We start from the raw sequence: 57,671 nt of genomic DNA on the forward strand, positions 1-57,671 counted from the left end.
CCCCATAAAAAATCCCCTCCATAGTAGACAGAATAGGTTGCTTTCTTTTATTTGTCTACTATAAGGGGAGCATACCATTATGCTGGTTGCTTCTCTTTTTTTAACGTTCTTAATTTTATTCCGCAACCGCAAAGCGTACTATGCTTTAGTACTTTTATTTCTCTATGACACTGATTACATCTTATTTCTTGTCCAATCATTTCTTCATCCCTTCCTCTTTTTACAGAAATTTAAATAAGTATCCATAAAATACGGATACTTATTTAGTGATAAAATATTAAACTAATTGAGAATAAACAAGAATCTATAATGAGAAAAATCTCTTTATTTTTTCATTTAGAAAACTGATAAATTTATTTTACTTGCTGTGGAACAGACAACCCTAAACCATCTGCAATGCGTTTTCCATACTCTGGAGCCGCTTTGTAGAAGTGTTGAATTTGGCGCAGTTTAATCTCTTCTTTTTCTACAGGCTTCATAGCTTCAACGATGTTTGCAACTAAGCGTGTACGCTCGTCTTCGTTTAGAAGGCGGTATAAATCACCTGCTTGTGTGTAATGATCGTTGTGATCATATGCAACACTATCAGCAACGCCTGAAACAGGGTACGCCGCTTGTTTGTTTTCATGAGATTCTGTCGGACCGCTAAAGCTGTTTGGCTCATAGTAAACAGAACGGCCGCCGTTATCGTCAAAGCGCATTTGACCGTCACGCTGATAGTTCTTTACTTCGCTGCGGGGACGGTTGATCGGCAGCGCTTGATGATTAGCGCCGACGCGGTAGCGATGTGCGTCGCTGTATGCGAATAGTCGACCTTGCAGCATTTTGTCAGGTGATACGTCAATTCCCGGCACAAGCGTTCCAGGTGAGAATGTAGCTTGCTCCACTTCTGCAAAATAATTTTCCGGATTGCGATCTAATACCATGCGACCTACTTCAATTAGTGGATAGTCTTTTTGTGACCATACCTTTGTTACATCGAACGGGTCGAAGCGATACGTATCAGCATCTTCTAAAGGCATAATTTGAACGTACAGCTTCCATGAAGGCAAATCGCCTTTTTCAATGGCATTAAATAAATCTTCGGTATGATAATCTGGATTTTCACCAGCTATCTTGGCGGCTACGTCTGGAGCCAGATTTTTCACGCCTTGCTCTGTTTTAAAGTGATACTTCACCCAAACGCCATCTCCTTCGGCGTTAACCCACTTAAATGTGTGGCTGCCAAATCCATGCATATGGCGTAACGTTGCCGGGATACCGCGGTCAGACATCAAAATAGAAACTTGATGCAAAGATTCAGGAGAGAGGGACCAGAAATCCCACACGGCCGTCGGATTTTTTAAATGCGTGCGTGGATCGCGTTTTTGTGTATGAATAAAATCTGGAAATTTAATTGCATCTCGGATGAAAAATACAGGTGTATTATTTCCGACTAAGTCGTAGTTTCCTTCTTCTGTATAAAATTTAACAGCAAATCCACGAGGGTCGCGAACGGTATCTGCTGAGCCGTTTTCACCAGCTACTGTTGAAAAGCGAACAAATAGAGGCGTTCGTTTTCCTACTTCAGAAAGGAAAGCTGCTTTGGTATAGGCTGAAACATCATTTGTCACTTCAAAATAGCCGTGGGCACCGGCGCCTTTTGCGTGCACGACGCGTTCAGGAACACGCTCTCGGTTAAAATGGGCTAATTTCTCTAAAAGGTGAACATCTTGAATTAAAGTAGGGCCGCGTGAACCAGCGGTCATTGAATTTTGATTATCTCCAACCGGAGCTCCCCAACTAGTCGTTAGGTTATTCTTGTTTGTTGTCATCTTAGAACCACCTCTTATTTGAATTTTATTATGTTAGAAATAATAATAACATTTTTAAATAAAAAATCAATACTAATTTATAATTATTATAATTTAACCTGTGTATTTTGAGATGTAATCAGTGGGGGATACGCATGTGAAATGTACGAATTATTTTAAAAATTTTCTGTATAGTATATTTAGTTTAATGATAAAAATGCCTGGTGTGCAATTATTTTGAACGGCTATTACTACATTAAAAACACGCTTGCTTATATAAGCAAGCGTGTTTGTTTTATATATTTTGTGATAAATTTGCTTTTGCTGCCAGCTCAGCCTGAGGCGTGCGCCAAAGCTGTGTCCATTTTTGAATCGCGGCTATCATAATAATGAGACCAAGTATAAGCATGATGATCGAAAGAGTCGCATTTAATATGCTATAACCTGCCGCAGCTTCGTTTAAATATACATTCTTAACCATCCAATAACCCGCATAGTTAACCGTTACGTAAAGGTAGGCTAGTGGAATAAGGCAAGTAAGCATATAGGAGCGTTTATCTGCAATTCTAAGAATGACGGTTGCTCCAATAATTAAACCAATAGAGGCCATTAACTGATTCGATACGCCGAACAACGCCCAAACGGAGCCAATATCTCCTGAGAACAATAAGTACCCCCACATAAAACAGGCTAGGGCACTTGCAAAAATGGAACCCGGAAGCCAGTCTACTCGCTTTAAAGGCTTATAAAATTCACCGAAAAAGTCTTGAATTAAATAGCGGGAAACGCGTGTACCCGCGTCGATAGCAGTTAAAATAAACACTGCTTCAAACATAATGACGAATTGGAAAAAGTAAGAAGACAGGTGGCTGAACCAAGGAATTTCCGTGAAGATATATGTCATTCCTACGGCCAGTGTAACAGCGCCGCCTGTGCGGCCTTCTAAGTTTAGACCAATCTCTTGGCTAAGCTGAGGAAGAGCTGTTACGTTCATGCCAAGCGTTTTGAACACTTCAGGTGTAGAGTTAATTGCAAAATAATCTCCAGGATGTAAAGCTGTTGCTGCAATTAATGCCATAATTCCTACTAAGCATTCGACTAACATCGCGCCGAAGCCTACAACTTTAATGTCACTCCAACGATCAAGCATCTTAGGGGTTGTTCCTGAACCAACAAATGCATGGAAGCCGGAAATAGCACCGCAGGCGATCGTAATGGAAATGAACGGCCACACAGGTCCTGCTAAAATAGGGCCGCCTCCGTGAATAAATTTAGTAACTGCAGGAAATGGAATTGCTGGATTTACGAAAAACACGCCTACAATCAGCGCGATAAAGACACCAATTTTCATAAAGCTGCTTAAGTAATCTCGAGGTGCTAAAAGCAGCCAAACGGGCAAGGCCGCTGCGAAAAATGCATAAACGGGAAGAATAATTGAAAGTGTTTTAATATCTAGCGTTAAAAAATCTCCTAAAGCTGTTCCTTGAATATAAGGACCGCTAAATACGGCGATTAAAATTAAAATGAAGCCGACGGTAGAAGCCGCTTTTAAATTACCGGTTTTTTTGTGGTAAATACCTACCCCCATTGCGATCGGAATCGTAATTCCAACAGCGAATGTACCCCAAGGATTTTTCTCAAGTGCGTGTAGCACGACCATAGATAAACCGGCCATTGTGATGGTAATGATAAAAAGCATAGCTAAACCTGTACAAAAACCAGCGACAGGTCCTAGCTCTTTTTTAGCCACTTCGGAAAGCGACTGGCCTTTTTGGCGCATAGATGCAAATAACACAACCGCATCGTGAACGGCTCCTCCGATTACAGCTCCGATTAAAAGCCAGAGCAGTCCGGGCAAATAGCCAAACTGAGCCGCTAAAATAGGTCCAACAAGCGGACCCGCAGCTGCAATAGCTGCAAAGTGATGACCAAATGTTACCCATCGGTTGGTTGGCACATAATCTTTTCCATCTTCAAGCTCATGTGCCGGCGTTTGTTGCGCATCGTTTAGTTTCAAGACCTTAACAGCCATGAATGTTCCATAAAGCCGATACGCAATCATTAAAATACAGATAGATCCAATAACAATCGTAACCGCATTCATTACAAATCCCCCTATCCCTTAGTTGTCGGATGTTTGTACTACTGCACAACGTTATGTAATTGTGTGTTCCCCTTACAACTTTCATTATAAAAGAAGAAAGCGCTTTTATCACCAATTTTTCCCTTAATTATTTAAAAAATTAGAAAGTTCAAATTCCCTTTGAAAAACTATAAGACTTTTCGCATAATCTCTGCTATAATTTTTAAAAAAATTAGTACGCATTTAGGTGTTTTTAGTTAGGGAGATGAAAAGAGTGAACCATCGTCAAGAGTTACAAAATAGCAAGCGTATTGTAGTCAAAGTAGGGACCTCTACGTTGACTTATGATAATGGAGATATTAACTTAGCACGCATTGAAAAACTAGCGCGTGTTTTATCTGATTTAATGAATGCAGGAAAAGAAGTTGTGCTTGTTACATCAGGTGCTGTTCAAGTGGGAGTAAAAAAACTAAAGTTAAAAGAAAAGCCAACTTCTATTCGAGAAAAACAAGCAGCAGCCTCTGTCGGGCAATGTGAGCTTATGCATATCTACAGTAAATTCTTTGGTGAGTACAGTCACATTGTTGGTCAAGTACTGTTAACAAAAGATGTAATCGAAGATGAACATGTGCGCAATAACGTTGTGAACACGTTTGAAAAATTAATTGAAGACAAAGTGATTCCTATTGTGAATGAAAACGATACAGTTGCAATCGATGAGATTGAAAACATCGTGCGTTTTGGAGATAACGATAATTTATCCGCCATTGTTTCAGTTTTGATTCACGCAGATTTACTCGTTATTTTATCTGATATTGACGGTTTCTTTGATTCAGATCCCACAAAAAACCCTAACTCTAAATTAATGAAAGTAATAGATGGCATCACGCCGGAGCTTGAGAATTTTGCTGGAGATAGTGGAACTGACGTTGGAACAGGCGGAATGGTCACAAAGCTTACTGCTGCTAAAACAGCTACAAGTGCAGGCGTGAGCTTAATCTTAGCAAATGGTAAAGAGCCAAGTATTTTGCGAGATATTATTGAAGGTCAAGAAATTGGAACGTTATTCTTAAAACAAGCTGAAGGAGTAATGAAATGAGTGAATTGCAGCTTAAAGGAAAGCAGGCACAAGAAGCCTCTTATTTCTTAGGAAATGTAACGAGTGAACAAAAACAGCAAGCGCTTTATAAAATGGCGGCTGCTTTATTGAGTCAGCAAGGCACGATTTTAAAAGCAAATGAATTAGACGTAGAAAAAGCTGTTCAAAAAGGCACGTCAAAAGCGATGTTAGATCGCCTATCTTTAAATGAAGAGCGGATTCATGGAATGGCAGACGGCCTGCGCCAAGTAGCTGCGCTTGCGGATCCAGTAGGAGAAGTACTGTCTATGGCCAAACGACCAAATGGCTTACAAATTGGGCAGCAGCGTGTACCTATCGGTGTCATAGGAATTATTTATGAAGCGCGTCCAAACGTTACATGTGATGCAGCAGGCTTATGCTTAAAAGCAGGAAATGCGGTTATTTTGCGCGGAGGCAGTGAGGCATTTTATTCAAATCAAGCGATTGTTTCTGTATTATCTCAAGCTGCAGCAAGTGCAGGATTGCCTGAGCATAGCGTACAGCTTATTGAAGATACGTCGAGAGAAACAGCACTGGAGTTAATGAAACTAAATGAATATATCGATGTATTAATTCCTCGAGGCGGTGCTGGTTTAATTGAAGCGGTGGTAAAAAATGCAACCGTTCCTGTTATTGAAACAGGAACCGGGAACTGCCACGTTTATGTTGATGAAGAATATGACCGTGACATGGCGGCCAATATTGTCATTAATGCAAAAACATCTCGTCCAGCGGTGTGTAACTCAGCCGAAAAGCTGATTATTCACGAACGAGCGGCTCATGAATTTTTGCCGATTATTGTTCAAGCGCTACGAGAGAAAGATGTAGAAGTACGCGGTGATGACCGTGCGCTAACAATCGTTCCAGATCTTGTTCCAGCAGCGGATGAGGATTGGAAGAAAGAATATTTGGATTTCATCATGGCGGTTAAAATCGTAGATGATATCGATGAAGCGATTTCCCATATTAATGTTCATAGTTCACATCACTCCGAAGCGATTGTAACTACAAATTATGCTCATGCTCAGCGTTTTTTACAGCGCGTTAATTCAGCCGCTGTTTATGTGAATGCTTCAACGAGGTTTACGGACGGAGAAGAGTTTGGGTTCGGGGCAGAAATCGGAATTAGTACACAAAAGCTTCATGCGCGTGGACCGATGGGATTAAAGGAATTAACAACGTTGAAATATATTATTTACGGAGATGGACAAATTCGATAAAAAAGAAGCCTGAGATATATGCTCAGGCTTCTTTTATTTCCATACACTCGTCAGAAGTTACTTTTACTATCCCCATATAAATTCCTCCTTTGAATCACGGTCACTATTTTAATTTAAAAAAACGTTATACGTAAAACGTTTTCATAAAAGATGTTTTTATGTTAAACTAAAAATTATAAATAATCAAACTATTTTTCAACTTTTATATGAATTATGTACGTTTTTTTATCAACCAATAGGGAAGAAAAAATAGGGGGAAAGAGAAATATGGCGTTTATGCAATGTGATTTTTTTTCAGAAGTATTGCAAATAAGTACTTCAATGAACGTTTTGATACCGCAGCAAACAAAATCTCAAATTGGTTTACAAACCAATACAAGAAGTGAGAAACACCCTACGCTCTATTTATTACACGGTCTTTCTGATGATCATACGATATGGATGAGAAGAACTTCGATTGAACGCTACGCATCAGAATTAGGGCTTGCAGTTGTAATGCCAAATGCAGATCGCAGCTTTTATAGAGATATGGCTTATGGAAAGAAGTATTGGACGTTTGTAACAGAAGAACTTCCTCAATTGGCTAGATCATTCTTTCCGTTATCGGAAAAAAGAGAGGATAATTTTGTAGCTGGCCTTTCTATGGGAGGGTATGGCGCTTTAAAATGGGCGTTTCGCAAACCACATCAATTTTCTGCAGCTGCCAGTTTATCAGGAGTGATGGACGTTGAAGGGCTTGGAAGGCGAGGAGAAGTTCAGTTCTTAGATTATCCTTTGATTTTTGGCATACCGCCTGTTATTAGACCTGAGGATGATCTTTTCTGGCTGCTTGAAAATCGCCGGCGCTATGGAGAAGTGACTCCGCGTATTTATCAATGCTGTGGAACGGAAGATTTTTTATATCAGGAAAATAAACGTTTTTCGGAGCGATGTAAGCAAGAGCCTATTTGTTTTACATATGAAGAAGGAAAAGGAAGTCACGACTGGGCATATTGGGATCAAAAAATTCAAGATGTGTTAAAGTGGCTGTTTAGTGAAAAGTAGGGAAGGTAGGTTTCGGTGGTTCCGACTTCTAGTAGTATAATAAAGAAAAATGTTTACTTGGTCGATAGACTAAAAGGAAATAGGAGTCGGTACGAATGGGGAGAAAAAAAGTCACGATTAAAGAAGTAGCGAAAGAAGCGGGTGTTTCATTAGCTACGGTATCAAGAATCTTCAATAATAAAGACGGTGAAATTAAAATCAGTGAAAAAACCAAACAAAAAGTACTAAAAGCAGCAGCTCATTTAGGGTATCAGACGAATCCATTTGCGGCAGCTCTGCGGGCCCAAAAAACAGGGATTATCGGGATATTAATTAGAGATTTAAAAGATCCGTTTTTAATTGAACTATTAAAAGAGGTACAGCAACAAGTCCAAAGTCGAGGGATGGATGTTCTTATTGGACATACGGATTACCAAGAAACAACGGCTGAGCGTCAATTAAATGTTATGATGAACCATTGGTTTGATGGAGTCATTTTATTAGATTATGTAGCCGCTCAGAATCCTTTTTTAGACGTATTAAAACAATATCAAACGCCTTACGTTTCTCTTACAGGAGACGGCTCTTCTGCACTTTGGCCGATTGTACATGTAGATGATGCGGTGGGAATACAATTAGCTGTTGCTCACTTAACGGACCTTGGTCATAAGAATATTGGGTTCGTTGGAAAAGCTGTAAGCGGAGTCGAGCACCGTCTATCTCTTTTTCATCAGTATGTACCGTCAGCAAACGCAAAGTTTGTAAAAGAAGATATGAATAACTCAGATGAACTATATCAGTTTATAAATGAGCTAGCTCATCATCCAGAGCCCCCAACTGCGCTTATTTGTGCTACGGATTACATTGCTCTGAAAGTGATACACTGTGCGTGGCAAAACGGACTTCACGTTCCAGCAGATTTGTCTGTTATAGGGTTTGATGATATTACAGAAGCTAGTGAAGCGCATATTCCGCTAACAACCATCCGTCAACCGATGGAGAAAATGGCTGAAAAAGCAGTAAACCTCTTACTTCAGCAAATTCAGGATCAGCAAGAAATGGATCAAGTACAGTATAAAATGGCACCTGTATTAGTAGAGCGTGAGACCACAAAACGTATGAATTGATAAGGAATGTATATACTATTCCTGAAAGTGTGAGACAAAAAGTCCACACTTTTTTGCATTAACCATTGCGTCCACTTCCCTCTTTCTTATACACTGTATGCTGTAGGGGAAAAAAACCAAGCTTTAATATGTTTGGAGCGATTTGATGACACAACAAAAATTAGATAAATATGAAATTATGGACGTTAGCTTACTAGCAGGTAAAATTATGTTAGAAAGCGGAGCAGAAACGTATCGAGTAGAAGACACAATGATGCGGATTGCAGCGTCTTACGGTATAAAAAAATCCCACAGCTATGTGACGCCAACAGGGATTATGTTTTCACTTGAAACGAAAGAACCGACGAAAACGAAGTTAATTCGTATTTCCGAACGAACGACAGATTTAAAAAAAGTAACCATGGTAAATAGCGTCTCAAGAACAATCAGTCAAGGAAACATCTCCTTGGAGGAAGCGTATGAAATGCTACAAGAAATTGAAGCAACAAACGTAGCTTTTCCACTATGGGTTCAACTTGCAGCTGCATCCATTTCTAGCGGATGCTTTTTAATCATGTTTCAAGGTTTATGGACGGACTTTATTCCAGCTATGTTTTCAGGAGGTCTCGGATTTTTAACCGTGGTGTATTTCCACCGTCTTATTCCGATTCGCTTTTTTGCTGAGTTTACCGCTTCGTTAGTTATTGGACTTTTATCAGCTCTTTTAGTCGCTTCAGGACTGGGCACGCAAATCGATAAAATTATTATTGGATCCGTTATGCCACTCGTTCCTGGCTTATCCATTACCAATGCAGTGCGAGATTTAATGGCGGGACATTTACTGTCTGGATTATCAAAAGGAGCAGAAGCGTTTCTGACGGCATTCGCTATCGGTGCAGGTATTGCCATTGTATTTACACTTCTATAGAAGGGAGGCATCATATGCATATCGTAGAGCAGATAATTACAAGTTTTATTGCTTCAGCAGCATTTGGGATCATTTTTAATGTTCCACGTGAATCATTATTAAAAAGTGGCTTTGTCGGAATGATTGGCTGGCTCATTTACTATTTGCTAACGTTCTATGGCGTAGATGAAATTCCAAGCACAGTTGCATCGGCCTTCTTTATTGCTATTATTAGTCAAATTTACGCAAAAATTTACCGAACGCCGATCATTATTTTCACCGTAGCAGGTATTATTCCGCTCGTTCCAGGAGGAACAGCATACGATGCTATGCGTAACTTTGTAGAAAATAACTATAATGAAGCGATTAGTCTTGCAGCGAAAGCCTTTATGATTTCAGGTTCAATTGCCATTGGTATTGTGTTTTCTGAAGTCATCAACCAAATCATTCGTCAATCTAAATTAAATGCCAAAGCAAAATATCGACCGTAGAGAAGCAAGCTCAAATCAGAGCGTGCTTTTTTTATGAAAAAATAAAGAGATCCTTCACTTTTTGTCACAAGAAAGTCACGTTTTAGTCTAAAAACGTTCAAAAAATGTACGTGCACAGTAAAAAAAATAGACTATACTATGTAAATAGAAAGAGAGACATTACATATGATTGTGAAACATTGAGCATATTTCTCGAATTATTATGCTCAATGTTTCACAATATAAGTAAAAGATGCTCAGAAATGAGTAAAGTATCTATGGAAATGATGAATGTTCTTATATATGAAAGGAGAAAAAAGATGGATACAGTCATACTATCACGTATTCAATTTGCATCAACGACGCTGTTTCATTTTATCTTTGTACCGCTGTCTATCGGCCTTGTCTTTTTAGTAGCGATCATGGAAACGATGTACGTAGTAAAAAAAGATGAACAGTATAAAAAGATGGCAAAGTTTTGGGGGCACTTATTCCTGATTAACTTTGCTGTTGGAGTCGTAACAGGTATTTTACAAGAATTTCAGTTTGGCATGAACTGGTCGGAGTACTCAAGGTTTGTAGGAGATGTATTCGGTGCGCCGCTTGCTATTGAAGCACTGCTCGCGTTTTTTATGGAGTCCACTTTCCTCGGACTGTGGATTTTCGGATGGGATCGTTTACCTAAATGGCTGCACTGTCTATGTATTTGGCTTGTTAGTCTAGGTACTATTTTTTCAGCGTTCTTTATTTTAACGGCTAATTCTTTTATGCAGCATCCGGTTGGAATGGAGCTGAATAATGGCCGTTTAGAAATGAATGACTTCTTTAAATTGTTAACAAACGGTCAGCTGTGGGTTGAATTCCCTCATACCATTTTAGGTTCGTTTGCAACAGGCGCCTTTTTTATCACGGGTGTCAGCGCCATTATGCTCTTGAAGAAAAAACATTTGGCTTTTGCCAAAAAATCATTTCAAGTTGCCATTATTGTAGGGTTAGTTTCAGGTGTAGGAATTGCGTTATCTGGTCATGAACAGGCTGGATACTTAGTTAAAACACAGCCCATGAAAATGGCCGCAAGTGAAGGATTATGGGAAAACAGCGGAAGTCCAGGGGCTTGGACGGTAACAGCAAATATTCACCCCGATGAAAAGAAAAATACGGGAGAAATCAAAATACCTTATTTATTAAGCTTCTTATCATACGGGAAATTTTCAGGTTCCGTTCCTGGGATGAACGAGCTGCAGGAGCAGTATACGGCGAAATATGGAGCAGGAAATTATATTCCACCCGTTCGGACAACATTTTGGAGTTTCCGCATTATGGCTGGTCTAGGTGGCGTATTATGTGCATTAGGCATTTGGGGCACGTACTTGCTTTCTCGTAAAAAACTTCAAGAAAGCAAACTATTTTTACGTATTATGACGATTGCCATTGCCTTTCCGTTCCTTGGAAGCTCAGCAGGTTGGATTATGACAGAGATTGGCCGTCAGCCTTGGGTTGTATTTGGCTATATGAAAACCGAAGATGCCGTGTCTCCTGGTGTAACAGCAGGTGAATTGCTGTTTTCTATTATCTCGTTTTCGTTCTTTTATTTAATTTTAGCTGTGATTATGGTGTTCTTGTTCGTTAAAGAAATTAAAAAAGGTCCAGATCACGATCACGAAGCACATACAAAAGTAGTATCAACTGATCCGTTTACCAAGGAGGGATACAATGTTTTCTCTTAATGAATTCTGGTATTTACTAGTATCCATTCTGTTTGTTGGTTTCATCTTTTTAGAAGGCTTTGATTTTGGGATTGGAATGGTTTCTCGCTTTTTAGGAAGAAACGACTTAGAGCGACGAGCTTTTATTAATACAATCGGTCCTTTTTGGGATGCGAATGAAGTTTGGCTAATTTCAGCAATCGGTGCTATGTTTGCTGCTTTTCCAAACTGGTATGCAACGCTATTAAGCGGGTCATATGTTCTTTTTGTTCTTCTTTTGCTTTCGCTGATTGGCCGCGGTGTAGCATTTGAATTTCGAGGAAAAGTTGAGAAACAAGCGTGGAAAAATGCGTGGGATTGGGTTATCTTCTTTGGAAGTCTTTTTCCACCGCTCATTTTTGGTATCTTATTTTCAGCGTTAATGAAAGGACTGCCTGTTGAGCGCAACATGCAAATGAATGCCGGCTTTTCGGATATTGTTAATCTATATACCATCACAGGCGGCGTTACGTTGACAATGCTTTGCTTATGGCACGGACTTATTTTTGCCACGATCCGTACGATGAACGATATTAGAGATCGTTCACGGAAGGTCGCTATGAAGCTTTTGCCTATAAATGCTTTATTACTTCTTATCTTTTCAGGCATGACGTTTTTTGAAACAGATTTATTCAGTAATCATAGCCGTTTGATGCTATATACATTTTTCATCGGTATTTTCGTGTATTTACTAGCAGGATTTTTCCTTACACGTAAAAAAGACGGATGGGCATTTGCTATGTCTGGCTTAATTTTAATTTTATCAATTTCCTCTATATTTGCAGGGTTGTTTCCAACCGTTTTGGTTAGTTCAATCAATGAAAGCTATAGTTTAACGATTCATAATGCAGCATCAGGGAATTATTCCTTAAAAATTATGTCTTACGCTGCTATTGCATTACTGCCTTTTGTGTTAGGTTATCAAATTTGGAGCTACTACGTTTTCAGAAAACGTGTAGATCATAAGGAGCATATGGAGTATTAATGGGTAGAAATTTAATGGTTTACAACGGAATAAAAATGGTTCTTGCCATGTTAATAGGGCTTATTACTATTCAAAGTGTAGCCATTATTTTTCAAGCTAAGTGGCTCGCCGAAGTAATTACCGCTCTTTTTCATGGTGAAAGTTTAACTTCGCAGACAAAAGCAATCGGATTGTTTTTGTCTGCCTTTATGATTCGTCAGATCGTAGGTTTTATAGTAAAAAAAACAGCATATCAATTTGGAGTCAAAACGACGCAGGAACTTCGTTTGATAGTCATGCAAAGCATTTTTTCATTAGGACCGCGCTTTACCAAAGATGAAGGAACAGGAAACTTGGTGACGCTCATCACCACAGGCCTACAGAAGCTTCGCGCTTATCTCGAGCTGTTTTTGCCTAAACTGGCCGCCATTAGCGTTACACCTTGGCTAGTGCTTGCTTTCGTCTGGTACCATGATCGGCTTTCAGGCATTATTTTACTTGTGACCATGCCAATTTTAATTTTATTTATGATTTTGCTTGGATTGGCTGCACAAAAAAAAATAGATAGCCAATGGGAGACATATCACGTGTTGTCCAACCACTTTGTAGATTCGCTTCGAGGGTTAGAAACTTTAACATTTCTCGGGAAAAGTAAGGAACATGCTGAAACGATTGAAAGAGTTAGTGACCGTTATCGAAAAGCGACAATGGGAACGCTCCGAATTGCTTTTTTATCTACGTTTGCTTTAGATTTCTTTACGATGTTATCTGTAGCCATCGTAGCTGTTATGCTTGGTTTGCGGCTGGTGAACGGTTCGATGACGTTAGAGCCCGCACTTATGATTTTATTGCTGGCTCCTGAATACTTCCTGCCGATACGGGAAGTCGGAAACGATTATCATGCAACATTGGATGGAAAAGAATCCGGAGATGCATTAATTAAGATTGTAAAGCAGGCTGAAAAACCGTCGGCTAAAGAAGAAGATATTCCTAATTGGACTGAAAACAGTGAAATTCAATTACGTCATATCACTGTAAAATATGACAAAGAGCAGCCGCCTTCTCTTGAAGATGTGTCACTTCATGTTAAAGGAAGTAAAAAAATTGGGATTATAGGAAAAAGCGGAGCTGGAAAATCGACGCTTATTGATATACTGAGTGGCTTTGTACCATTTACAGAAGGGTCTGCTGAAGTAAACGGCATGCCGGTTGATTTACGCTCAGATGCTTGGCAAAAGCAGATTACGTATATCCCTCAGCATCCATTTATTTTTAATGGAACAGTAAAAGAAAATATTGAATTTTATCAGGACAGAGGCGGCTCATATGATTATGAAGATGCTTTAACGAAAGCAGGACTTTTATCAACGGTTCAACAGATGCCTAAGAAGGAAAATGAAATGATAGGAGATGGAGGACGGCAGCTTAGCGGCGGCCAAGCTCAAAGGATTGCCCTAGCTAGGGCGTTTCTAAGCGATCGTCCTATTATTATGCTTGATGAACCAACGGCGCAAGTCGATATTGAAACGGAATATGAATTAAAGCAAGATATTTTAACGATGTTTCAAGACAAGTTCTTTATTTTAGCTACACACCGTCTGCATTGGATGAAAGACATGGATCTCATTGTGGTAATAGAGGACGGAAAGGTTGCAGAAATAGGTAATCATCAAGAACTGATTCAAAAAAAAGGAGCTTACTATCAATTTTTACATGAAGAGGAGGAGGTATGATGAAATATAAAAGTTGGATCTGGCCCTACTTTAAAACGTATAAATATCGTATCTTTTCTATCTTATTATTAAGCTTGTTAACGATTGGTTCTGCTTGTGCGCTAATGTTCACATCAGGTTACTTGATTTCAGCTTCTTCCTTACGGCCAGAAACAATCTTACTAGTCTACGTTCCCATTGTACTTGTGCGTACATTTGGTTTAAGCCGAGCAGCCTTTCGTTATGCGGAGCGTCTTGTTAGTCACGATTTTATTCTTCGGATTTTAGCTAAAATGCGTACACGTCTTTATCATTTGATTGAACCGTTAGTTGCTGCATCTCACTATCGAACGGGAGATGTTTTAGCGATTCTTGCTGAAGATATTGAAAGTTTACAAGACTTGTTCTTACGTACCATTCTTCCAACAATTTCAGCTGTTATTTTATACGTTATTTCGATTGTAGCTTTAGGATTCTTTAGCCTGAAATTTGCGTGTTTGATTGCCGTCTATTTATTTTTATTAGTAGTAGTGATGCCGCTTTTTTCCCTTTGGCATATGAAAGCGGCCAATCAGCGATATAAATCAAGCAAAGCACGGTTATATGCCAAGGTCACAGACGGGTTTTTAGGAGTTGCTGATTGGGTGTTAAGCGGTCAGCAGCAGTCATTTTTTCATTCGTATAACAAAACGGAAGATGAGTTAGACGGCATGGATCGTAAGCTTAAACTATGGACGTATTACCGAGAATTGTTTGGACAACTTATTGTAGCAGGTTTAATTGTCACAATGATTTGGTTTGGGGCTTCTCTTTTTGCAGACAAAGAGCTTGCAGGTGTGTTTATTGCTGCTTTTATTTTAGTAGTATTTCCTTTATCTGAAGCGCTGCTGCCGGTATCTAATGCAGTAGAAAAAACTTCTCAATTTGAAGAGTCATTAAATAGAGTGCAGAAAATGGAAAAGAACTGGGAAGATGTGAATGAAAAGAAAAAACATACTCTTTCCCTACCTTATAAAGGTTCATGGGACTCGGTTAGCTTAAAAGTCGAGCATATAAGCTTTCGCTATAGCAATGAGGAAGAGTCAGTTATTCATGATCTTTCATTTCAAGTCGAGCAAGGGAAGAAAATTGCGATTCTTGGCAAGAGCGGAGCTGGAAAATCGACTCTGTTAAAGCTGCTGCAAGGCTCCTTAGTACCTACAGAAGGTATAGTTCAACTAAACGGTCAGTCTGTTGATGAAGTTCGTGAAGATGTACCAAAACTCATCTCTGTATTAAATCAAAATCCTTATTTATTTAATACAAGCGTAGCAAACAATTTATTACTAGCTAATGAAGAGGCCACAAAAGAAGAGGTAATTGAGGCAATGAAGCAAGTCAATATGCACTCCTTTGTAGAAGGTTTGCACCAAGGATATCAAACGTCCATGCTCGAAACAGGTCAGCGTTTTTCAGGAGGAGAGCGTCAGCGGATTGCGTTAGCACGTGTTCTGCTTCAGCATACGCCAATTGTTATGCTGGATGAGCCAACTGCAGGGTTGGATAACGTGACTGAAAAGCGTCTGTTATCCACTATTTTTGAAACTCTTCATGACAAAACTTTAATTTGGGTTACGCATAATTTAGTGGGGATGGAAAAGATGGATGAAATCTTATTCCTACAAGATGGAAAGGTAGCAATTCGCGGAACGCATGAGGAATTACTTGCTACGAACAGTCACTATCAAAAGCTATATGAATTGGATCATCCGGTAAAAAGCCTTTAGCAGCAGCTAAGGGCTTTTTATTATTTTATACTAACGTGAAATTCGACAAACACGAGTAAGATACGTGTCGAACGAAGGAAAATAGCTTGGGTTTAGCACTTTTGAAAAAGTGGTAAAACAAGGTAGTGTTTGTTTCTTCCTGTATAACATCGGTTTATTTTAGGGAAAATATATACACATTATGCGAACGAGAGAAGGAAGATACAATGGAACCTATGCTTATACATATCACACTTGTAGTGGGACTAGGAGTTCTATCTCAGTGGCTGGCTTGGAGATTTAAGCTACCAGCAATTGTCGTGATGTCGATTATCGGACTGCTAACAGGCCCTATTTTAGGTTTAATTGATCCTAAAGCACAATTTGCTCAGCTTTTTGATCCTTTTGTATCGATTGCTGTAGCTGTTATTTTATTTGAAGGCAGCTTGAACTTAGAGATGAGAGAGGTAAGGGGAATCGAAAAGCCCGTGTTTCGCATTGTGACACTGGGAGCTATGCTAGCTTGGATTTTAGGCTCTTTAGCTGCTCATTATATAGCGGATTTATCCTGGGCGGTGGCAATTGTTATCGGAGGGCTTTTTATTGTAACGGGTCCAACCGTGATTTTACCTCTTTTACGACAAGCTAAATTAAAACCAAAACCAGCAGCGATTTTAAAATGGGAAGGTATTATTGTCGATCCATTTGGTGCATTGCTGGCCGTTTTTTCGTTTGAAATTGTTCAATTTTTAGTGCTGAGAGAAGTGAGTGGAAAAACAATTCTCTTTTTCTTCGTGGCCTCTATTATTGCTGTTTTAATAGGCTGGATTCTTGGCCGCGGAATAGGCTGGATGTTTCAAAAGGGGCATATTCCAGAGTATTTAAAATCTCCGGTCGTATTTATTGTCGTTATTGCTTGCTTTACAGTAGCTGATGAAATTAAGCATGAAACAGGTCTTCTAGCAGTAACAGCGATGGGGATTACCCTTGCTAATATGCATATTTCATCTATTAGTGATATGCGACATTTTAAAGAGAACATTTCGGTTCTATTGACTTCTACTATTTTTATCATGTTAACGGCTGGACTGACGATGAAGACCATTACTGAAATTTTTCATTGGAATATTATTTTATTTGTTTTACTTATGCTGTTTATTGTCAGACCTGTCTCCATCTTTTTATCAACGGTAGGGACAGATTTATCTATAAAAGAAAAAATACTGATTGGCTGGATTGCCCCGCGCGGCATTGTGGCGTTAACGGTCTCAAGTTACTTTGCCAAAGTACTGATTGATGAAGGATTTAAAGATGCCTCTATCCTAACAACTCTGACATTTGCTTTAGTGTTTGCTACGGTTTGTGCACACGGTTTTTCCCTTTCATGGCTAGCTAAAAAGCTGGATTTATCGATTGGCGAAGAACCTGGTATTTTGCTTGTGGGAAGCAATGACTTTACGGTTGCCTTTGCTTCAAAGTTAAAACAGCTAGGCTATCCAGTGTTAGTTGCTGATTCTTCGTGGGAGCGGTTAAGAGTTGCGCGCAAAGCGGAAGTAGATGTGTATCACGGAGAAGTTCTAGCTGAGCAAACGGAATATCATCTGGATTTAACTCCTTATGAATACGTGATTGCTGCAACTGAGTTGGATGCATATAATGCACTTGTTTGTACTGCTTTTCTTCAAGATATGGGACGGAACAATGTTTTTCAATTGAGTATTCGTGACCAAGAAGATTCAAGAGAAGATGTCGATGAAATTATGCACACAGTAAGAGGACGCATGCTTTTTAAGAAAGGGATTACGTGGGAGTTTCTACATCATAAAATGGAGCACGGATATACGATTTACAATACAAAAATTACGGATGAATATACGTATGAAACATATCTTGAGGAGAAAAGCGATGATTCTCTTTTACTAGCAGTGAGCAAGCAGGGAAAGGCATTGAGTTTTTTTGCTCATGATCAAGAAATAAACGTTAGTACGGGCGATACGGTATTAAGCCTTCAGCCATTAAAAAGATAAAAAAACAGGCCTTCAATGGCCTGTTTTTTTTATGCTTGTCTTTGTTTAAAATGAATGACGAACAGATAAGCAGCAGCAGCTGCAAAATAGATGGTAACGGCCGGTGCTGTAAAGACATGCCCAGCTACAAAAGCAATTCCAAGAGCTAATACAATTGCTGTACTATACATCATAAAGCTTTCATCAAGAAGCTGTGACGGGTCTTTAAATAATCGAACCAACACGGTTAAACCAACTACTAGAAGTGGAAGAACCCATAGTAAAAATCCGATGATACCTAAAGAGAAAAACAGATCATAAAAATCCATTTCAATCATCTTTGGTGGAAGCTGTTTGGTATAGTCACCAGAAAAGCCCATACCTATCATTTTTCTCGCAATAGGTGCTTTTGCATACTCTTCCTTATGATGAGCTAAAAATTGCTCACGGCTGCTTAGAATCAGATTTTGAATATCTTTGTCATCTAAATTTGATTCCTTTTGTTTTTTCTTTTTAGCCGGCTTTTCTTTTTCTTTCTTTTCCGGCTTTTCTTGCTTTGTTTTCTCTTTTTTAGCCTCTAACATATCAATGTGCGTATATGTGTTTTTATAAGCTGGAGAAATCGGAGTAGTTGCTCCGGTTACAATTAAAAGCAGAAGTGATATTACTAAGTTGGCTTTAATTAAGCTGCGTTTATTCGTAAATAATTTTGCAAATAAGACAACTGTTGCTACAACTAAAGAAAGAATAACGGCACCTAAGCCTACTTTCGTTCCAAGCATGATGGACGAAACGGCTAACAAGATAAAAGGAATCCAGTAATAAGCTTTTGAAAACGAACGTACTTTATCTAAAGCTAAAAGCAGTGTGAGAGGAAGCAAAATAGCAATGGTTGCGCCTAGCTCATTCGCTGCATAAAACCAGCCTTTAAATCCGATTTTATTATACTGATAACTCTCTAGTGCTGTACCTGTTAGCATTGTACCGATAAAAACAATACTGATGATGAGTGAAGCAGTCAATAAGTTTTTGCTCAGTATTCTTTTTACATCCACAGATGATCGATAATGTGAAAACATCACAATCATTCCAAGCAGTGTAACGTTCATATAAACAACTTTATTGAAAAATTTAATTTCTTGCCCAATATAATAAGGATCTTTCCATTGATGATTTAAGTAGATATTGAGTCCGAGAAAGAGTGCAAAAACAATAAGATAGATAATCGAATATCTAGCCCATTTTGATTGTTTGGCAAACACTAAAAGTAGGACACCTGCAAAAATCATATATAGAAAGCGAATAACAACCCCAATTGAGAGACCACTATCCATGTTCAAAACCATGTACGTCGTTAGCATATCAATAATCGGCTGAATTGAAATAAAACCAACGAACAGAAAAAATAACCAGTATGTGTTCTTCATATAGTACTCTCCTGTTTTACGTGAATTAACGTTTTCTTTTAACTAAAAGCATAACACCTTCTACTCTGCATAATAGCGTCGACATTAAGTATACTAAACCACCTGCAATACAGACAATACCAAATCGTAAGATAACATGTAATGAATTCAAAAATGCGATGTCCTTTAAGAAGAACATGACGATCGCAACAGGTACGGAAGCTAAAAGAATTTTTCCTGTTTCTTTCACTAGATATCCGTAATGGAAGTGATTGATTTGTTTTGCCAGCATAACGAATACGATGGCCGTATAGAAAAAGGCAACCACTGACATGGAAAGTGCTAACCCTTGGTATCCCATAAATTTAGTGAAAATCATGTTAAAGATGATATTTAACACAATGGATAATAAGCCTGCTCTCATAATAAGATAACCTTTTTGAAGAGAATAAAATCCTTTTGCAAGAACAGCTTGCAGCGAATAGAAAAACACCGAACCTAGGTAATAATAAGATACATCCGTTGTTTTTAACGTCGAATGTGCGTCAAATGCACCGCGCTGGTAAGCAATCATTACAATGTCTTTCATATAAAAGATCATAATAACAATCGTCGGAATCAGCAGCATCAGCATAAACGTAATCCCTTTTTCAATTCCCGATTTAAAGCGCTCTTCATCTTTTTCAGAAATGGCTCTTGCAATCAGCGGATAAATAATGGTTGCGACCGTAACCCCAAATATTGCCTGGGGAATACTTACAAGTCTGAAAGCATAATTCAAGTATGAAATAACACCTTCACCAAAGGAACCAGCAAAGAAGAAGTTTACAGTTAAATTAATTTGACCGACCATAATGGTTACACCAACAGGGATGAATACTTTATAAAAAGCCACCACTTCATCACGGTCAATTTTTTGCTTCCATAACAGCAGGTGCTGCGGTTTAAAATAGACAACTTTAATTAAGAAAGAAGCAATTGTTCCTATAAAATAGCCAAGAGCAATTGCGTAGCCACCCATAATTGAATGTAATAGGATTGTACTTAAAATAGTAAATAGTACAACAACCGTTTGAGAAAACACAGAGAAAGAATATTGACTTCGTGCATCAAATACACCTTCGTATACGGCATTCACTCCAACTAGTGAAAGAGATAAGAAGTACATAACGCCGGTATAAATTCCTAGTTCAATTGCTGCTTTGGAAAAATTAGAATACGAAGCGGGAAAGTAAAAGAAAGCGGCAATTGATCCGAGAACCGAAATAATGAAACAAATAAGAAAGGTTGATTTAACAATATTAGTCAAATGAACCTTTCCTTTATTTTCTTTTTCATAACGTAAATAACTAGGGATAAATGCATCCTTCATCCCCGTTAACATAAATAAAATAAACGCGTTTGGAATAATCATTGCTGCATTGTATGAATCGACGATATAACTTGTACCGAAATAGTTAGCAATAACTAAATCACGAATCATACTAGAAAATTTCAAAAATAATGTTGATATGAGCAGTAAAATGCTCGCGAATTTTAAGTTTTTCATGCGAAACTCCTACCTTTTCAAGTTATCTCATCAACTATTAGCAATAAAGAAGCATCCGACAATTAGAAGAATACAGCCGATAACTTGTTTTGTTGTAACTTTTTCTTTAATTAAAAAGTAACCGAAAGTTAATGTCCAAATATACGTAATAGACGTGAGCGGAAATACAATAGAATAAGGTAACAGCGTTAAAACATACACATTAAGCAGAGCTGCTGCCCCGTAAAAAAGGCCACCACCCACAAAACAAATAAGCGCTAACTTTATCTTTTTTTCATTTAAATACGTAGAAATATACTTGAAAAAGACAGCTCCAACTGAACCTAAAAGAGTCATAATAATTAAAAGTGGGATACTATTCATCTTGGCCACCTACTAAAATTACACCTACGATAATAATAAGAGTACCGACCAGCTTCATAGGGCTAATGGTTTCATTTAATAGAAAGAAACCAAGAGCGATGCTGATTACATATCCTAGGCTTAAAAATGGATGAAGCAAGGAAACTCTTTCAAATTTAAAAGCAGCAATCATAAACACCGCTCCTAATCCATAAAGGAAAAAACCAATAATTAAATTTAAGTTAAATGAAGCTTCGGACAACTTCCAAAAAAGTTGTCCAACAGCTGTAAACAGGGAAGCCACGATAATGAGTGTGATTCCTAGCTTTTTGTTGTAATTGCTCTCCATCAGGAGGTCACATCCTTTTCTTTCTGATCAAATCGGATAAAAGGAAGACCAATAAAGAAGAAAGACACAAATACGCTTGCTAATAAATATCGAAAATCTTGAGCCGGCAATGCTGCAAGAACAGAAAGCGTGTTAAGAGCCCACGGAATGACGATAATAAGTGACGTAATTCCTCTTCGAATCACTAGCATTAATGAAAATAATAAAATGACACAGTGATAAAAAGCTGGTTTCCATAAGAATGTAAAAACAGGGTGCTTAAAAATAGCTAAGTAAGCATTAGCAGTATGTGTAATAAATGGCTCGATTACTTTATTTTTAAGACCTAAATCATTGCCGTAATAAATGTTGGTTACATACGTATCCGTGTAGCCATCTTTAAAAGGGTTGATTTGCCATACTAAAGCTGTTTGTTTGAGAAAGCCTTCCGTGGCTAGATAAGGATTTTTGATGACAATGCTAGCATAGTTCTTAAAGTAAAGACCTAAATCATTAAAAATAAATTCGCGGTCGTAGTATTTCCACGTGAATTTAATGGGATCACTTTTGTATGGATTATACTTTTCTTTCCACAATTCAATAGGGAGCACTTTATTAAAATATTCGCGCTCTTCTTTTGACATCTTTCCATCATTTGAAATGATGTTTGCAATTTGTTGAGTTGGAATAGACAAAGCTTCATTTGGATCTGAAGGTTTTACATCAAGCCACGTGAACACAGGTCCTGTAACAATCTTTTGTAAAATAAAGACGACTAAAAAAATCGTGACAAGAGGTTTCCAATTTTTTCTGAATAAGACGATCATTAAAAGGAACGTCAAAACAAATACAGGAAAACCATTATGTCTAAAGAAAGCTACTCCAAATGCGGAAAGTAAAAGTAAGAAAAAGCTCGCTTTACTTTTAACCCAAGCACCTTTTGACAGATAAATTTTTGCAATGTTAACCGTAAAAAACAGAAGAAAAGCACTGTATAAAATGTCTTTCCAAATAATAATTGAAAAGATTAAAAAGCTTGGAATAATGACAATAATAGCTGTTAAAAGTCCAATCATAACAGGATGTGCTTTGCGTTTAATGAAAAAGTCAAACGTATAGGCGTATATGCTAACTACAACAACAATTTGTGTGAACGCTACAATGCCTGGATTATCCCATATTTTTGTCAGCAGCATAATGAGCCACGTAATCATAATAGGGTGCCAGTCGTTAAATTCTCCGTTATGTGCCTGTCTCCACTGTGCTAATGAATCGGGAGTCATGGCCGCTGGGAAAAAGGCGAACCAGTAATATAGACTAACGGCTAAAATAAGAATCGTAACAATTCCTAGATACCGCTTTGGGTGTGCAAATGTATAATGAAAATCGTTTATCTGTTTAATAGCGCTGAGTACAGCGGCCGTCAGCAGCATTGCCAATAAAGTACGGCTGATGGCATACAAAACGAGTGAAAAAATAGTTGAGCTCGTCATATGTAAGTTATCTAAAAGTGAAAACTGTACGATAAACGAAAAAACAATCAGCAATAGCCATTCTAGCGGTTTAAATGAAGCATAAGCTCTATTTTTATAAATAAAAATAGAGCTTATGCTGGTAAATACAAGTGCAGCAAAAAGGGAAAGATAGTGAACACCGTCTGGATTACCAATACTTAAACCGATAAGAATAATTAAAGCTGTTACTGTCAGCAGTAAAATACTTTTTTTATTCTTCATCATTGTTATTCTCCTACTTGTTCAATCTGTTCAATTTTTTTATTTAGTTCTAATTCATATTGCTTGCGATTTAATGAAGCAATTGTATCTAGAATTAATCCACAGACGAAAGATAAAACACCTAACACCATCAATCCAGTTGCTAAGATAGATGAAGGCACTTTCGTAATAAAGCCTGTATCAAAAAATTCATAAAGTACAGGAGCACCAACAGCTAATCCTGCGACAATAAATAACACTGTCCAAATGGAGAAGAACTGAAGCGGCTTGTACTCTTTAAATAACGTAAAAATCATTCGTAACACTTTAAATCCATCAGAGAACGTATTAAGTTTCGATTCGCTGCCTTCAGGTCGATCGCGATAATCGATCGCGATTTCTTTTAGGCGGAATCGTTTATCTAACGCGTGAAGGCTCATTTCTGTTTCAATCTCAAATCCTGGACTCATCACAGGAATTGATTTTACAAATAATTTATCGTACGCACGATAACCTGTCATGATATCTTTAATATTACTTTTGTACAGGCCGTTAATTAAAGAACGTACTAAGTTGTTACCAAAATTATGGAAAGCACGTTTGTTTTCTTCGAGATACGTTCCGTTTGATAAACGATCTCCAATGACCATGTTAGCTTCTCGATTTCTAATAGGCTCAATTAATTGATGAACAAACTCTGCAGGGTACGTATCATCTCCATCTACCATGACATAGCAATCTGCATCAATTTCTTGGAACATTGAACGTACAACGTTTCCTTTTCCTTGCTTGAATTCTTTTTTGACGATTGCGCCGTGTTCAAGTGCAATTTCACTTGTACGATCTTTTGAATTGTTGTCGTATACATAAATATCTGCACTAGGCAGTTCGCGTTTGAAATCGTCAATTACTTTTCCAATTGTTACTTCCTCGTTATAACAAGGAATTAAAACTGCGACTTTCATTTTTCCACCTCATCAAAAAAAATTGTTGGGAGCTGTTCAGCAATTACATCTACTGTGTAGCGGTTTGCTGTTTGTAACGCCTGTTGAGACATTTGCTGTTTCACATCTTCAGGAAGATTAATAAAAGCCTGTAGCTGTGAAGCTAGTTCGTCTACATTTCTAGGCTCAAAAAATAGACCATTCTTTCCGTCTATAATGTAATCTTTTAGACCACCAATCTGACTCCCAATCACGGGTGCTCCGCAAGCCATAGCTTCGAGGCCGACTAAGCCCAAACTTTCTCCTTTTCTTACGGTCGGAAACACGAATGCTTCAATCGCATTATATACGTAAGCAAGAGAGGACTGAGGAAGCAGAGGGAAATGGATGACTTTTTCCTCTAGACCTAGAGTCTTGATCATTTCCTTAAATGCAGCTTCGTCTTTTCCGCTTCCAACGTATAGGTATTTGTAAGAAGTGGGCGTTTGTTGTTCAGCTTTTGCAATTGCTTGCAGATAGTATTCCCATCCTTTACCCACATCAATGCGGCTTACACATCCAATGTAATGGATAGTAGGGTCCAAGTTTAGTTCTTGATAAGCTTTGCTTTTATCTGCATAAGGATGAAACAGATCTTTATTCACTCCTCCGCTTGGAAAAATATAGATTGGGTTATGAACCTTATATTTCTCTTCAACGAGCCCTTTATAGTAGGGAGAAGGAGTAATAATTTTAGTGGAATGGTGCAATAAGTCATTTACTCTAGGCTGATATTTTTCCTGTGAAGCTACTTCAGGTACAACATCTGAACCATGCACGTTTGTCACAATCTTCACATTCTTCTTTAGCTTTTTGAGAATCAGCAGTGGAAGAGCATTATGAGATGCATAGTGTACGTAAAGATAGTCGTAGTTTTTTGTTAAGCCCGTCACAATGACATTGGCATAATGAGAGGCATAGCTAAAAAGCTTGCTTAATTTGCTTGTCTTTTTTTGCATGACAATTTTATCAACTTGAATATCATGTTGAACTAAAATTTTTTCAGTGTTTTGAACAAATACACCATAGCTCGGGAATTGTTCAGAAGGATACATATTTGAAATCAACAAAATTTTCATGATTGTTTCACACCTATTTTTCTTTATTAGTTTATGATAATGACAACGGGTGTTCATTTAAATAGAGCTTACATGTATCATCTTACTATTAAGTTGAGCGATTTCATTGATAAACATGCAAAAATGGGTTGCATATCGTCAACATCACAATATTATAGCACACCTACTTTTTAAAATGCGAAAGTTTATCGGACACTTCTAAAACGATAGATAAAGCAGTAAAGAAGATGATTTTCACATAATCACAATCACAAGAAAAAAGCGAACGCTATTCGTTCGCTTTATGTCACTTATTTCACTTCAATACTTACCCCAAAATGGTCAGAAACAACGGGATAATGTATGCCGTTAAAAACTACAGTCGATGATTGAATATCCTGAGCATGACTAGATAGAATTAGATCAAGGCGCAGCGCCCGTTCATTATCATCCCATCCAGCAATGTTCCCTTTAACTGTAATACCGCTATCTTTCTTGTTCGATAGAGTATACGTATCATAGAGGCCTTGACTCAACAGGTAATCGTAACCTTCATTTCGTCTATGAGCGTCATTATTAAAGTCTCCAAGTAGGAAAAACGGGTTATCTTTGTGTACATGAGCTAGCAACGTATCAACTTGCTGCTTGAATGGCTCTTCCTCGTCATCCCACCAGCCGAGATGACAAGAATAAAACGTAAGGAGCTCTTTTTCATATTCGATTGTTGCTCCAACAATTCTTCTCGTTTTCCAATAGTCAATATTTGACGTTTGTGAAACAAAAAATGAATGCTCTTCAATAATTGGGTGTTTCGTTAAAACGGCAATTCCTTCTTCATACACTTCATAGCCTATATGAGATAAATCCCATACCAATTGATAGTCTTCACCTTGTTTGCCCAGTTCTTTTGCTAAAAGCCAAGCGTAATTATCGCTACGAATGTAGTCATGTACATAAGGTGCATCTATTTTTTGGCTTACTTCCTGTAAAGCAATGACATCATATTCTTCTTTTTTAATTACTTCAGCTAGACAAGATAACTTGTCTAGCTGATTTTCCTCTTGCCAAGAGTGGCAATTTAACGTTAATAGCTTCATTATGTTAAGCTCCTAACAAATCTTGAATGTCGGATTTCAAAACATCCGCTTTAGGTCCATAAATAGCTTGTACCCCTTTATCTTTCAAGATTAAACCAAGGGCTCCGTTTTGTTTCCACTCACTTTCTCCTGCAACGGCATGTATATCTTTTACCGTTACACGTAAGCGAGTCATACAAGCATCAACGTCTTCAATATTGTTTTCTCCACCAAGCAGTCCAATAATGACTGGGGCAAGCGAATCATTTTTCACCTGCTTGCTGCTTGTTGCAGTTGTTTCTTCATCAATATAGTTTCCGTTGCGTCCCGGCGTTGGGAAGTTAAAACGTTTGATTAAGAAGTTTGCCACTCCAAAGTTTAAGCCAAAGAATACAAGGCAGGCGATGACAAAATTCATTAAGTCAGCCCATAGTCCCGCTTTGATAATCATTGGTGTACGTGTTAATAGTTCAATTACGCCAAATGAGTGTACGCGAACATGAACAATATCAACAATGGCAAAAGCCAGTCCCGTCATAATGGCGTATACGACGTATAGAAGAGGCGCCGCGAACATGAACATAAATTCAATCGGTTCTGTTACGCCTGTTAAGAAAACAGCTAGTCCAGCTGAAAAGAACATTGAACGATATTTTGAGCGTTTGTCAGGATCTACGTTGCGATACATTGCTAAAGCGATTCCAATTAATGACGCACAAGATAAAATCATCTGTCCTACTTTAAATCGTGCAGGTGTAACGTCATGTAAGAGCTGCTTGTAGCTGTCCATATCTCCTGCAGCGCGGAAGTTGTTTAAGTCTGCAATCCACGCAAGCCACAAAGGATCTTGACCGGCAACAGTGGAACCTGCTCCAGAACCCGTTAAAATTTTGTACGTACCGCCTAGCTCCGTGTAGTTCATAGGAACTGTCAGCATATGATGTAGACCAAACGGAAGAAGGAGACGCTCTAATGCTCCGAAAATAAATGGTGCCAGAATAGGAGCTGTATCTCTAGATGTTGCAATCCACTGTCCGAAGCTGTTTAGTGAACCTTGGATGAACGGCCATACAATGGATAAAAGCAGTGCCGTTACAACTGAACCACCGATGACCACAAATGGTACGAAGCGCTTGCCGTTAAAAAACGAAAGGGCTTCAGGCAATTTATCATAATTGTAATATTTGTTGAATAAATTTGCGCCTAAGAAACCAGCGATAATTCCTACGAATACTCCCATGTTAAGAGCGGGAGATCCTAAAATAGATGTGAAGTAGTCTTTTACAACTAATTCTTGTCCAAACAGTGATTGAACCGTTGCTTTTGAATCTGAGAGCATTTCTGCTTTAACTCCAAAAATGGCTCCTGTAATTCGATTAATAAGAACGAATGCAATGAGTGCAGCAAATGCACCGCCAGCACGTTCTTTTGCCCAAGATCCCCCGATGGCAACAGCGAACAAGATGTGAAGATTTGTAATGATGCCCCATCCTATATCTTCCATCACTCGTGCAATTGTTTGTACAGCAGTGATGTCTCCCCCAGTCATCGCAACCAGTTTTCCAAGTGAAATCATAATACCAGCTGCGGGCATAACCGCTACTACTACTAATAAAGCCTTACCAAATTTCTGCCAAAAATCAAATGAAAAGAACTTCTTCATAGTTTTTCCCCTTCCCCTATGTATGGGTTTTCATTTTATTTTTTGATAAACTATATTTTTAAAATAGTGCAACCGTTTGCATAACCTTATTGTAATAAAAGGGCTTTCATAATGCAATACTGTAATTTCTCTTTTTTTGAAAAAATTATTCAGGAATTACAAATGATGAAAAAATTTTTATGATAAAGTGAACAATACCAACGGTATTTTAACATGATGGAATGTAATAAAAGCATTTAAGTAATGGCATAAAGATAAGTACAGAGGAGGATAATATGAAAAAAGAAGAGCTACAAGCAATTATTTTTGATTTAGACGGTGTTATTGCAGATACGGTACATTTATATTATAGAGCAAATAAAAAAGTAGCAGATCAACTTAACGTTTCGTTTTCTCCAGAACTGAATCAGCAGCTGCAGGGAATCAGCAGAGTGAAAACTGTAGAACTCATTGCTGCACAAGGCAATGTACACCTGACAGTGGAAAAAAAAGAACAGCTTGCTGATGAAAAGAATAAGCATTATCAAGCATTAATAAGGGAAATGACAAGAAATCATTTACTTCCAGGAATACAATTGTTGTTAGAGGATTGTAAAAAACAAGGCATTAAAATGGGAATTGCTTCTTCTAGTTCAAATGCAAATACTGTAATAGATGCGCTAGGAATACGCTCTTTTTTTGATTGTATTGTGGATGTGAGAAAAATCAAGAAGGGAAAACCAGATCCAGAAATATTTTTGACAGCTGCCGATCAATTAAAAGTAAAACCCTATGCATGTGTGGCAATAGAAGATGGAGAGGCAGGTATAAAAGCTATTAATCAAACAGATATGGTTTCTATCGGCGTTGGTAAGCATCTGAGGGAAGAAGATGTAAATTTTTACGTATATTCAACAGCTGATTTGCATTTAAAGACGATCAAAGAGGTTTTCGAAAAAGCAAGAAAAGGAACAGATTATAACAGCGCGTATACAAAAAATTAGTAAATCTTTTACATGCAAGTAGCAAAGCGCTAAAAAACATATGCTAGAATAAAATAAGAGAGCAAAGATACATAGGAAGGGGTACATCATGATTAAATGTATTGCGATCGATATGGATGGAACGCTAGTAAATAGTGAACAAGTTGTAAGTAAAGAAAATGCCCAAGCGATTAAGACAGCTCAAAAGGCAGGGGTGGAAGTTGTTGTTGCTACGGGACGTTCTTATGAAGAAGCCCGTTATGTTTTAGAAGAAGCAGGACTTCATACATATTTAATTTGTGCAAACGGAGCAGAGCTTCGCAATCCACAAGGGGAAAAACAATATTCAGTAGGCATGACGATGGAATCTATTCGCGAAGTAGAAGATATTTTTAAGAAGTTTCAGCTGTACTTTGAAGTCTATACAAGTGAAGGTACGTATTCAAATGACTATGAAAAAGCTTTGTCCGTATTAATGGATATTTATTTAAGTGCTAGCTTAAAAGATAATTATGAAAAATCGTTAGAAGCGGCAAAAGAGCGTTTCAATAGCGGCAGAGTAAAGCTTATTGAAGAGTATGAAGCGTTGTTTCAAGATCCAAACAAGGACATTTATAAGCTGCTTGCTTTCTCTTTTGATGAAGAAAAGTTAGAACAGGCAAAAATAGAACTTGTGAAGTTAGATTCTATTGCAGTCAGTGCATCTGGTAAAGAAAATATTGAAATAAATGATGAAAATGCTCAAAAAGGAATTGCGGTTACGTCATTTGTTCAAGAACGCCATATTTCTTTAGAAGAAACGATGGCCATTGGAGACAATTATAACGATGTATCGATGTTTCAGCGAGTTGGACGTGCCGTAGCGATGGGAAATGCCCCTCAAGAAATTAAAGAGTTTGCCCATATAGTAACAGGAACAAATGACGAGCACGGCGTAGCTCAAGCTATCTTAAATGCGCTTGAAACAGTCAAACAATAAGCAAAGTAGAAAAGCATGCCTTTAGGCATGCTTTTTAGTTTGTTACTTTTTCTTTTTTACGACGGTATGCACCGTGATTTGTTGGTCCGACATATTGATTTAAAGCAAATGAATGGCGAATTGCTTCTGTAATAAACTCTTTTGCTGTATAAATAGCTTGTTTGACGTCACTGCCTTTTGCCAATTCAGCAGCAATCGCGGCTGAGTATGTGCATCCAGCACCGTGTGTAAATGTCGTTTCAATACGTTCAGACTCTAAGATCTCAAACGTCTTTCCGTCATAAAGCAAATCGATTGCTTTTTCGTGTGCTAATTTACTTCCACCTTTAATCAACACATATTTGGCACCAAGTTCAGAAATTTTCACGGCTGCTTCTTTCATTTGATCAACCGTTTTGATAGGGCCAAGTCCGCTTAATTGACTAGCTTCAAATAAATTAGGCGTTACGACTGTTGCTTTTGGAACTAGTACATCACGCAAGCTGACAGTTGTTTCCGGGTGAAGCGCTTCGTCTTCTCCTTTACATACCATCACAGGATCTACTACAACATTTTTTAAATCGTATTCTTCGATTGTTTTTGCGGCTAGTTCAATAATTTCCACTGAGCCAAGCATACCCGTTTTTAGAGCTTGTACACCCACGCCTTTTACAATTGTTTTCAACTGCTGTTCGACGGTTGCAGCTTCTTGTGGAAATACGTTATGAGACCAGCTGTTATCAGGATCCATTGTTACAATTGTTGTTAAAGCTGTCATTCCGTAAACACCAAGTTCTTGGAATGTTTTTAAATCTGCTTGAATACCAGCTCCGCCGCTGCTATCAGAACCGGCAATGGTTAATGCTTTATTCATTGTCATAAAAAATCCTCCCGTATTTTAAGTTCATAGAGAAAATCGAGTAAAATTTCTACCGGGCGGCTTTTAGTTGCCCAATGTGTTTTAGATAAATTTCTTCCATTCACTTTTTCTTCTATTTTATCGCTTTTAATGTAGATATTCAATTTCTAAAAACTGTATGAATCCTAAGTGTAATTTAGAATTATTATGACTGACTGTGAAGCATGAGTTAAATGAAAGTTAACGAATGAAATGTAAGGTGGCTTGAACATTTACTTTACATAAACTTAACAGTAACTACCTTCAGAAGTAATCGTATGCTAGAAAACCTCTTATTAAAAGGCTTTTTACCGTATTGTACAAGCACTCTTTTTCTTAATGAATAAAATAAATAGAAACTTAAGAAAGGGTGATTCACATAAAAAAACATTATAATCATGACAGTTATAAAGACGGTCCGGATTCTTCTAATCAATCACAGCTTCAAAAGAGAGATCACAAAGATCGTTATATAAAATCGAATTTAATAAGCGATAACTTCAAAACTGTTAAGACAGGTACTTTAAATGTTTGTATAATCGTATTACCAGGAGCTAAAGTTGATCGAAATTCCAAAGATGATCAGTCTATAGTTCCCAACCGTGTAAAAAGAGACATAGCGGCTGCTAATAGGATATGGAAACAATATGAGAAAAAACGATTAATCCAAGGTGTTACATTTACCATTACGCGTTCATTTGTTTTTTTAGAAAACATCAGTGGCATTGTTAGCAATGCGGAAAGCTTTCCAATTGGAGGGGCTAGTCATCTTACAATGGTACAAGCAATGCTTAAAACTGGCCGAAAAATTTGTCAAAACGCTGATGTATATGTGTTTTATATGAATGGAAACAGATTTGGGCCTATTAATTTTGACTATTCATCTACTCTTGCTGTAACCTATAACTCTTTTCCGCTTATTATTATGACAAATGCAAGTACAGATGAGTATCTCCTCGCACATGAATTAGGTCATTTTATGTTTATTACGAATCGGTTTAACGAGACGGATGATCCAGAACCTTTTCATGAACTAGATGGAAATCATAATAAAACGCCTGGTAACCTTATGTTTCCTACTCCTGAATTCTGGCCAATAGTACCGGAGATTACCGGTGAACAGATACACAAAGCTTTAAATAGTCGCGTTTTTTACAGCTAATTGTTGTTCATTCAAAATAAAAACGCCCTTAACAGAGGGTTAAGGACGTTTTTCACTATTTATTAGATAGAAGCTAATTCTTTTTCAAGAGCTACGTCTACTGATACATAATCATAACCTAAATCATGTGCAACTGCTTCGTACGTAATGGCTCCGTTTGCAACGTTCACTCCTAATTTTAACGCTTCGTTTTGAGCGATTGCTTTGTGAACACCTTTAGAAGCAATTTGAAGTGCGTAAGGTACCGTTACATTTGTTAGAGCAATCGTTGATGTGCGAGGAACCGCTCCCGGCATATTTGCAACTGCATAGTGTACAACACCGTGCTTTTCATAAGTCGGCTGATCGTGCGTTGTAATGTGGTCGATTGTTTCAACGATACCACCTTGGTCGATTGCTACGTCAACAATAACAGAACCTGGCTTCATTGATTTCACCATTTCTTCTGTTACTAGTTTTGGAGCTTTTGCACCTGGGATTAATACTGCGCCAATCACTAAATCTGACTCCGCTACTGCATCCGCAATGTTATAAGGGTTTGACACTAGCGTATTGATTTGGTTGCCAAAGATATCGTCTAATTGACGTAAGCGTTCAGGACTTAAATCAATAATTGTTACATCAGCACCTAGGCCGATTGCGATTTTTGCAGCATTTGTACCAACACCGCCGCCTCCAATAATCGTTACTTTTCCGCGGCTAACTCCAGGAACACCCGCTAGTAAAATTCCTTTTCCACCGTTTGATTTTTGAAGGAATTGTGCGCCGATTTGAGCAGCCATACGTCCTGCTACTTCGCTCATAGGTGTTAATAGAGGCAATGTACGATTTACTGCTACTGTTTCATAAGCAATGGCTGTTACGCCGCTATCTTTTAATGCTTTTGCTAGTGCTGGTTCAGCTGCTAAGTGAAGGTATGTGAATAAGATAAGACCTGGTCTAAAATAGCCGTATTCACTTGCTAGTGGTTCTTTTACTTTCATAACCATTTCAGCTTGTGCCCAAACGTCAGCAGCTGTCTCAACAATTTCAGCTCCAGCTTTTACATAATCTTCGTTTGTGAAGTTACTTCCAATACCCGCTTCATTTTCAATTAATACACGATGACCTGTACCAACAAATGATGCTACGCCTGCTGGTGTAATCGCTACTCGGTTTTCGTTGTTTTTGATTTCTTTTGGTACGCCAATAATCATGATTAATTTCCCCCTTGGTCGTTTGTGTAACTTTAGTATAAAGAAAGTTTTATGAAATTTCTTTGTCTAGAAAGAAGAATTGAAGAAGTGATTTTTGTTTAAACACACAAATGTAAACGCTTACTTATCGGAATTTTTGGTTTCCATGTAAGGTTATCTAACATCATAAGGAAATAAAAAGTAAAAAAAAGAGCTATTCATTTATTTTCTAATAAATGAATAGCTAAATGTTAAAAAAACTCACATTATCTGTTATTTTTTATATTTCATTAACTTAATATCAATATAAAGAGTCATTTTTTGATTAACGTCCTTTAAGTTAATATCACCAATCTCTGAAATTCGCTTTAATCGATAGCTAAGTGTATTCATATGCACATTTAATTCTTTTGCTGCTTCGTTAATATTATTATCATTATTTAAAAATACTTCGAGAGTCTCCACCAAGTTGCTATTATGACGAAGATCGTAATCAGTTAGCTTCTTTAAAGAATGGTTTTCAAATTGATCTTGCACGCGCTTTTCTAAAATAACATCAAGAAATTGATAAATACCTAATTCCTGATAGTTAATAATCTCTTTCGTTTCTTCTGGAAACTTACTTTTCATATCTAATACGTTCAAGGCTTCTTTATAACTTTTTTCGATATGATCGTGCGATGAATAAATACTGCTGCAGCTGGCTTTAATTTGAGTAACATCAAAGCGTTCATACATGTTGCCTCTAAAATAGTCTACAAAATCTCGCTGTTCATCAAGAGGGTTTTCAACTGCGTCCAAAGAAAGCAGTAAGATTAAATCATTGCAATCAATCGTGTAAAGCACGATTTTCAAGCGGTGCATCGTTTTTAGCATATACGAGATTTGACGTTCAGCTTCAGGCGTAATATCTTCTTGGAAGCGGAAGATAGCAATGGAAAACGTTGATGGAGCCGTAATTTGAGCTTCATAAAACGCTTCTGAAATTTCTTGGCGAGACTTAATGTGACCAGTTAATAATTTCCAGAAAAATTCCTGTGAACGTTCCTCTCGTTTATACTTTCGAATTTGAAGCTGCAGCAATTTATTTTTTAATACATTCGCAGCTTTTTTTAATAGATCTACTTCTTCGTCGCCTAGGGCTTTCTCAATTTCAACAGCCCAAATGAATCCTAGAACTTCTTCATTTTTCCAGATGGAAATAGCTATGCGATCTCCAAGCCCAATTTCATTTATATTTTTCACACGCACAGGTTCATTTGTCTCAAGCAGTTTAGGAATAATGCCTTCTTTCCATAAGTTGTTGATGACTTTTTCTGGAACTCTTCTTCCAATAATCGTGGCAATACGCGCCTGGTCCGTTCTTTCGTCGTGGGTGCTATAAGCTAATAAGCGATGGTTAGCATCTTCAATGGTAATAGGACAGTTTAATACTTCGCTAATGCGATCAGCGAATTCTTCAAGCGTATCAAAATTTTCCTTGAACGGATCTTTGATTGGTTTCGTCATATATAAAATCCCTCTTCATAAAACAAAATAAGTACTAGTGCAGCTTTTTTAGCTGCAGTAAATATAGTAAAACGGTAACAACCGTGTTGATCATCAATTCATTGAAATGATTAACTGCTTAATATTTTAACAAAAGTAATTGTTTAAGAAAATGTTAAAATGCGTCTAAAGGTAGTTAAGAATGTACGGATGATTCGTAACTGCGTTCATTTCACTTATTTTATCGAAATTTTCTTCAAAATAATCAATGTTCGGTGAGCATGATTCTTTTCAAGTGTGTATAATAAAACGTATGATTATGGTTATATCAAACTTGAATCTGTAACTTTCTTTATGATATGTTCAGTTACGATTAGGTTGACCAATTCATATTACACATGAAGGGAAGAATTTAACATGGCAAAACAACAAATCGGTGTTATCGGTTTAGCGGTTATGGGGAAAAACTTGGCGCTAAACATTGAGAGCAGAGGCTATTCTGTTTCAGTTTATAACCGCTCTCCTGAAAAGACAGAAGAGTTCCTAAAAACAGAAGCAGAAGGTAAAAATTTTGCAGGTACATACAGTGTGGAAGAGTTTATTAATTCTCTTGAAAAACCGCGTAAAATTTTATTAATGGTTAAAGCTGGTGCTGCTACAGATGCAACAATTGATTCGTTAAAACCATACTTAGAAAAAGGCGACATTTTAATCGATGGCGGAAATACATTCTTCCAGGATACAATTCGTCGTAACAAAGAGCTAGAAGAATTAGGTATCCATTTCATCGGTACAGGCGTATCCGGCGGAGAAGAAGGCGCATTAAAAGGACCTTCAATCATGCCTGGCGGACAAAAAGAAGCATATGAACTTGTAAAACCAATCTTAACAGCTATTTCAGCAAAAGTTGAAGGCGATGATTGCTGCACATACATTGGACCAAATGGTGCAGGTCACTACGTAAAAATGGTTCATAACGGCATCGAGTATGGGGATATGCAGTTAATTTGTGAAGCATACTTCATTATGAAAAACGTATTAGGTTTAGAAACAGATGAACTACATGAAGTATTTGCTGAATGGAATAAAGGCGAGCTAGATAGCTACTTAATTGAAATTACAGCAGATATCTTTACGAAAAAAGATGAAGAAACAGGTAAAGCACTTGTAGACGTTATTTTAGACACTGCAGGTCAAAAAGGTACAGGTAAATGGACAAGCCAAAGTGCGCTTGACTTAGGTGTACCACTACCAATCATTACGGAATCTGTATTTGCGCGCTTTATTTCAGCTATGAAAGAAGAACGTGTAAAAGCAAGCAAAGTATTAAGCGGTCCAAATGCAGCTGCATTTGAAGGCGATAAAACCGAATTAGTAGAAGCAATCCGTAAAGCATTGTACATGAGTAAAATTTGTTCATATGCGCAAGGGTTTGCTCAAATGAAAGCAGCTTCTGAAGAATATGACTGGAATTTACAGTACGGTGATATTGCAATGATTTTCCGTGGTGGTTGTATCATCCGTGCACAATTCTTACAAAAAATTAAAGAAGCTTACGATCGCGATGCAGATCTAACAAACTTATTGTTAGACCCATACTTTAAAGATATCGTAGAAGGCTATCAGTCGGCTCTTCGTGAAGTTATTTCAATTGCGGTTAAACAAGGTATTCCTGTACCAAGTTTCTCAAGTGCATTAGCTTACTATGACAGCTACCGTACAGAAACGCTACCAGCGAACCTTTTACAAGCGCAACGTGACTACTTCGGAGCTCACACATATCAACGTGTTGATAAAGAGGGCGTATTCCATACTGAGTGGTTAAAATAAAAAACAAAAAAAGCAGCTGTATACTACAGCTGCTTTTTTTATTTACTCTTTAGGTGAGAAGTTGTCTTCTCCAACTGGCCACCAGTGGAAGCCGTCTTCAGCAAGCAATGCGTCTGATTCTTTTGGTCCCATTGAACCTGATTCGTAGTTCGGGAAGTTTTGTGCTTTTGTGCTTTCCCATGCTTCTGAAATAGTATCAACAAATTTCCAAGAAAGGGCTACTTCATCCCAGTGAGTAAAGTTCGTTGCATCTCCAAGCATGCAATCATAAATAAGGCGTTCATAAGCTTCCGGTGTATTCATTTTATCTCCACAGTTATTGCAATAGTTCAAGTTAATCGGTGTGGATGATGTGGCACCTGGCGTTTTACGCGCGTTTAAGTGAAGCGTAATGCCTTCTTCCGGTTGGATATGAATGACAAGCAAGTTTGGATGAATTTCTTTATCTTTATTGAAATACAGGTTCATTGGTAAGTCTTTGAACTGTACAACAATTGTCGTTGCTTTTTCTTTCATGCGTTTACCTGTACGGATGTAAATCGGTACGCCAGCCCATCTGAAGTTATCAATCATAAGCTTACCAGATACAAACGTAGCGGTATTAGACTCAGGATCAACCGAGTTTCCTTCGCGATAGCCGATAACTTCTTCTCCTTCAAGTACACCTTTGCCGTATTGGCCTCGTACAAAATAATCATCTACTTCATCTACTGATAAAGAGCGAAGAGCACGTAATACTTTTACTTTTTCACTGCGAATTTCTTCCGGTGTTAATTTAATCGGCGGTTCCATTGCAAGCAGGGCTACCATTTGAAGCATATGGTTTTGTACCATATCTCGAAGGGCACCTGAAGATTCATAGTAACGGCCACGGTCTTCTACACCAAGCGTCTCGCTAGACGTAATTTGGATGTTTGAAATGTATTGGTTGTTCCACATCGGTTCAAACAGAGCATTTGCAAAACGGATAACTTCGATATTTTGCACCATTTCTTTACCGAGGTAGTGGTCGATACGATAAATTTGATCTTCCTTAAATGCATGGCGAATTTGTTCATTTAGTTCTTCAGCAGAAGGATAATCATGGCCAAATGGCTTTTCAATGACTAGGCGACTCCAACCTTCTGTTTGTGTTAAACCTTCATTTTTTAAATTCGAGGCAATTGTTCCGAAAAATTCAGGTGCCATTGCTAGATAGAAAATACGATTTCCAGGCACGTTGTATTGCTCATCCAGGCTTTCTGTTAGGCTTTTTAATTCTTGATAAGAAGCGACATCTGTTACGTCAAACGGTTGGTAATAAAAATGTGAAGCAAACTTTTCAATGTCAGCGTCACTGTTTTTGAAACTGCTCACTGATTTTTTTACATTTTCGCGTAATTCGTCATTAGTCCAAGGTCTTCTTGCGACACCAACAACAGCGAAATCTTCCGATAGTTTGTTCGCTTTATATAAGCGGAAAATAGAGGGGAATAACTTACGTTTTGCTAAATCACCTGTAGCGCCAAAAATTACGATAATGGATTTTGGTTGTACATTTGTCATTACTTCTAGGACCTCACTTTGTCGTAGTTACGTTCAATTTCTTTCCGCTTTAACAGACAACACTTAAATGAAATCTGGGGATTCATTGCCCGTTAAACTCGGCCTTTATAAACAAACGAATGATTGCTTGTTTACCTTTTCCTTTATGTATAGAACTACTAATAAATTGTAACGATTTTAAAGGGTTAACGCAAATAGATTAAAACAATTTGTAGTTATTATTCCATGTTTTTAACAAGTTTAAAAGTATTTTGTTTCGAATACGGAGAAAAAGCTACCGTTATTTTAACAGTAGCTTTTCTCATTTATTTATATTGATACAGGGAACCGATAGATTTTTTTGTTGAAAATGGCAGATCAGGGCTATCGGCGATGATAAAAATAGGACAGTGCATTAAAAGTGGATGTTTTTCGAAAAAAGAAGCATCAGCATGATAGATGGACGATAGGATAACAGGGAGCTGTTCTAAAAAGTGAAGGTAGCGTGTAATAGTTTCATCTGTTGATGTATGCGCACCGATGTAATAATACACAGTAAGGGAATAAAAACCTTTATCGAACACGAAGGATGCTAAATATTCATTCCGTTCTTTTTGCATATGATCGTAGGCAAATTCAATGCCGATTTGAATGGAAGGAACAGAAGTGTGTTGACCTGGGAAAACGGTGTATTTTCTTGGTATCATCGGTTCAACGGGTGTAACACCCAGGCTGTAGGTTACGTCTATTTGGTGGGGATTGCTAATGATCATATGGAATCCCTCCTTTAATATAAAAATACACTCTTTATAAGTGTATACAAAGTTTCATTGAACATGACAATATTAAAATATGCCCAGGCTCTCAGCATATTTAAAGCAGGCAACGTTTGAGCAGGTGGCAGAGTTTACGATAAAATAACAAAAAAGATTATTATGAGGTGATAAGCAGTGAGTATTTTAAAAAATGACTGGGCTCCTTTATTAGAAGAAGAATTTCAAAAAGACTATTACATACAGCTTCGAGAATTTTTAGTGGATGAATATAATCACCACACCATTTACCCTGATAAATATGATATTTTTAACGCTTTACACTATACGGATTATAAAAATGTAAAAGTTGTCATATTGGGACAAGATCCTTATCATGGACCAAATCAAGCGCATGGACTGAGCTTCTCTGTTCAACCAGGAGTAAAAACACCGCCTTCTTTAGTGAATATTTACAAAGAGCTGAAAAATGAAATGGATTATCACATTCCGAATAACGGTTATTTAGTCAAATGGGCAGAACAAGGTGTTCTTTTGCTTAACACTGTTTTGACGGTTAGAAGAGGGGAAGCGAATTCTCACAAAGGAAAAGGATGGGAACAGCTGACGGACCGCATTATTGAATTAGTAGCACAAAAAGAGGAGCCAGTCGTGTTTTTGCTGTGGGGCAAACATGCACAAGCTAAAAAAGAGCTCATTCATCATTCGCACCATTTAATTTTGGAAAGCCCGCATCCTAGCCCATTTTCAGCTAATCGAGGCTTTTTTGGCAATAATCATTTTCAACGAGCAAATGAGTTTTTGCTCCAACACGGACGTCAATCCATCGATTGGCAAATTGATGATGTGTAAAAGTGAGCATTTCATGAAGATTAGCTTCAGACATAGCCTCCTATTTCATCTTTTGATAAAATAGCTATATAAAGTCATATTGAATGTAAGATGAGGTGTCTACATGGATATAAAAATGGCGCAGCTCCTTGATAAAATTAGTGCAGAAGTACAAAAAGCAAAGCACCATTCGAATGGTGGGAACGTTCGAGATCAATTGGTTGCTATAAAAGCACTGTGTGAGCTTGCATTAGATCAAAATGAAGAGGTTCCAGTATCGAAACCTGGCTCGGTTTCAAAACCTGTTGTCATGTCTTCACCGGAAATTATGCAATCGCCTGAGATTATGCAGCAACAGATTATTCAGTCATCCAAACCTAATTTTGAGGGAACGAAATTGAAATCAGATGATGCAAACGGCGATAGTTTGTTTGATTTCTAAAGTGAGGAGAAAAAAATGAAACTATTTTTAATAATCGGTGCAATTAATGCGATGTTAGCGGTTGCTCTTGGTGCTTTTGGAGCACACGGGTTAGAAGGGAAAATCTCAGAGAAGTATTTAGAGGTATGGAAAACAGGAGTGCAGTACCAGATGTTCCATGCAATGGGGCTGTTTGTCATTGCGTTTCTATTAAGCAAATTTCCTCAGTCTTCTTTGCTAACAGCTTCGGGCTGGATTATGTTCGCCGGGATTGTGCTGTTTTCAGGCAGTCTTTATGTATTAAGTACGTCCGGCATTAAAGTTCTCGGCGCAATTACTCCGCTAGGTGGAGTAGCGTTTATTGTGGCTTGGATTTTAATTGTTGTTGCAGCTGTAAAATGGCTATAAAAAAACCCCTGAAAAGGGGTTTTTTTAACGCGGAGAATAATTGCTCAACTGCTGGCCTCCACCGCTAAACGGGTAGTTATATTTGATTGGACCCTCAAAAGTAATGTAATCGAGATAAACCATAAGGAGTAAATAACGGGTGCCAGTTTGCGGATCACTTAAAATGATATGATCGCGTCCGGCTGCTTCAATTTCTCCTCTAAAGACCTTCGCGTTCCACTGCGTATTATTTTCAAACGTCATATATACAGTCGCTATTTTTCCTCGATTTAAACGTAAAATATTTTCAATATATGATTCTTCAATGGGCAGTTGATTTGGGTCTTGCGGGGCACCACTGCCTCCAGAAGAGGTAGGGGGCGGACCTCCTTGGCTTTGCCCTTGAACCTGCTGGCCGCCTGGTTGGGGCTGCTGCGGCTGAGGCATATAATAAGGGTAGTTTGGACTCATATACGGATTTTGCATATATTGCTGTTGCGGTTGATTAGACTTTGGTTTTTTCATAGGAACCTCCTTCAAACAAAAAGAAATTAGTAAACTCCTGGACAATCAGCTTGAGTTGGTGCAAAGAAACAGTGAGATTTAAATCGTCCTGTGTTATTTTGGTTATACCATTGAGCAGGACAGTCGCCGCTGAGCTTGAAAAACCACAGTGAGTTTTCCGCGGGGTTAAAACGTTCCCCTCTTAATACACGTCGTGCAAGTGTAATTTCAGACTGGCGGGCACGCTGGTAAAAGTAGCCTTTTTGAGTTGCTTCAAATCCGCCTGGGTTTTGAAACACCATCTGACGAATGGTTCTTATATTTCTAAAATCCAAACAGGGAGCTTTAGCGCGGTTCACGCCTACATTTCCTACCAGTAACATCCCTTGTTTTCCTTCACTTTCAGCTTCAGCTCGAATGAGTCTGGCTAGGAGCTTAACATCTTCTTCGTTGTGTGCAACGACTGCCATTATCCCACCTCGCTTACTTGTGACACTGTTGTATATATATGGTCCTGCAAGTGCGAATATGCCATGGCTAGAAAATAAAAAACCTGTTTCCACTTGGAAACAGGTTTTTTTTAGATAAAGCTCATTGATATTTATTGCCCTAGGCGTTACAAAAGAGATGAACGCTTTTGCGGCTTAGTTTAAACGTGTAAAAAGCGTGCAATAGCTTCTTCTTTTAATAAATTTCCGACAAAGAAGCTGCCAAATTCCCCGTAGCGAGCACTTACTTCGTCAAAACGCATTTCGTATACTAATTTTTTAAATTGAAGTACGTCATCTGCAAAAAGAGTAACGCCCCACTCGTAATCATCAAAACCAACAGAACCCGTGATGATTTGCTTTACTTTTCCAGCGTATTGACGTCCAATCATTCCATGACTGCGCATTAAGCTGCGTCGTTCTTTCATAGGAAGCATGTACCAATTGTCATTTCCTTGACGACGTTTATCCATTGGATAAAAGCAAACATGACTAGCTTTTGGTAAAGTTGGATATAGTCTAGCTTGGATTTGAGGATTTTCATAAGGATCCTCCCCAGCAGGTAAGTAGTTGCTTAATTCAACTACTGATACATATGAATAAGTAGGAATGGTAAACTCAGCAAGCTTTGTTTTATTAAATTCCGTTTCAATTTCATTTAGTTCTTCCATAGTAGGACGAACAAGCATTAGCATAAAATCTGCTTTTTGACCGACAATGGTATATAAAGCATGACTGCCTTGCTGCTCAGCTTCAGTTCCTTTCCATTTCTCAATCAATCCTAAAAATTCATGGATAGCCGCTTGACGATCATCGCTTGATAACTGCTTCCAAGCGCCCCAATCGATTGAACGGAAATCATGAAGTGCATACCAACCGTCTAATGTTTGTGCTGCTTCTGCCATTTCGTTTCACTCCTATTGTCCGATTATGATAAATTCCAATTCTACTATATCATAGTTTGTCCGAAGATCTGGAATGAAAAACCTGTGATTTTGTGACTAAACTTTAAACAATTGTCACAAAGTAAAAACAGGTTTTATTTTAAGTGTTAGTGGAAAATTAAGAATTAAAAGACTTTTTCGTAATCATGGATTCTTGAAGGACATGCCTTTGATTTTTAAAAAAAGTGGAGTATCCTATTATGAGAAAAGTTTTTTACATATCGAGGAGGATTTACTTTGAGTGATTTATTTACAGGTTTAAAACAAAAAGTATCAGCTAGCGATGTATCAATCGTATTCCCAGAGGGATTAGATGAGCGCGTATTAGGTGCTGTTTCTCGTTTAGCTGCCGACAATATCTTAAAGCCTATCGTTGTTGGAAATAAAGACGCTGTAGCATCAAAAGCAGCAGAACTAAACGTAAAATTAGACGGTGTTGAGGTTTTGGATCCTCAAAGCTACTCTGAATTTGATGAAATGGTTGCAGCATTTGTTGAGCGTCGTAAAGGCAAGGCAACAGAAGAAGATGCTCGCAAAATTTTATTAGATGAAAATTATTTTGGCACAATGCTTGTTCATATGAACAAAGCTGACGGTCTTGTAAGCGGAGCTGCTCATTCTACAGCAGACACAGTGCGACCTGCTCTACAAATTATCAAAACAAGACAAGGTGTTAAGAAAACATCTGGCGTATTTATCATGGTTCGCGGCGACCAAAAATACGTATTTGCTGACTGTGCAATTAATATTTCACCTGACAGCCAAGATTTAGCTGAAATTGCTATCGAAAGTGCTCGTACAGCTGAAATGTTCGATATCGATCCTCGTGTTGCTATGCTAAGCTTCTCAACAAAAGGATCAGCAAAATCTCCGGAAACAGAAAAGGTAGCAAACGCAGTAGAAATTGCAAAAGAATTAGCACCAAGCGTAACATTAGACGGCGAATTCCAATTCGATGCAGCATTTGTTCCTTCTGTAGCTGAAAAGAAAGCACCAGGTTCAGTGATCAAAGGAGATGCAAATGTATTTGTATTCCCAAGCCTTGAAGCAGGTAACATTGGTTACAAAATTGCACAGCGCTTAGGAAACTTCGAAGCAGTAGGTCCAATCTTACAAGGTCTAAACAAACCGGTAAACGATCTATCTCGCGGTTGTAACGAAGAAGATGTGTACAAGCTTGCTTTAATCACAGCAGCTCAAGCACTTTAATAAAAAAAACTCCGTCCTAGGGCGGAGTTTTTTTATTGGGCTAATGAACCCAATGCTTTTTCGTTGCGGTCATACATGCGCTGCAGCTGCGTCTCAAACAGCTCTTGTTCGGTAGCATTTAAAGGCATATTTACAAGAGAAGAGCCCATGCTATTTAGTGTTTGCAATAAAAGCAGCATGACATCAGATACAGTTAACTCAATTTGTAATAGCTCAGATAGAGAAGCCATTGTGTGAGGCTTGATATCTGGGTATGAAAATTTAGTTTCTGTGTTTTGGAGACCGTTTTTGTAAAACTCTTGAATGAGAGAAGCGCGTTTAGAGCCGCTTCCGTTAACGCATAAGTAAATTTGTACAGCCACTCCGCCGCGAACGCGTCGCTGTGAAATGCCTGCAAACTTTTGGTTACGAATGCTTAAATCAAAGCTGCCAGGGCAATAGGAGCCTACGATTTCCTTTGCTTCAATTGCGGTGCCGTAAGATGCAAACATGGCCTTAATCAAATCAAACATGGCTTCATAGCCACGATCAATATCAATTCCTTTTTCTGCATCTGGAAAAATTAAAGAAATGTTTAAAACATCCTGATCAAGTACGACAGCGAGGCCGCCTGAATTGCGGACGATTGTTTTATACCCTTGTTCATTTAAATAAGCTGCACCTTCAGCTAGGTGAGGGAGCTTTGTATCTTGAATGCCTAATACAATCGTATCGTGATGCACCCATGAGCGCATGACAGCTGGAGATTCGCCTCTTCCAACGGTTGTACAAAGCGTGTCATCGATGGCAAAAGAATGACGGGCATCAAAATGAGGACCTAGACTGGATTGATCAATAATACGCCAAGCGGGCTGTGCTAAAAGTTTTAAACTATTCTGCTGCATATCTCAAACCCCTTTATAAACAGTAAACGAACATATTATAGCATAAAGGCGTCATATCATTGTCTGTAAAATAGAAAAAGAAGAAAGAAGAGCCAAGTTTGGCATCTCTCTTTCTTCGTTCGTATAGCTTATTCAGCCATTTTCTCAAGATTTCCGTTACGATCCATTTTAAACGTAGTAGAAGAACGTTCTTCTTCATCAAATAGAGCTAACTTCCGCGCACGGTTCATGATTTGCATTAATGTTTCATAGTCTTCTTGAATAGTAGTAGCATTAGCTTCGAGATGTTTAATTTGTTTTTCCAACTCTGTGTTTTTCTTAGCTAACTCTGCATTTTCTTGCATCAAGCGTTTGTTTTCGCTTTGCAATGCCTGTAAATTGCTCGCTTGATTTGGCATTGTTTGCAAAAAGCGAATAACGTCAGCCATTGAAAGCCCTTCACTGCTGCTTTTTTCTACTTGTGTTTCAGATAAGCTATATGTTGCTGTAGGTGCAGACATCATTTGTTCCACATGCTCTACAGATGCTGGTGGCGTATATAATAATTTCTTTTTGCCTTGCTCTTGTCCAAGTGCACGCATGCGCTGTTTTCGCTGTTTTTTAGCTAGCTGCAGTGCTTTTTCATACTGATGGCGTACCACAGCATTCCATCTGAATCCACATGCTGCTGACGTTCGATTTAATTCATCTCCAACTTCTTCAAACGCATTCAGCTGCGTACTTCCTTCGCGGACATGGCGCAATACTGTTTCAGCTAATAATAAGTCGTTTTCTTCTGTCCAAGCATCTTGTCTATCTTTCACTTTGTTCACTCCTCTATTTTCCATGACTCATAGTAATCATGTTTTGTAGTATCATCATGTACAAAAAATCCATACTTTATACCATTTCTTCTAGGAGTATGATAGATTTTGCTTCTTTCTTTAACTTGCATCGGACTTCAAATAGGGGTAAAATACCCCTTAGACAAAATGATGAACCAATTTTGAAAGGATTGTGTCAACATGGCAAATGAATTTAGAATTTGTGATGATTGTCAGGCAACAAACGTCAAAACGTTGTTACCTCGACTTAAAAAAATAGATGAACAAGCTGAAGTACAAATCGGTTGCCAGTCTTACTGTGGGCCCGGACGTAAAAAGTCATTTGCATTTGTAAACAACCGTCCTGTAGCAGCGCCAACAGAGGATGAACTAATCGAGAAGATTGAGAAAAAAGTAAAAAAATAGATAGTGAAACAATAAATAGCTGCTTTTCTGCTACTTATTTGTCGAACGAGCTTCTTACAAACAGAATCGCCTTGTTTGTTAGGTAAATCACCTTGGTTGCTTGACAAGGTGATTTTTTATTCTGAATAGGAAAATAGGAAGTGAGTGTCGAAAAATTATAGCAACAACAAAGTGAAGATAGAGAGGTATGTAAATGACATATCCTAATGAAAAACTCAGTGAAGAAAAAGTATTTAAAGATCCTGTTCACCGCTATATCCATGTAAGAGATCGTGTTATTTGGGAGCTAATTGGGACAGCCGAATTTCAAAGGCTGCGTCGTATTAGACAGCTAGGAACGACATACTTAACGTTTCATGGGGCTGAGCACAGCCGTTTTAGTCATTCCTTAGGTGTTTATGAAATTGTGCGCCGTATTATTGATGACGGCTTTCAAGGACGCCCTGAATGGAATGAAGATGAGCGTCTTCTTTGTCTGTGTGCTGCTTTACTGCACGATTTAGGTCACGGTCCGTTTTCACATTCGTTTGAGAAGGTTTTCCACTTAGATCATGAAGAATTTACACAAGCCATTATCGTAGGTGACACGGAGGTCAATCAAGTGTTGACGAAAGTAGGAAAGGATTTTCCTAAAAAAGTGGCCGAAGTAATCGCGAAAACATATGAAAATAAGCTTGTCGTTAGTTTAATTTCCAGTCAAATTGATGCAGATCGCATGGATTATTTGCAGCGTGATGCGTATTACACAGGAGTAAGCTACGGTCACTTTGATATGGAACGAATTCTTCGTGTTATGCGTCCTCGGGAAGACCAAGCCGTGATTAAACATAGCGGTATGCATGCGGTTGAAGATTATATTATGAGCCGCTATCAAATGTACTGGCAAGTGTATTTTCATCCTGTTACGAGAAGTGCTGAAGTTATTTTGACAAAAATTTTACATCGTGCGAAAGAGCTCCATCATCATTACTATGAGTTCAAGCAGGAGCCCACTCATTTTTATTCGATTTTTGAAGAAGAAATATCGCTAAAAGAGTATTTGAAATTAGATGAATCTGTTATTTTATTTTATTTTCAAGCATGGGAAGAAGAAGAGGATGAAATTTTATCTGATCTATGCCGAAGGTTTATGAATCGTCAGCTTTTTAAATATATTGAGTTTAATCCAAATTCACAAATGAAAATGTGGATGGAGCTTACAACACTTTTTAAAAAAGCGGGCATTAACCCAGATTATTATTTAGTCGTCGATTCTTCAAGCGACTTACCATACGATTTTTATCGACCGGGTGAAGAGGAAGAACGTTTGCCGATTCATCTGTTGATGCCAAATAATGAAGTGCGTGAATTATCACGTCAGTCGGAGATTGTTGAAGCAATTTCAGGGAAAAAGAGAACCGATCATAAATTATATTTTCCACAAGATCTCATTGATCAATTGTCGTCTAAGCGAAAAGTTAAAGATCAGATTATAAACTTACTAAAAGGAGATCAGAGTTAAATAGTATAGGAGTTGAAGGGGCTGTGTTAAACGATCACGCAAAGATTGTGAAAGTATTTTCCGCGGCGGGAGAAGTTGTTGGCAGAAAAAAGTTACAAAAGATGATATTTATCGGAAAAAAACTGAAGTTTCCTTTTTATGAAAAGTATAATTTTCACTTTTTTGGACCTTATTCTGAGGAATTAACGCTTCGAATCGAAGAGCTGTGTAACTTAGGCTTTTTAAGTGAAATTAAAGAGAAAAAAGGCGGGTATATGCAGTATCGCTACGTATTAACAGAAGCGGGGGAAGGATTTTTAAGTCACTATGACTTGGAGCTTCCTCACTTGCAGGAATGTATGAAGGATATGAACGAACAAAGCTCTAAATTTTTGGAGCTCGTCTCTACGATTTTATATTTTGATAATTTACCTAAAGAAGAAGTAAAAGAAAAAGTGTTTACGTTAAAGCGTAAGCAAAATTATACAGAAGAAGACATTGCAGAAGCATACGAATATATTGAAAAACTTCAGGCAACTCTGTCTGTGCATTAAAAAGATGCCATAGGTCAACTCCTATGGCATCTTTTTTATGTAGGCGTTATTGATCACTCATGCGCTTGCCTGCTACAGCATAATGGTTTTTAGACATTTCTTCGATGATAATGGATACTTTTTCAGGTGATGCACCTGTTGTTTCTACAACAGCATCCGTTACTTTTTCAACAAGAGCTCTTTTTTGATCATCTGTACGCCCCTCAAGCATCTTAACAGTTACAACTGGCATAATGTGTACACTCCTTTTTGGTCAGTATATGATTAGTGTACCCGTTTTCTGAATAAAATGACAGTATGAGGTAGTGATGCAGGTCATAATCTGTAGTATACTTTTATCATAACATCGATGCAGAAAACCAGGTGTGGCCAAAGGGAGCCCATGTATGGTTTTTGAGACCTTTGAGGCCATATTCAAGAAGCCTTGTATCCTTTTTAGCGTAAGCAAACGTTTTATTTAGTAGATATGATGTGTAGAAATTATTTTAAAATAAAGGAGATAAAGAGTGGAACATTTTTTAGCTTTTTCATTGCAAGACCTTCCTTACGTGGTGATGACCCTTATTGTTGCATTCACACTGCATGAGTTTGCACATGCATATGTAGCTTATTTATTTGGAGACCACACGGCTAAAAAGCAAGGAAGGCTAACGCTTTCTCCGCTGGCTCATTTAGATCCATTTGGAACGCTTTTGTTAATTATCGCAGGTTTTGGGTGGGCGAAGCCGGTTCCTGTTAATCGCTATTTCTTTAAAAAGCCTCGTTTAGCTGGTATTCTAGTATCGATAGCGGGACCGTTTAGCAACTTGGTGTTGGCATTTATCGGCTTGCTTATTTACTATTTGATGAATAATGCCGCAGTGGACAACGATGCGCTTTATCGTTTTGTTACATTATTTATTCAAATAAACCTAACACTAGGTGTATTTAACTTGTTGCCTTTTCCGCCTTTAGACGGCTACCGCGTGATTGAAGATCTCGTTCCGCCGTCTACGCGAGCTAAAATGACGCAGTATGAGTCTTGGGGTATTTTTGTATTTCTGATTCTTGTGATTACACCTCTGGATCGAATTGTGATCTGGCCGCTTCTAAACGGAGCAGCAACGTTTGTTATGAATATCTTTCAGCAGATATTAGCACCACTGATTTAATGAATAGAGGAGGCTTACTATGACTCAGCCAAAAAAGAAAAGTATAGGATTTAATATCATAAAAGACGATTCAACCGACGGCCACGGCGGCTACGGAGTTGGGGCGTTAAGTTTAGAAAACATTTCACCCGTTTTTGTTTGCCCGAGCGACGAAGAAGTATTTGTGGATATCGGTGCGATGCATGCAAGAAGTGTAGTAGAAAAAGGAATTAAGTTCTTACCGAATAAAGACGAGGTGCCAAACGGCAAGTTATATTGGCTCGTATGGGTAACGATTGATCGCAAGCAAGAAGGACCTTACTACGCAGGTATGACAGCTTGTGAAATGACCGTTGATCGTGAAATTCGCCGCGGCTATAAGTCACTCCCTGAACATGTGAACAAAATGGATAAATCCTTAAAACGACGCATTATGGTAGAAGAAATGGATAACAAGTCTAAGGCTTTGCTTCGCGAGTTTTTGAAGTCTCATAATGAAGAAATCTGGACGTTATCTAATGATGACTTAAAAGAAGCGCTTCAAACATCGTAATGCTAAAAAAAGCTTAAGGCCTTGGCCTTAAGCTTTTTTTAATCAAACCATTTTGGTAGCCAATGAAACTTTTTATTCTCTGCTTCATGCTGTTTTTTCTTCGTTTTTGCTGCATGATCGATGTGGTCAGTACAATATGTTTTCGGCTGTGTACCAGTTAAATAATAAGCTTTATATTGAACAGGGCATGATTTGGATGCTAACTTTCCATTTTGAGGATTAATGTTTACGCTCATTAATCCATTTGGTGCTTTAAACTTTTCTTTTTTCTTCCCTTTTAAAGCATCTTCCATAAATAGCGCCCACATTTTTTTTGCGTATCCTTTTTCAGCTACATCATCCATTGTCCTTCCTTGATCATATCCAACCCAAACTCCTGAAACGAGCTGAGGAGAGTAGCCAATCATCCAGCTATCCGTAGAAGTTGTGCCCGATTTTCCCGCGTAAGGACGAGATACATATTTAGAAATAGGCTTTCCTGTGACGGTTGTATAGCCATTTAGCTTTTGATTAAACATGCCGGTCATTAAATGGGTAGTAAGAAAAGCATAGCGTTTATCAATGACTTGTTTCCGTTCAGAAGGAGCTTGATAAACAACTTCTCCGTCATGGGTTTCAATTCGTTTAATAAATGTTGGACGAATTTCTTTTCCGCCATTAGCAAAGATGCCGTACGCATTAACCATATCAATGACTTTGACAGGTGAAGTTCCAAGAGCTAAAGATGGAACTTTCTTTAAAGGTGATGATATACCAAGTGTTTTAGCGGTTTCGATCAAGCGGTTTTCCCCAATGAACAAATGCGTTTTTACCGCATAAATGTTGTCTGAAAGTGCGATGGCTTGAGCCATTGTAATAGGAGCATCTGCATAATAATTGTGATAGTTACTAGGTGTGTATGTCGAAACACCATCTTCTAATTTGAACGTCGTTTCTTCACTTTTCATTGGAGTGGATTCAGTGAAACCATCTTTTAATGCCGCATAGTATAAGAATGGCTTCATGGTTGAGCCGGGCTGTCTTATTGCTTGAGTAGCGCGATTAAACGGGCTCTTTTCATAATCTCTTCCCCCAATAAGAGCTTTCACTTGTCCATTTTTAGGATTCATGGCAACAAATGCACTTTGTACGTCTGAAGAGCTGCTGATAACATCTTTCATTTTTTCTTCTGCCGTTCGCTGCATCTTTTCATCCAGCGTTGTATAAACGCGAAGTCCATTTGTATAAATCATGGTTTCATCAATGCCTAAATCTTGCTTTAATTCTGCTAGCGCTGCATCCATAAAGTAAGAAGCATCTTCTTTATTAGGATCTTTTTCGGCAGGCTTTGCAAATGCTAGAGGGGTTACAAGCGCTTTTGTAGCCTGCTTACCTGTAATAATTCCATCCTCTTTCATGAGAGATAAAATGATATTTTGTCGTTTTTTTGCATTTTCTTGATGAATAAGAGGAGAGTAGTAGCTAGGGCCTTTTGGAATACCTGCTAACATACTCGCTTCACTTAACGTCAAATTTTTGGCGTGCTTATCAAAATACAGCCTAGCTGCCGCTTCAATTCCATAAGCTCCATGGCCATAGTAAATCGTATTCATGTAGCCTTCTAAAATTTGGTCTTTGCTATAATTCATTTCTAACCGAATCGTATACAGAGCTTCTTGAAGCTTTCGAGTCCACGTTTTATCGTGCTCTAGAAACAAGTTCCGTGCATACTGCTGAGTAATGGTACTCGCACCCTGTACTTTTCCCATAGCTTTTATATCAGCTACAATTGCTCCGGCGATTCGATGCATATCAAAGCCGTGATGCTCATAAAAGCGCTTATCTTCCACGGCTAAAGTCGCATCTTTTACGTAAGGTGAAATTTGATTAAGTGAGACCCAGTAGCGCTTTTGTCCATTGTGAACTTCATCAAGAACTTTACCGTTTGCTGAGTAGAAAACAGCTGTTTGAGAAACGTTTAGCGGAGGGGGGCCAGCGATTTTGGCGTAGAGAAAGATGCTTATATAGGCAAACAACAATAAAGCCCCCGCTAATATACCAAGGACGAGAAGAATTCGGAAGACGCGTCTTGCCTTTTTTAAATGTTCGGTTAATACCGTTTCCATTTCCATTCACCACCAATATGTGTCACTATGCACCGTATATGCTGCTTATAACGCAACAAAATTCTATTAAAAGAGCGGTGCAAGTAGATTCTAAAGCTTGTATCTATCATCAGTATGAAATAGAAAAGGTGGTTTTAAACCTCCATTGCTAAAAATTTTACTTGCTTTTTTGCTGAATTCATCTATACTTTTTTCATGTTTGTATAAATTATGTTAGGGTAATCTATGCATAGGTTAATTCTCAAAATAGAAGGGAAGAGTTTGAAATGGAATTATGGTTCACAGAAAAGCAAACAAAGAACTTTGGTATTACAGCTAAAATTAATCGCACTTTACATACAGAGCAAACGGAGTTTCAAAAATTAGATATGGTTGAAACAGAAGAGTTTGGTAACATGCTCCTACTTGACGGTATGGTTATGACAACAGAAAAAGATGAGTTCGTTTATCATGAAATGGTTGCGCATGTACCGTTATTTACGCATCCAAATCCAGAAAACGTACTAGTTGTAGGTGGAGGAGACGGAGGCGTAATCCGTGAAATCTTAAAACACCCAAGCGTAAAAAAAGCAACGTTAGTTGATATCGATGGAAAAGTTATTGAGTACTCAAAAAAATTCTTACCTTCAATTGCGGGCAAACTAGAAGATCCTCGTGTTGATGTACAAGTAGACGACGGATTTATGCACATCGCTAAAAGCGAGAACGAATACGATGTCATTTTAGTGGATTCAACAGAGCCAGTAGGCCCAGCTGTAAATTTATTTACAAAAGGGTTCTATGCAGGTATCTCAAAAGCACTTAAAGAAGATGGTATCTTTGTTGCTCAATCGGACAACCCTTGGTTCACGCCAGAGCTTATCTCAAATGTTCAGCGTGACGTAAAAGAAATCTTCCCAATTACACGTCTATACGTAGCGAATATTCCAACATACCCAAGCGGTTTATGGACATTTACAATGGGCTCAAAGAAACATGATCCATTAGAAGTAAGCGAAGATCGTTTCTTTGATATTGATACAAAGTATTACACAAAAGAATTGCACAAAGCGGCATTTGCTTTACCTAAATTTGTGCAAGATCTTATTAAATAAGTTATCACATACAAGTGAGATGCCAGAGGTGTAAGGCTGGCATCTTTTCTATGAGTTATGAGTAATGAAGGAGGAACAAAATATGCGTTTTGATGAAGCTTATTCAGGTAATGTATTTATCGGCAGTCACCCTGTTTTTGAAGAAAGTGAAGCGGTTCTTTACGGAATGCCAATGGACTGGACAGTTAGCTATCGTCCAGGTTCACGATTTGGCCCAACTCGTATTCGTGAAGTATCAATTGGATTAGAAGAATACAGCCCGTATTTAGATCGGGAGCTAGAAGAAGTAAAATATTTTGATGCAGGAGATATTCCACTTCCATTTGGAAATCCTCAGCGCAGCTTAAATATGATTGAAGAGTATATCGACCAGCTTTTAGCAGCGGACAAGTTCCCATTAGGCATGGGCGGAGAGCATTTGGTTTCTTGGCCTGTTATGAAAGCTATGTATAAAAAATATCCTGATTTAGCCATTATCCATATGGATGCTCACACGGACCTTCGTGAAGAGTATGAAGGAGAACCACTTTCTCATTCCACTCCAATTCGTAAAGTGGCTGAACTAATCGGACCGGAGAATGTTTATTCATTTGGTATTCGTTCAGGAATGAAAGAAGAATTTCAATGGGCAAAAGAAAACGGCATGCATATTTCAAAGTTTGAAGTTTTAGAGCCGTTAAAAGAGATTCTACCAACACTTGCAGGTCGCCCTGTTTATGTAACAATTGATATCGATGTATTAGATCCAGCGCACGCTCCTGGTACAGGAACAGTAGATGCAGGCGGTATCACATCAAAAGAGCTTTTAGCTTCTATTCACGCAATTGCTAAATCAGATCTTCGCATTGTCGGAGGAGATTTAGTAGAAGTAGCTCCAATTTATGATCCGTCTGAACAAACAGCTAATACAGCAAGCAAGCTTATTCGTGAAATGATCTTAGGCTGGGTTCAAAAGAAATAAATAAAGTAAAAAGGCGGCCGCCTACGGCCGCCTTTTTTGTGTGAAATATGTGAGTACGTCAAACACAGTGAAAAGAGGAATTCTCGGCTTATCTATCATATTTCCTTTGAAGTATTATTGAATTCTTTCTTTAGAATGTTTATACTATTTAAGTTATAACGTATTCATTTTAATAAGGAAGTGTCTTTTGTGAGTAACGCTTCAGAAGTCAAAAAACCTATTGAAGTTAAAATTGTGACGGATATCCGCGATGGTCACCGAAAAGAGACAACATCGGTAAATGCAAAAGGTATGTATTATGAAAAAGGATCGAAAATTTATCTTACATACACGGAGCGCCAAGAGGAAATCGGAGATATTAGAACAATGGTGAAAATTAGTGAAGATGAAGTATCAATTAATCGAACCGGTGCTGTTCAAATGAAGCAATCGTTTCGTAAAAAGGTACAGATCGAAGGAACTTATATAAGCCCTTATGGACGTATGGATTTACTAACATTCGCTCATAACATTGAATATAAACAAATGACTCAAAAGGGTCGATTATTTTTAACGTATGATCTAGAAGTACAGGGTCAGTCTACCGGGAAATATGCGTTAACCATTACATTCAAGGAGGAGAAAAAATGAACATCGTCGAACAAGTACAGCAAAAATTAAAAGCTGAAATTCAAGATGCTGTGGTCAAAGCAGGACTAGCTGAAAAAGCAGAACTTCCAGAAGTTCTATTAGAAACCCCAAAAGATAAAACACACGGTGATTATTCTACTAATATGGCTATGCAGCTAGCTCGTATTGCCAAAAAAGCTCCGCGTGCTATCGCTGAAGAGCTTGTAGCAAATTTCGATAAATCAAAAGCATCTATCGAAAAAATTGACATTGCAGGCCCTGGATTCATCAACTTTTATATGAATAACTCTTATTTAACAGAGCTTATCCCAACGATTGTAAAAGCTGGTGAAGCGTACGGTCAAACAAACGTAGGAAACGGACAAAAAGTACAGGTGGAGTTTGTTTCAGCTAATCCGACAGGGGATTTACATTTAGGACATGCCCGCGGTGCTGCAGTTGGAGACTCACTGTGTAATGTTCTTGAAAAAGCAGGTTACGATGTGTCACGTGAATACTATATCAATGATGCCGGTAACCAAATTAATAACCTGGCTTATTCAGTAGAAGCACGCTACATGCAGGCTCTTGGTTTAGAGAAAGAAATGCCTGCAGACGGCTATCATGGTGCTGATATTATAAACATCGGAAAAGAGCTAGCAAAAGAGCACGGAGACAAGTATGTAAACGCCTCTGAAGAAGAACGTTTTGAATTCTTCCGTCAATACGGATTAGATTATGAGTTAGCTAAATTAAAGCGTGATCTTGAACAGTTCCGTGTGAAATTTGACGTATGGTATTCTGAAACGTCTCTTTATAAAAATGATAAAATTTCAGTTGCACTTGAAACGTTGAAAAAACAAGGCCACGTATACGAAGAAGAAGGTGCTACGTGGTTCCGTTCTACAACATTTGGTGATGATAAAGATCGTGTGTTAATTAAAAATGACGGTTCATTTACGTACTTAACGCCAGATATTGCGTATCACCAAGACAAAATTCAGCGCGGATTTGACAAGCTAATCAACATTTGGGGAGCCGATCACCATGGATATATTCCTCGTATGAAAGCGGCGATTCAAGCGCTTGGTTATGAAAAAGATACGCTGGAAGTAGAAATTATTCAAATGGTTCAACTGTATCAAAATGGCGAAAAAATGAAAATGAGCAAACGTACAGGTAAAGCAGTAACAATGCGTGATCTAGTAGAAGAGGTAGGCCTTGATGCAACTCGCTACTTCTTTGCGATGAGAAGTGCGGATACACATTTAGACTTTGATTTAGATTTAGCTGTTTCTCAATCTAATGAAAATCCTGTATACTACGCGCAATATGCTCATGCTCGTATTTGCAGTATTCTTCGTCAAGGTGAAGAGATGGGGATTCAATCAACATCTGGCACTGACCTTTCATTAATTAGTGCAGAGAAAGAAATGGAACTGCTGAAGAAAATCGGAGAGTTCCCTCAGGCCGTAGCGGAAGCAGCAATAAAACGTATTCCGCACCGCATTACGAACTATGTATTTGATCTTGCTTCTACGTTCCATAGCTTCTATAATGCAGAAAAAGTATTAGATAGCGATAATGTAGAAACAAGTAAAGCGCGTATTGAACTAGTGAAAGCTGTTCAAGTAACGCTTCAAAACTCCTTAAAACTAATTGGTGTTTCAGCACCTGAAAAAATGTAATAAAAAAAGAGCCTCTTGGCTCTTTTTTTGTTTAAAAAACAAGGGTGGCGCCTCCGGTACGCTTTACTCCTCTCATTGATGCTAAATCTTCCACTAATTTTAGCAGCGCTTTATCTTTTAACTTTGCTTCAATCATTACGTCAAAATCTTGTCCGATATCTTTAGCTATTTGCAAAAAAGGTGCGATGAACTCAGTTGAGACATAATCAGAGTGACTTCTAAATTCTTTTTCAGATTTAGGAGAAGAGATATGTACTTTTGGTTTTAACCCGATATGTTTCCACGTGTCAAAGATACGAGGGAGCAATAGGTCAAGAGGTTCTTCTCCTTCATTTGCTTTGTGGTGGTGATAATCAAAGAGGAGAGGGACTTCCTCTTTTTCGCATACGGCTAATGTTTCTTCAGTTGTGTATGTTTTATCATCGTTTTCAAGAGTCATGCGCTTTTTAATGACAGGCGGCAGCGTTTGAATGTTTTCATGAAATCGACCGATCGCTTTTTCTTTATTGCCATAAGCTCCTCCTACATGAATATTAATAAGAGCTTGATCGGCTACTCCCATCGCTTCAAGCATTCTATAGTGATAATCCATATCTTTTACCGCATTTTCTGTAATGTGTTTTTTGTCGCTTGTAAATAATGTGAACTGATTGGGGTGAAAACTCACGCGCAGCTGATGATTCCGAATCAATTCTCCTATCTCTGACCAGTCTTCTTGGAACGCATCAATGTAATTCCAATCTACTTCAGGATGAGTAGCTAAAGGGACAAGAGAAGATGATAATCGATACAGCATAATTTCGTGGGCAATATTAAAATGCAAAACGCGCTTAGTATGATTCAAATTTTGTTTTGTGACGTGATGAAGCTTATCCAGCCTCTCATCTTTTTTCATTTTTCCCCATCTAGTAAACGTGAGAGTTTTAGCAGGTGAGCAGTCCCAAAGCGACAGGGCATGTGATACATAGCCAAATCTAATTTTCATGATAAATCTTCCTCTTTTCGTTCATTAAAGTAACGGAGAAATAAAGGTTGCAAATCCTTGCTTTAGTTTTTCACTCCATTTTCGGTTTTTGACATCTTCTAAAGACAAAATTGGGCATTCTCCCATACAAGCTTTAAAGCTGTTCTTTACTTCTTCAATGTATGTTGCATCATAGATTAAACAGTTGATTTCAGCATTTAAGAACAAGCTTCTTTTATCAAAATTAGCCGTTCCTACATCGCAGATCACATTGTCTGCAATTAATACTTTGGCATGGTAAAAACCGTAATAATATTGATAAATCATACAGCCTGCTTGAAGTAATGTGGGAAGATAGGCAAACGCAGCATGATGAACAAGCGGTTGATCTGCACGCATTGGAATTAAAATATGAACTTGTACTCCCCGTGCACGAGCTTGCAGTAAAGCATTCATCAAAGGTTCGCTTGGAATAAAATAAGGAGTACCTATGTACAATTCCCTATTGGCTTTGTTGATAATCGATAAAAAGCTTTCTTCAAGTGAAAAACCTTCAGTCGACTGTAGCTGAATAACATAGTCTCCTTCAGAGGTTGGTGGAAAGTATCTTTCCACTTTACGTAGATCTAAGCCGGTAGCAGCATACCAGTCGCTCAATAGCTGCATTTGAAGGTCTTGTATACTTTCACCTTCCATACGCAGGTGGTAATCTTTCCACACCCCAAGCTTGGCGTCGAGTCCTAAATATTCTCTTCCAATATTAAAACCTCCAATGTAGCCAACTTTCCCATCAATAACGGCCATTTTACGGTGATTGCGTGCGTTGAGTGTATAAAACAAATAAGGCCACCG

General features: G+C 38.2%; 53 protein-coding genes (1 of these 53 running past the window's edge). 28 read left to right on the forward strand and 25 right to left on the reverse strand.

Annotated elements, in window-relative coordinates; genetic code table 11:
- Positions 1 to 353: 353 nt before the first annotated feature.
- Together katA and cstA are read right to left on the reverse strand one after the other, a co-directional pair.
- On the reverse strand, positions 354 to 1,814 hold the full coding sequence (gene katA, locus SB717_RS19310; protein WP_410904494.1) for a catalase KatA: 1,461 nt from the start codon (positions 1,812 to 1,814) through the stop codon (positions 354 to 356).
- A 274-nt stretch (positions 1,815 to 2,088) separates the two neighbouring features.
- A complete protein-coding gene (gene cstA / locus SB717_RS19315; RefSeq protein ID WP_410904495.1) occupies positions 2,089 to 3,897 on the reverse strand; it encodes a carbon starvation protein CstA in 1,809 nt (602 codons plus the stop codon).
- Between the two features lie 244 nt (positions 3,898 to 4,141).
- Here cstA and proB point away from each other — a divergent pair, with 244 nt between their 5' ends.
- From proB to SB717_RS19370, 11 genes are all read left to right on the forward strand, one after another.
- Positions 4,142 to 4,975 (forward strand): glutamate 5-kinase, encoded by an 834-nt coding sequence (gene proB / locus SB717_RS19320; RefSeq protein WP_014457700.1) that lies wholly within the window; start codon positions 4,142 to 4,144, stop codon positions 4,973 to 4,975.
- Positions 4,972 to 6,216, forward strand: coding sequence for a glutamate-5-semialdehyde dehydrogenase (locus tag SB717_RS19325; protein ID WP_410904496.1), 1,245 nt, complete (start codon positions 4,972 to 4,974; stop codon positions 6,214 to 6,216). The genes proB and SB717_RS19325 overlap by 4 nt, the downstream gene beginning before the upstream one ends.
- 267 nt (positions 6,217 to 6,483) lie before the next feature.
- On the forward strand, positions 6,484 to 7,260 hold the full coding sequence (locus SB717_RS19330) for an alpha/beta hydrolase (protein ID WP_410904497.1): 777 nt from the start codon (positions 6,484 to 6,486) through the stop codon (positions 7,258 to 7,260).
- A gap of 95 nt (positions 7,261 to 7,355) precedes the next feature.
- Positions 7,356 to 8,366, forward strand: a complete 1,011-nt coding sequence (locus SB717_RS19335; RefSeq protein WP_410904498.1) for a LacI family DNA-binding transcriptional regulator — start codon at positions 7,356 to 7,358, stop codon at positions 8,364 to 8,366.
- A 145-nt stretch (positions 8,367 to 8,511) separates the two neighbouring features.
- Positions 8,512 to 9,273: a threonine/serine exporter family protein gene (locus SB717_RS19340; RefSeq protein ID WP_013085528.1), complete on the forward strand. Its 762-nt coding sequence runs from the start codon at positions 8,512 to 8,514 to the stop codon at positions 9,271 to 9,273.
- Positions 9,274 to 9,287: 14 nt separating this feature from the next.
- A complete protein-coding gene (locus SB717_RS19345) occupies positions 9,288 to 9,743 on the forward strand; it encodes a threonine/serine exporter family protein (protein ID WP_013059882.1) in 456 nt (151 codons plus the stop codon).
- Between the two features lie 299 nt (positions 9,744 to 10,042).
- The gene (locus tag SB717_RS19350; RefSeq protein WP_025752440.1) at positions 10,043 to 11,449 is read left to right on the forward strand and encodes a cytochrome ubiquinol oxidase subunit I; all 1,407 of its coding nucleotides are present in this window, start codon (positions 10,043 to 10,045) and stop codon (positions 11,447 to 11,449) included.
- Complete coding sequence (cydB, locus tag SB717_RS19355; protein ID WP_074681880.1) at positions 11,436 to 12,452, forward strand: cytochrome d ubiquinol oxidase subunit II; 1,017 nt, start codon at positions 11,436 to 11,438, stop codon at positions 12,450 to 12,452. The genes SB717_RS19350 and cydB overlap by 14 nt, the downstream gene beginning before the upstream one ends.
- Positions 12,452 to 14,164 carry a thiol reductant ABC exporter subunit CydD gene (gene cydD, locus SB717_RS19360; protein ID WP_410904499.1) on the forward strand — a complete coding sequence of 571 codons (1,713 nt, stop codon included), beginning with the start codon at positions 12,452 to 12,454 and terminating at the stop codon, positions 14,162 to 14,164. The genes cydB and cydD overlap by 1 nt, the downstream gene beginning before the upstream one ends.
- Positions 14,161 to 15,909: a thiol reductant ABC exporter subunit CydC gene (cydC, locus tag SB717_RS19365; protein WP_410904500.1), complete on the forward strand. Its 1,749-nt coding sequence runs from the start codon at positions 14,161 to 14,163 to the stop codon at positions 15,907 to 15,909. Before cydD ends, cydC begins: the two co-directional genes overlap by 4 nt.
- Before the next feature lie 206 nt (positions 15,910 to 16,115).
- Complete coding sequence (locus SB717_RS19370; protein WP_410904501.1) at positions 16,116 to 17,915, forward strand: cation:proton antiporter; 1,800 nt, start codon at positions 16,116 to 16,118, stop codon at positions 17,913 to 17,915.
- Between the two features lie 29 nt (positions 17,916 to 17,944).
- On the opposite strand, the gene SB717_RS19375 is transcribed toward SB717_RS19370, so the two are convergent.
- The 9 genes from SB717_RS19375 to SB717_RS19415 form a co-directional block, all read right to left on the reverse strand.
- The gene (locus SB717_RS19375; protein WP_410904502.1) at positions 17,945 to 19,321 is read right to left on the reverse strand and encodes an O-antigen ligase family protein; all 1,377 of its coding nucleotides are present in this window, start codon (positions 19,319 to 19,321) and stop codon (positions 17,945 to 17,947) included.
- Positions 19,322 to 19,346: 25 nt separating this feature from the next.
- Positions 19,347 to 20,849, reverse strand: a complete 1,503-nt coding sequence (gene murJ / locus SB717_RS19380; RefSeq protein ID WP_013059875.1) for a murein biosynthesis integral membrane protein MurJ — start codon at positions 20,847 to 20,849, stop codon at positions 19,347 to 19,349.
- A gap of 30 nt (positions 20,850 to 20,879) precedes the next feature.
- Entirely contained in the window at positions 20,880 to 21,212 is a 333-nt protein-coding gene (locus tag SB717_RS19385; protein WP_014457712.1) for an EamA family transporter, read from the reverse strand.
- Positions 21,205 to 21,540 (reverse strand): EamA family transporter, encoded by a 336-nt coding sequence (locus tag SB717_RS19390; RefSeq protein ID WP_013059873.1) that lies wholly within the window; start codon positions 21,538 to 21,540, stop codon positions 21,205 to 21,207. Before SB717_RS19390 ends, SB717_RS19385 begins: the two co-directional genes overlap by 8 nt.
- Positions 21,540 to 23,258, reverse strand: coding sequence for a DUF6020 family protein (locus SB717_RS19395; RefSeq protein ID WP_144646130.1), 1,719 nt, complete (start codon positions 23,256 to 23,258; stop codon positions 21,540 to 21,542). The genes SB717_RS19390 and SB717_RS19395 overlap by 1 nt, the downstream gene beginning before the upstream one ends.
- 2 nt (positions 23,259 to 23,260) lie before the next feature.
- Positions 23,261 to 24,199 (reverse strand): glycosyltransferase family 2 protein, encoded by a 939-nt coding sequence (locus tag SB717_RS19400; protein WP_013059871.1) that lies wholly within the window; start codon positions 24,197 to 24,199, stop codon positions 23,261 to 23,263.
- Complete coding sequence (locus tag SB717_RS19405; RefSeq protein ID WP_410904504.1) at positions 24,196 to 25,296, reverse strand: glycosyltransferase family 4 protein; 1,101 nt, start codon at positions 25,294 to 25,296, stop codon at positions 24,196 to 24,198. The genes SB717_RS19400 and SB717_RS19405 overlap by 4 nt, the downstream gene beginning before the upstream one ends.
- Positions 25,297 to 25,586: 290 nt before the next feature.
- On the reverse strand, positions 25,587 to 26,372 hold the full coding sequence (locus SB717_RS19410; protein WP_074681873.1) for an endonuclease/exonuclease/phosphatase family protein: 786 nt from the start codon (positions 26,370 to 26,372) through the stop codon (positions 25,587 to 25,589).
- A 4-nt stretch (positions 26,373 to 26,376) separates the two neighbouring features.
- Complete coding sequence (locus tag SB717_RS19415; protein ID WP_074681872.1) at positions 26,377 to 28,014, reverse strand: PTS transporter subunit IIBC; 1,638 nt, start codon at positions 28,012 to 28,014, stop codon at positions 26,377 to 26,379.
- A 275-nt stretch (positions 28,015 to 28,289) separates the two neighbouring features.
- Between SB717_RS19415 and pgmB the strand changes: the two genes are divergently transcribed.
- Both pgmB and SB717_RS19425 read left to right on the forward strand, forming a co-directional pair.
- A complete protein-coding gene (gene pgmB / locus SB717_RS19420; RefSeq protein WP_074681871.1) occupies positions 28,290 to 28,997 on the forward strand; it encodes a beta-phosphoglucomutase in 708 nt (235 codons plus the stop codon).
- Between the two features lie 88 nt (positions 28,998 to 29,085).
- Positions 29,086 to 29,955: a Cof-type HAD-IIB family hydrolase gene (locus tag SB717_RS19425; protein WP_014457719.1), complete on the forward strand. Its 870-nt coding sequence runs from the start codon at positions 29,086 to 29,088 to the stop codon at positions 29,953 to 29,955.
- A gap of 34 nt (positions 29,956 to 29,989) precedes the next feature.
- Here SB717_RS19425 and pdxK read toward each other — a convergent pair whose 3' ends face one another.
- Positions 29,990 to 30,814: a pyridoxine/pyridoxal/pyridoxamine kinase gene (gene pdxK / locus SB717_RS19430; protein ID WP_071270030.1), complete on the reverse strand. Its 825-nt coding sequence runs from the start codon at positions 30,812 to 30,814 to the stop codon at positions 29,990 to 29,992.
- 388 nt (positions 30,815 to 31,202) lie between these two features.
- Here pdxK and SB717_RS19435 point away from each other — a divergent pair, with 388 nt between their 5' ends.
- Complete coding sequence (locus SB717_RS19435; protein ID WP_074681869.1) at positions 31,203 to 31,994, forward strand: hypothetical protein; 792 nt, start codon at positions 31,203 to 31,205, stop codon at positions 31,992 to 31,994.
- A gap of 62 nt (positions 31,995 to 32,056) precedes the next feature.
- Here SB717_RS19435 and ald read toward each other — a convergent pair whose 3' ends face one another.
- Together ald and SB717_RS19445 are read right to left on the reverse strand one after the other, a co-directional pair.
- Positions 32,057 to 33,190 (reverse strand): alanine dehydrogenase, encoded by a 1,134-nt coding sequence (gene ald / locus SB717_RS19440; RefSeq protein ID WP_071270026.1) that lies wholly within the window; start codon positions 33,188 to 33,190, stop codon positions 32,057 to 32,059.
- 252 nt (positions 33,191 to 33,442) lie between these two features.
- Positions 33,443 to 34,678 carry a PucR family transcriptional regulator gene (locus SB717_RS19445; protein ID WP_182006416.1) on the reverse strand — a complete coding sequence of 412 codons (1,236 nt, stop codon included), beginning with the start codon at positions 34,676 to 34,678 and terminating at the stop codon, positions 33,443 to 33,445.
- Positions 34,679 to 35,074: 396 nt separating this feature from the next.
- On the opposite strand from SB717_RS19445, the gene gndA reads away from it, so the two are divergent.
- On the forward strand, positions 35,075 to 36,487 hold the full coding sequence (gndA, locus tag SB717_RS19450; RefSeq protein ID WP_013059861.1) for an NADP-dependent phosphogluconate dehydrogenase: 1,413 nt from the start codon (positions 35,075 to 35,077) through the stop codon (positions 36,485 to 36,487).
- A gap of 42 nt (positions 36,488 to 36,529) precedes the next feature.
- Here gndA and zwf read toward each other — a convergent pair whose 3' ends face one another.
- Together zwf and SB717_RS19460 are read right to left on the reverse strand one after the other, a co-directional pair.
- Complete coding sequence (gene zwf, locus SB717_RS19455) at positions 36,530 to 38,032, reverse strand: glucose-6-phosphate dehydrogenase (protein WP_074681867.1); 1,503 nt, start codon at positions 38,030 to 38,032, stop codon at positions 36,530 to 36,532.
- A 305-nt stretch (positions 38,033 to 38,337) separates the two neighbouring features.
- On the reverse strand, positions 38,338 to 38,784 hold the full coding sequence (locus tag SB717_RS19460; RefSeq protein ID WP_025752460.1) for a staygreen family protein: 447 nt from the start codon (positions 38,782 to 38,784) through the stop codon (positions 38,338 to 38,340).
- 177 nt (positions 38,785 to 38,961) lie between these two features.
- Between SB717_RS19460 and SB717_RS19465 the strand changes: the two genes are divergently transcribed.
- The 3 genes from SB717_RS19465 (at position 38,962) to SB717_RS19475 (ending at position 40,444) form a co-directional block, all read left to right on the forward strand.
- On the forward strand, positions 38,962 to 39,636 hold the full coding sequence (locus SB717_RS19465) for a uracil-DNA glycosylase (RefSeq protein ID WP_028411955.1): 675 nt from the start codon (positions 38,962 to 38,964) through the stop codon (positions 39,634 to 39,636).
- Positions 39,637 to 39,739: 103 nt separating this feature from the next.
- Positions 39,740 to 40,057 (forward strand): YwdI family protein, encoded by a 318-nt coding sequence (locus tag SB717_RS19470; RefSeq protein WP_410904505.1) that lies wholly within the window; start codon positions 39,740 to 39,742, stop codon positions 40,055 to 40,057.
- Between the two features lie 15 nt (positions 40,058 to 40,072).
- Positions 40,073 to 40,444: a DUF423 domain-containing protein gene (locus SB717_RS19475; RefSeq protein WP_013059856.1), complete on the forward strand. Its 372-nt coding sequence runs from the start codon at positions 40,073 to 40,075 to the stop codon at positions 40,442 to 40,444.
- A 24-nt stretch (positions 40,445 to 40,468) separates the two neighbouring features.
- On the opposite strand, the gene gerQ is transcribed toward SB717_RS19475, so the two are convergent.
- From gerQ to hemQ, 3 genes are all read right to left on the reverse strand, one after another.
- On the reverse strand, positions 40,469 to 40,948 hold the full coding sequence (gene gerQ, locus SB717_RS19480) for a spore coat protein GerQ (RefSeq protein ID WP_013059855.1): 480 nt from the start codon (positions 40,946 to 40,948) through the stop codon (positions 40,469 to 40,471).
- A 26-nt stretch (positions 40,949 to 40,974) separates the two neighbouring features.
- Entirely contained in the window at positions 40,975 to 41,397 is a 423-nt protein-coding gene (locus SB717_RS19485; RefSeq protein ID WP_410904506.1) for a cell wall hydrolase, read from the reverse strand.
- 179 nt (positions 41,398 to 41,576) lie between these two features.
- Positions 41,577 to 42,320, reverse strand: coding sequence for a hydrogen peroxide-dependent heme synthase (gene hemQ, locus SB717_RS19490; RefSeq protein WP_410904507.1), 744 nt, complete (start codon positions 42,318 to 42,320; stop codon positions 41,577 to 41,579).
- Positions 42,321 to 42,596: 276 nt separating this feature from the next.
- On the opposite strand from hemQ, the gene pta reads away from it, so the two are divergent.
- Entirely contained in the window at positions 42,597 to 43,568 is a 972-nt protein-coding gene (gene pta / locus SB717_RS19495; protein WP_013059853.1) for a phosphate acetyltransferase, read from the forward strand.
- A gap of 32 nt (positions 43,569 to 43,600) precedes the next feature.
- Here pta and lipL read toward each other — a convergent pair whose 3' ends face one another.
- Positions 43,601 to 44,452 (reverse strand): octanoyl-[GcvH]:protein N-octanoyltransferase, encoded by an 852-nt coding sequence (gene lipL, locus SB717_RS19500; protein ID WP_410904508.1) that lies wholly within the window; start codon positions 44,450 to 44,452, stop codon positions 43,601 to 43,603.
- A gap of 128 nt (positions 44,453 to 44,580) precedes the next feature.
- The gene (locus SB717_RS19505) at positions 44,581 to 45,255 is read right to left on the reverse strand and encodes an RsfA family transcriptional regulator (protein ID WP_310648989.1); all 675 of its coding nucleotides are present in this window, start codon (positions 45,253 to 45,255) and stop codon (positions 44,581 to 44,583) included.
- A gap of 201 nt (positions 45,256 to 45,456) precedes the next feature.
- Here SB717_RS19505 and SB717_RS19510 point away from each other — a divergent pair, with 201 nt between their 5' ends.
- The 3 genes from SB717_RS19510 (at position 45,457) to SB717_RS19520 (ending at position 47,715) form a co-directional block, all read left to right on the forward strand.
- Positions 45,457 to 45,681 carry a YuzB family protein gene (locus SB717_RS19510; RefSeq protein ID WP_013059850.1) on the forward strand — a complete coding sequence of 75 codons (225 nt, stop codon included), beginning with the start codon at positions 45,457 to 45,459 and terminating at the stop codon, positions 45,679 to 45,681.
- 193 nt (positions 45,682 to 45,874) lie between these two features.
- Complete coding sequence (locus SB717_RS19515; RefSeq protein ID WP_013059849.1) at positions 45,875 to 47,182, forward strand: HD domain-containing protein; 1,308 nt, start codon at positions 45,875 to 45,877, stop codon at positions 47,180 to 47,182.
- Positions 47,183 to 47,205: 23 nt separating this feature from the next.
- Positions 47,206 to 47,715, forward strand: coding sequence for a YwgA family protein (locus SB717_RS19520; RefSeq protein ID WP_013085498.1), 510 nt, complete (start codon positions 47,206 to 47,208; stop codon positions 47,713 to 47,715).
- 46 nt (positions 47,716 to 47,761) lie between these two features.
- Here SB717_RS19520 and SB717_RS19525 read toward each other — a convergent pair whose 3' ends face one another.
- The gene (locus tag SB717_RS19525) at positions 47,762 to 47,947 is read right to left on the reverse strand and encodes a 2-hydroxymuconate tautomerase (protein WP_013085497.1); all 186 of its coding nucleotides are present in this window, start codon (positions 47,945 to 47,947) and stop codon (positions 47,762 to 47,764) included.
- Between the two features lie 274 nt (positions 47,948 to 48,221).
- On the opposite strand from SB717_RS19525, the gene SB717_RS19530 reads away from it, so the two are divergent.
- Both SB717_RS19530 and SB717_RS19535 read left to right on the forward strand, forming a co-directional pair.
- Positions 48,222 to 48,866 (forward strand): site-2 protease family protein, encoded by a 645-nt coding sequence (locus SB717_RS19530; RefSeq protein WP_016765944.1) that lies wholly within the window; start codon positions 48,222 to 48,224, stop codon positions 48,864 to 48,866.
- 19 nt (positions 48,867 to 48,885) lie between these two features.
- Entirely contained in the window at positions 48,886 to 49,398 is a 513-nt protein-coding gene (locus SB717_RS19535) for a YwhD family protein (RefSeq protein ID WP_013085495.1), read from the forward strand.
- Positions 49,399 to 49,436: 38 nt separating this feature from the next.
- On the opposite strand, the gene SB717_RS19540 is transcribed toward SB717_RS19535, so the two are convergent.
- Positions 49,437 to 51,503, reverse strand: coding sequence for a transglycosylase domain-containing protein (locus SB717_RS19540; protein WP_074681859.1), 2,067 nt, complete (start codon positions 51,501 to 51,503; stop codon positions 49,437 to 49,439).
- Positions 51,504 to 51,769: 266 nt separating this feature from the next.
- On the opposite strand from SB717_RS19540, the gene speE reads away from it, so the two are divergent.
- The 4 genes from speE (at position 51,770) to argS (ending at position 55,855) form a co-directional block, all read left to right on the forward strand.
- Positions 51,770 to 52,597 (forward strand): spermidine synthase, encoded by an 828-nt coding sequence (gene speE / locus SB717_RS19545; protein ID WP_045293809.1) that lies wholly within the window; start codon positions 51,770 to 51,772, stop codon positions 52,595 to 52,597.
- 82 nt (positions 52,598 to 52,679) lie between these two features.
- Complete coding sequence (gene speB, locus SB717_RS19550) at positions 52,680 to 53,558, forward strand: agmatinase (protein ID WP_013059842.1); 879 nt, start codon at positions 52,680 to 52,682, stop codon at positions 53,556 to 53,558.
- 189 nt (positions 53,559 to 53,747) lie between these two features.
- On the forward strand, positions 53,748 to 54,188 hold the full coding sequence (locus SB717_RS19555; RefSeq protein WP_025752471.1) for a YwiB family protein: 441 nt from the start codon (positions 53,748 to 53,750) through the stop codon (positions 54,186 to 54,188).
- Positions 54,185 to 55,855: an arginine--tRNA ligase gene (argS, locus tag SB717_RS19560; protein WP_410904509.1), complete on the forward strand. Its 1,671-nt coding sequence runs from the start codon at positions 54,185 to 54,187 to the stop codon at positions 55,853 to 55,855. The genes SB717_RS19555 and argS overlap by 4 nt, the downstream gene beginning before the upstream one ends.
- Before the next feature lie 31 nt (positions 55,856 to 55,886).
- Here the strand turns inward: argS and uvsE are convergent, their stop codons facing one another.
- Together uvsE and cls are read right to left on the reverse strand one after the other, a co-directional pair.
- The gene (uvsE, locus tag SB717_RS19565) at positions 55,887 to 56,840 is read right to left on the reverse strand and encodes a UV DNA damage repair endonuclease UvsE (protein WP_410904510.1); all 954 of its coding nucleotides are present in this window, start codon (positions 56,838 to 56,840) and stop codon (positions 55,887 to 55,889) included.
- A 24-nt stretch (positions 56,841 to 56,864) separates the two neighbouring features.
- A protein-coding gene (cls, locus tag SB717_RS19570) for a cardiolipin synthase (RefSeq protein ID WP_410904511.1) crosses the window boundary here: on the reverse strand, positions 56,865 to 57,671 show its 3' portion. It continues 387 nt past the right edge of the window; 807 of the gene's 1,194 nt are visible here — the last part of the coding sequence; the start codon falls outside the window, past its right edge; its stop codon occupies positions 56,865 to 56,867.

Source organism: Priestia sp. SIMBA_032, from assembly GCF_046535215.1.
Classification (GTDB): domain Bacteria; phylum Bacillota; class Bacilli; order Bacillales; family Bacillaceae_H; genus Priestia; species Priestia aryabhattai.

Bases quoted from the DNA above. Each gene is read 5' to 3' on its own strand.
- katA (WP_410904494.1), bottom strand. From the start codon at position 1,814: ATGACAACAAACAAGAATAACCTAACGACTAGTTGGGGAGCTCCGGTT.
- cstA (WP_410904495.1), bottom strand. From the start codon at position 3,897: ATGAATGCGGTTACGATTGTTATTGGATCTATCTGTATTTTAATGATT.
- proB (WP_014457700.1), top strand. From the start codon at position 4,142: ATGAAAAGAGTGAACCATCGTCAAGAGTTACAAAATAGCAAGCGTATT.
- SB717_RS19325 (WP_410904496.1), top strand. From the start codon at position 4,972: ATGAGTGAATTGCAGCTTAAAGGAAAGCAGGCACAAGAAGCCTCTTAT.
- SB717_RS19330 (WP_410904497.1), top strand. From the start codon at position 6,484: ATGGCGTTTATGCAATGTGATTTTTTTTCAGAAGTATTGCAAATAAGT.
- SB717_RS19335 (WP_410904498.1), top strand. From the start codon at position 7,356: ATGGGGAGAAAAAAAGTCACGATTAAAGAAGTAGCGAAAGAAGCGGGT.
- SB717_RS19340 (WP_013085528.1), top strand. From the start codon at position 8,512: ATGACACAACAAAAATTAGATAAATATGAAATTATGGACGTTAGCTTA.
- SB717_RS19345 (WP_013059882.1), top strand. From the start codon at position 9,288: ATGCATATCGTAGAGCAGATAATTACAAGTTTTATTGCTTCAGCAGCA.
- SB717_RS19350 (WP_025752440.1), top strand. From the start codon at position 10,043: ATGGATACAGTCATACTATCACGTATTCAATTTGCATCAACGACGCTG.
- cydB (WP_074681880.1), top strand. From the start codon at position 11,436: ATGTTTTCTCTTAATGAATTCTGGTATTTACTAGTATCCATTCTGTTT.
- cydD (WP_410904499.1), top strand. From the start codon at position 12,452: ATGGGTAGAAATTTAATGGTTTACAACGGAATAAAAATGGTTCTTGCC.
- cydC (WP_410904500.1), top strand. From the start codon at position 14,161: ATGATGAAATATAAAAGTTGGATCTGGCCCTACTTTAAAACGTATAAA.
- SB717_RS19370 (WP_410904501.1), top strand. From the start codon at position 16,116: ATGGAACCTATGCTTATACATATCACACTTGTAGTGGGACTAGGAGTT.
- SB717_RS19375 (WP_410904502.1), bottom strand. From the start codon at position 19,321: ATGAAGAACACATACTGGTTATTTTTTCTGTTCGTTGGTTTTATTTCA.
- murJ (WP_013059875.1), bottom strand. From the start codon at position 20,849: ATGAAAAACTTAAAATTCGCGAGCATTTTACTGCTCATATCAACATTA.
- SB717_RS19385 (WP_014457712.1), bottom strand. From the start codon at position 21,212: ATGAATAGTATCCCACTTTTAATTATTATGACTCTTTTAGGTTCAGTT.
- SB717_RS19390 (WP_013059873.1), bottom strand. From the start codon at position 21,540: ATGGAGAGCAATTACAACAAAAAGCTAGGAATCACACTCATTATCGTG.
- SB717_RS19395 (WP_144646130.1), bottom strand. From the start codon at position 23,258: ATGATGAAGAATAAAAAAAGTATTTTACTGCTGACAGTAACAGCTTTA.
- SB717_RS19400 (WP_013059871.1), bottom strand. From the start codon at position 24,199: ATGAAAGTCGCAGTTTTAATTCCTTGTTATAACGAGGAAGTAACAATT.
- SB717_RS19405 (WP_410904504.1), bottom strand. From the start codon at position 25,296: ATGAAAATTTTGTTGATTTCAAATATGTATCCTTCTGAACAATTCCCG.
- SB717_RS19410 (WP_074681873.1), bottom strand. From the start codon at position 26,372: ATGAAGCTATTAACGTTAAATTGCCACTCTTGGCAAGAGGAAAATCAG.
- SB717_RS19415 (WP_074681872.1), bottom strand. From the start codon at position 28,014: ATGAAGAAGTTCTTTTCATTTGATTTTTGGCAGAAATTTGGTAAGGCT.
- pgmB (WP_074681871.1), top strand. From the start codon at position 28,290: ATGAAAAAAGAAGAGCTACAAGCAATTATTTTTGATTTAGACGGTGTT.
- SB717_RS19425 (WP_014457719.1), top strand. From the start codon at position 29,086: ATGATTAAATGTATTGCGATCGATATGGATGGAACGCTAGTAAATAGT.
- pdxK (WP_071270030.1), bottom strand. From the start codon at position 30,814: ATGACAATGAATAAAGCATTAACCATTGCCGGTTCTGATAGCAGCGGC.
- ald (WP_071270026.1), bottom strand. From the start codon at position 33,190: ATGATTATTGGCGTACCAAAAGAAATCAAAAACAACGAAAACCGAGTA.
- SB717_RS19445 (WP_182006416.1), bottom strand. From the start codon at position 34,678: ATGACGAAACCAATCAAAGATCCGTTCAAGGAAAATTTTGATACGCTT.
- gndA (WP_013059861.1), top strand. From the start codon at position 35,075: ATGGCAAAACAACAAATCGGTGTTATCGGTTTAGCGGTTATGGGGAAA.
- zwf (WP_074681867.1), bottom strand. From the start codon at position 38,032: ATGACAAATGTACAACCAAAATCCATTATCGTAATTTTTGGCGCTACA.
- SB717_RS19460 (WP_025752460.1), bottom strand. From the start codon at position 38,784: ATGATCATTAGCAATCCCCACCAAATAGACGTAACCTACAGCCTGGGT.
- SB717_RS19470 (WP_410904505.1), top strand. From the start codon at position 39,740: ATGGATATAAAAATGGCGCAGCTCCTTGATAAAATTAGTGCAGAAGTA.
- SB717_RS19475 (WP_013059856.1), top strand. From the start codon at position 40,073: ATGAAACTATTTTTAATAATCGGTGCAATTAATGCGATGTTAGCGGTT.
- gerQ (WP_013059855.1), bottom strand. From the start codon at position 40,948: ATGAAAAAACCAAAGTCTAATCAACCGCAACAGCAATATATGCAAAAT.
- SB717_RS19485 (WP_410904506.1), bottom strand. From the start codon at position 41,397: ATGGCAGTCGTTGCACACAACGAAGAAGATGTTAAGCTCCTAGCCAGA.
- hemQ (WP_410904507.1), bottom strand. From the start codon at position 42,320: ATGGCAGAAGCAGCACAAACATTAGACGGTTGGTATGCACTTCATGAT.
- lipL (WP_410904508.1), bottom strand. From the start codon at position 44,452: ATGCAGCAGAATAGTTTAAAACTTTTAGCACAGCCCGCTTGGCGTATT.
- SB717_RS19510 (WP_013059850.1), top strand. From the start codon at position 45,457: ATGGCAAATGAATTTAGAATTTGTGATGATTGTCAGGCAACAAACGTC.
- SB717_RS19515 (WP_013059849.1), top strand. From the start codon at position 45,875: ATGACATATCCTAATGAAAAACTCAGTGAAGAAAAAGTATTTAAAGAT.
- SB717_RS19525 (WP_013085497.1), bottom strand. From the start codon at position 47,947: ATGCCAGTTGTAACTGTTAAGATGCTTGAGGGGCGTACAGATGATCAA.
- SB717_RS19535 (WP_013085495.1), top strand. From the start codon at position 48,886: ATGACTCAGCCAAAAAAGAAAAGTATAGGATTTAATATCATAAAAGAC.
- SB717_RS19540 (WP_074681859.1), bottom strand. From the start codon at position 51,503: ATGGAAACGGTATTAACCGAACATTTAAAAAAGGCAAGACGCGTCTTC.
- speE (WP_045293809.1), top strand. From the start codon at position 51,770: ATGGAATTATGGTTCACAGAAAAGCAAACAAAGAACTTTGGTATTACA.
- speB (WP_013059842.1), top strand. From the start codon at position 52,680: ATGCGTTTTGATGAAGCTTATTCAGGTAATGTATTTATCGGCAGTCAC.
- argS (WP_410904509.1), top strand. From the start codon at position 54,185: ATGAACATCGTCGAACAAGTACAGCAAAAATTAAAAGCTGAAATTCAA.
- uvsE (WP_410904510.1), bottom strand. From the start codon at position 56,840: ATGAAAATTAGATTTGGCTATGTATCACATGCCCTGTCGCTTTGGGAC.